Source organism: Sanguibacter sp. HDW7, assembly GCF_011300875.1.
In the GTDB taxonomy this organism is placed as follows: Bacteria; Actinomycetota; Actinomycetes; order Actinomycetales; family Cellulomonadaceae; genus Flavimobilis.
The window spans coordinates 510,069-567,739 of record NZ_CP049862.1 but is presented as its reverse complement, the minus strand read 5'-3'; the positions used below and the strand labels follow the sequence as shown (position 1 = coordinate 567,739).

Sequence of the window (57,671 nt, the reverse complement as noted above, 5' to 3'; positions counted from 1 at the left end):
GGGCGCCCTGGGAGACGAGGTCGTCGATGACGTACTCGTCGAGGTCGCTCGAGACGACGATCTTCGTGGCGCTCGCGCCGAGCTCGTCGAGGAGCGCACGGGCGTTCGTCGTCTCGACGTAGAGGTCGCCCGAGTCGATGCGGATGCCGCCGAGCGCCGGCCCGCCCGCGGCGACAGCGTTGCGGATGCCTGTCGGGATGTCGTACGTGTCGACGAGGAGCGTCGTGCCGACGCCGAGGGAGGCGACCTGAGCGGCGAACGCCTCGGGCTCTGAGTCGTGCGCGAGCGTGAACGCGTGCGCGGCCGTGCCCGTCGTGGGGATGCCGTAGCGGAACCCGGCCTCGAGGTTCGAGGTCGCGCCGAAGCCGGCGACGTACGTCGCGCGGGCCGCGACGACCGCGGCCTCGTCGCCCGTGCGGCGCGAGCCCATCTCGATGATGCCCGCACCCCGTGCGGCCGTCACCATGCGGGAGGCGGCCGACGCCACGGCGGAGTCGTGGTTGAGGATCGAGAGCAGGAGCGTCTCGAGGAGGACCGCCTCACCGAACGTGGCCTCGACCGTGACGATCGGGGACTGCGGGAAGAACAGCTCGCCCTCGCGGTAGGTGTGGATCGAGCCCGTGAAGCGGTAGGCGGCGAGGTAGTCGAGCGTGGGCTCGTCGACGACGCGGTTCTCGCGGAGGAACTCGATCTGGGCGTCGTCGAAGCGGAACTCGGCGACGGCCTCGATCGCGCGGCCGATGCCGGCGACGACGCCGTAGCGGCGGCCGGCGGGCAGGCGGCGTGTGAAGAGCTCGAAGACGGCCCGCTTGTGGGCGGCTCCCGAGGCGAGTGCCGCCTGGAGCATCGTCAGCTCGTAGTGGTCCGTCTTGAGGGACGGGGTGGCGCTGTGCCGGGATCGGCTGTGCTGCATCTCGACCTCCTTCATACTCACACTGAGTATTGTGTCGTGCCACAGGGCACCACGCAACCCCTATCTCACACCCGATCCCGCTCCCCCGCCCCCACGACTCGTCGCGTCCGAGCACACGCGGGCGCGTGCAGGAGCGCTACGAGTCGCGAAAGCAGAACGACTCGTAGCAGTCCTGCACACAGCGAGAGTGTGCGGGAGCGCTACGAGTCGTTCTGGAGAGTTGCGCGGACGGCTCAGGCCGTCGCGTTCACGCCTTTCGCGATCGCGATCATCTCCTCGCGGGAGACGACCTTGATGCGCTCGCGCCCCTCGGCGACGCCGAGCGCGAGCTCGTGCGCCTCGAGGTTGAGGAAGTCGTCCCAGACGACGAGGTCGACGCCGCGCTCGGCGAGCGTCGCGACGATGTCCTCCGGGGCGGCCTTCGTCGCGCGCGGCAGCGAGTCGACGTCCTCGACGAGGTGGCGGATCGTCTCCGACGCGTCCGACTTCGTGTGGCCGATGAGGCCGACGGGACCGCGCTTGATCCAGCCGGTCGCGTAGACGCCGGGGACCTGCTCGCCGTCCGCGCCGAGGACGCGGCCCTCGGCGTTGGGGATGACGCCGCGGCGGTCGTCGAACGGGACGTTCGCAAGCTCGGTGCCGAAGTAGCCGATGGCGCGGTAGACGGCCTGGACGGGCCAGTCGTGGAACTCGCCCGTGCCCTTGACCGTGCCGTCGCCCTGGAGCGCGGTGCGCTCGGTGCGCAGCGCGACGACCTTGCCGTCCTCGCCGACGACCTCGGCCGGTGAGTGGAGGAAGTGCAGGTGCAGGCGACGCGAGGCCGCGTGCGTCGACGGGTCGACGAGCGCCCAGTCGGTGAGCGTCTTGACGACCTGCTTCGTCTGGTTGGACGAGTCGATCGCGGCCATCGAACCCTCGTCGAACTCGTAGTCCTCGGGGTAGACGACGATGTCGACGTCCGGCACGTGGCCGAGCTCGCGGAGCTCGAGCGGCGAGAACTTCGCCTGCGCGGGACCGCGGCGGGCGAAGACGTGCACGTCCGTGACGGGCGAGGCCTTGAGGCCCTGGAAGACGTTGTCCGGGATCTCGGTGACGAGGAGGTCCTCGGCGTGCTTGGCGAGCACGCGTGCGACGTCGAGCGCCACGTTGCCGGCGCCGAGCACCGCGACCTCACGGGCCTCGAGGGGCCACGTGCGCGGGACGTCCGGGTGGCCGTCGTACCAGGAGACGAAGTCGGCGGCGCCGTAGGAGCCGTCGATGTCGATGCCCGGGATGTCGAGGGGCGCGTCCTTGATGGAGCCCGTCGAGAAGATCACGGCGTCGTAGTGCTCGCGCAGGTCCTCGAGCGAGAGGTCCGTGCCGTAGTTGACGTTCGCGAGCAGGCGGATGTCACCACGCTCGAGGATCTTGTGGAGGGCACCCATGATCATCTTGATGCGCGGGTGGTCCGGCGCGACGCCGTAGCGCACGAGGCCGAACGGCGCGGGCAGGCGCTCGATGAGGTCGATCGAGACGTCGATGCCGGCCTTCGAGAGGATGTCGGAGGCGTAGATGCCGGCAGGACCGGCGCCGACGATCGCGACGCGCAGGGGGCGAGAGGTGTTCACGGATGCAGGCCTTTTCGGTGCTGGTGGATACCCGGTGGTGTGGAGCGAGTGTGGCCCGGGAGGCGGGCGTCGTCACGCGGACGGTGCCAGGTGACCGCATGTCGGACACCCGACCGTCCGGCGAGCGACGCGCGCGGGACGACCACCGTCCAGGGTAGTCGTGCCCGCGCACGCGGGACGGTCCGGGTGAGGACTCTCACAGGATCGCTACCTGCGCGGGGGCACCCCGACGGTGTCGGCGATCGCGCTCGCGTCGGCCGCGGAGACGAGCTCGGCGAGCTCGTCGAACGCGTCGGCCGGCATCGAACCGACGGGCGTCGGCGTCACCGCGTCGACGACGTGCTCCTCCATCTCCGTGACCGCAGGCCGCGTGAGGATGACGAGCGAGACGACGACGGCCGCGAGCATGAGCGCGACGCCGATCCACGACGTGATGACGACGGAGCCGGCGAAGGCGGAGTGCGCCGAGTCGAGCAGCGCACCTGCGCGGTCCGGGTCGAGCCCGCTCGCGACGTGGGTCGCGCCGCCGAGCGTCTCGGAGGCGGCGCGCTCCTGCGCGGCGGTGAGGCCTGCAGGCATGACGACGGCGCGGTGGTAGCCCGCCGACATGATGCCGCCGAGGATCGCGGTGCCGAGGACGGCGCCGAGCTCGTAGGCGGTCTCGGAGATCGCTGACGCGGCTCCTGCACGTCCGGCGGGGGCCGAGGAGAGGATGAGGTCGTTCGAGACGGTCTCGGCGGCGCCCGCGCCGACGGCGAGGAAGACGAAGCCCACGACGACGGGCCACAGCGTGCCCGCTCCTCCGGCGAGGGCGAGGACCGCGTACCCGACGGCGGCGAACGACATGCAGGCCGCGATGACGCGTCCCGGCGAGACGTGGGCGACGACCTTGACGACGAGCAGCCCGGCGATGATCGTCGCGAGGAGACCCGGCAGGAGCGCGAGACCCGCGTCGACGGGGCTGAGCCCGACGACGAGCTGGAGGTCCTGCGAGACGAAGTAGATGAAGCCCGTGAGCGCGACGACGGACAAGAGGTTGACGAGCACGCCGCCGCCGAAGGCGGGCGACGCGAAGAGGCGGACGTCGAGCATGGGCTCGGCGCGCCGGAGCTGGCGGCGCACGAACGCGAAGCCTGCGAGGAGGCCGGCCGCGATCGTCGCGAGGGCGAGGCCGGTGAGGCCGTGCTTCGCGACCTCCTTGATGCCGTAGACGACCGGGGTGATGGTCGCGACGGACAGGAGGATGGACGTGACGTCGAACGGCGCGGGCCGCGGGTCGCGCGACTCGGGCACGACGAACGGGGCCGCGACGAGCATGAGCGTGAGGACGGGGACGCTCATGAGGAAGACGGATCCCCACCAGAAGTGCTCGAGGAGGAACCCGCCGACGATCGGCCCGAGGGCGGCGCCGGCGGAGAAGCCCGCAGCCCAGATCGCGATCGCGAGGCGGAGCTCGCGGCGGTCGGTGAAGACGTTGCGGATGAGCGAGAGCGTCGACGGCATGAGCATGGCGCCGAAGAGGCCCATGCCTGCGCGGCCGGCGACGAGCCACTCGGCGGACGGCGCATAGGCGGCGAGCGCGGAGACGATCGCGAAGCCCGTCGAGCCGATGAGCAGGAGGCGTCGACGCCCGACGCGGTCGGCGAGCGCGCCCATGGGCACGAGCAGCGCCGCGAGGACGAGCGGGTAGACGTCGACGATCCACAGCAGCTGCGTGCCCGAGGGCACGAGCGCGGAGGAGATCTGCGGGAGCGCGAAGCTCAGCACGGTGTTGTCGACCGAGACGAGCAGCACGGGCAGAAGGAGGACGGCGAGCGCCGCCCACCGGCGTCGACGGCTCGGGGGGCTGTCGACGCCGGCGGCGTCCGGGGCGGTCGGCAGCTCAGGGAAGCTGCCCCGCTCCCGGTCGTCCGCGCGCCCGTCAGGGAAGGGGTGCGCGGCGTTCTGGGGGGTCGGGCGGTGCGTGGCGGCGTCCTGGTGGTCGCCGCCGTTGCGGGTGGTCACGACGTTCCTCTCGTGGCGCGGGTGACGGGCGTCGGACGACGCCACTCTCATCAACCGTCCAGACGGTATAGAAACCGACCCCCCGAGGTTAACCGTCCAGCCGGTATAGTTGCAAGGTGGCATCGAGCACACGGTCCGCCGACGCGGACCCTCCCGGACCTGCCCCCTCCGCCGCCGCGGGGGTGCCCCGTCGCGCCGCAGGCAACGCCCGCTCGAGCATCACGCGCGGCCGCATCCTCGACGCCTTCGCGCGGATCCTCGTCGAGCAGGGCGAGCGCGCCGCGACCCTCGACGCCGTCGCCGCCGCGGCCAACGTCTCCAAGGGCGGGCTGCTCTACCACTTCGGGTCCAGGGTCGCGCTCGTCGACGGTCTCCTCGAGCGCATGGTCGCGCTCGCCCACGCGGACGTCACCCACATGCGCGAGGCGCCCGAGGGCGCGGTCGCCTACCTCATCCGGACGTCAGCGATCTCCGACACCCCCTTCGACCTCGACTACCTCGCTGCGACACGCCTCGCCGAGGGGCCCTTCCCCCAGGCACGGGTGGCGCTGACGCGCGCCCACGAGGCGTGGCTCGCCGCGACGCGCGAGGCCGTCGGCGACCCCGTGCTCGCCCGCGCGATCGTCCTCGTCTCGGACGGCCTCTACCTCGAGGCGGCGACGCGGCGCGGCTCCCGCTCCCCCGCACCTACGACCGACGGCCCCGTCGAGACCGCGACGAGCCCTGCCGGCACGGCCGAGCTCGTCGCCCTTCTCGAGTCCGTCATCGCCTCGCGGCGCGCCTGACCTTCGTCGCGGCGCGTCCGCGCCTCGCCAGGGCGCGCTGGCGTCGGCGCACAGCCTTCGCCTCGCGTCGGCGTGCCCGCGCGGCCCGGAGCGACCTTGCGGAGAACTGGCCGCGCAGCCGGCTGCGCCGCGTGCCGTTCTTCGCGAGCGCCGCGAGGAACAGGTCGGTCTGCTTCCACGTCTCGGTCGCGACGGCGGCGTCCGGGTCGCCCGGGCCGAAGACGGCCGCGTCGGCGTGCAGCGCGACGTTCCGTGCCGAGACGCCGGGGAACGCCGCCTCGATCGCGCGCGACGCCTCGGTGCGCGTCGCGCCTGTCGCGGGCGGCTCCGCCCGGTCGCGCACAGCGTCGAGCACCTCGTCCCACGCGCCGGTGACCCGCGCCATGGGCGCGCGCGCCTTGCGCCGCCGCCGACGACGACGCGTCTTGGCCGACACGATGAGCAGCGGTGGCAGGAGGATGAGCAGCAGCGGCACGGCGACCGCGACCGTCGTGACGATGACGCGCGTCCAGTCGGTCGTGATGACCTCGACGTCCTCGCGGGCCTCGACGTCGACGTTCTCGACCTCGTCGTCGGGCACGGCAACGGGGTCCTCGAGGCTCGGCGGCGGCTGGACGACCTCGGGCTGAGGGTCCGGCTCGGCCTGCTCCGGGTCGCTCGACGGCGTGCGCGACGTGTCGGGCGTCGGGAAGTACGGCACCCAGCCGTGCCCCGCGTACGCGATCTCGACCCACGCGATCGTGTCGGCGCCCGTGAACGTCACAGGCGTGGACGTGTCCACGCCCTCGGCCGGGCGGAAGCCCATGACGACGCGCGCGGGCAGGCCGAGGTTGCGTGCCATGAGCGCCATCGCCGACGCGTACTGCTCGTCGTCACCGATCATGCGGTCCTCGGACAGCAGCCGGTCGACGCGCGCGACGCCGTGGCCGACGAGCGAGGGATGGTCCCCTGCGGCGGTGATGCCGTGCGAGAAGTAGCCCTGCTCCGAGAGCGTCGCCTCGAGCGCGCGTGCGAGCAGCGCGGGGCTCGTCGCGTTGCGCGCGATGTCGGCGGCCTTCTGCGTCGCCGCGTCAGGGATGTGCTCGATCTCGGGCTGGCGGACGTCCGCGACCGCGGCGTCCGCGAGCTGCTCGTCCGAGAGGCCCGGCGGGATGACGACCTCGGCCGACCAGCGGTCGTCCTGGCGCAGGCCGCCCGGGAGGACGGCAGCGCCGGTCGCATCGTTGAAGCGGAACGCGAGCTGCTGGTCGCGGGATCGGCGTCCCTCGAACGTCAGGCTCGAGGTCTGGCCAACCGTCGGCATCCACACGCCGCGCAGCGCCTCGACCTTGACGTCGATGCTCGCCTCGGTGCCTTGCGTGCGCACGGGGATCGACTCGCCGACGCGCCGGAACGCGCCCGAGCCGCCGAGCGTGCCGGTGGGGTCGACGTTCCACACGACGCCGTCGAACGCATCCATCGTCGCGAGGCGCACGAGCGCACCCTCGGGCAGGCCCGCGACCGTGACGAGCGGCGTCTCGCGCAACTCCTTGTGGAACGAGCGGAAGCCCGAGAGCGGACTCACCTGGTCGCGCAGGTCGAACGGCGGCACGACGGTGTTGCGCAGGACCGTGCGAGGCGCGTCACCCGCGACGTACGGGGCGCCGGCGTAGCCGCCGCCGAGAGCGACGACGGCCATGACGGTGAGCGTCACGTAGCGGCGCGGGTGCCAGCGCCGGGTACGCCACGCGAGCCACGGCAGCATGAGCGCGACGATGCCCATGCCGACGAAGGTCGCGAGCGGGGCCTCGACGGTGCCGAGGAGGATCGCGCCGACGAGCAGGAGCATGGGGGTGGCGAGAGCGACGGCGAGGCCGACCCGCTCGCGGCGACGCGCCCCGGCGGAGCCGTCGGTCCGCGAGCGTCGGGTCTCCGCGGTGACGTCGACGGTCGCGGCCCAGGCTGCGAGGACGGTGCCGCCGAGCGCCATGACGAACGGCGGGACGAGGACCGCGCCGAGCGTGCCGAGCGGCGGCTCGAGCGTGAGCACCTCCTTCCACGACGTCACGAGCCCCTCGAGGAGGGTGAGCAGCGTGTCGAGCGTCGGCACGACGCGCGCGACGGTCGTCGACGGCGCGGCGAAGGCCCCGCCGAAGACGAGGTAGGCGACGGCGGTCGCGGCGAGCACGATGATGCCGCCCGCCCGGCGGGCACGCCCGACGAGCACGATGACGGCGCCGAGGAGGATTCCCGCGCCGAGCGTCGGCAGAACGGCCCGGGGGCCGTAGGCGGGGACGAGCGCGAGCGTCGCGAGGAGCACGGCGAGCGAGGCGACGGCGGTGCTCGTCGTCCGGCGCAGCGCGGGGCGGGCGTGCGTACCGCCGAGGTCGATGGTCCGGACGTCGGTGCTCATGCGGTCACCAGCCGTCGCATGAGTCGAGGCAGGTCCGTGACCGAGCCGAGCGTCGCGACGGTGAGGAGGTTGCGGGTCTGCAGCGCGAGCTCGTGGTCGGCGCCGACGGAGATGACGACGGTGCGGATGCCTGCCGGGACGTGCGACGCGGTCGCGCGGAGCTCGGGCGCCGTGAGGGTCGAGCCGGTGACGACGAGCACGAGGGACGCGTGCGGGACGGAGCGGGCGATCTCCTGCGCGACGGGCACCTCGTCGGCGCCGGCGTCGCGCACCTCGAGGCCGGCGCAGTCGTCGAGGAACGCGGGCGGGGTCGTCGTCCGCAGCGATCGGGTCGACGTGAGCGCCGTGACCTCGAGCTCCTCACGGAGCGCCTGCTGCCCGATCGACGCGTACACGGTGACGGCGAGCTCGAACTCGTCCTCGTCGCGGTAGTCGGCGAGCGTGTCGACGAGGCCGAGCGCGGTGTGCGTGCGCCGGGTGTCCTCGAACTGGCGGACCATGAGCCGACCGAGGCGCGCGGACGAGCGCCAGTGGATCGAGCGGCGGTCGTCGCCCGGGATGTACTCGCGCAGCGCGTGGAAGGACATGTCGTGGTCGGAGATGACGCGCGTCGCCTCGCCCTCGAGGTCGCGCAGGACTCCCGTGCGGGCCGTGCCGAGCGAGACGGTGCGCGGGTGGACGTAGAGGTGCTCGGGCTCGGTCCACATGACCTGCCGGCGCACGAGCCCGAGGGCGTCGCCGCGCACCGAGCGGACGGGGCCGACGGTGAGGACGGAGCGGCGAGCACCCGCGACGGCGAACACCTCCTCGAACTCTGCCTCCGACGCGAGCGACGGGAGGTCGACGTCCGCCTGGCCGGCGCCGACGGGCAGGACGATGCGCGCGGGGAGCGTGCGGGCACGGCCGACGTTCGTCACGTTGAGCCGTCCGACGGCGCGCTCGCCGACGACGATGCGATGGTCGGCGAGGTCGAGCTCGACGCGGTACGTCGACCGACCGAGCGTGAGGACGATCGAGATGAGCAGCAGCGCGGCGAGGGTCGCGCCCGCGGCGACGAGCTCGTCCCACCCGTAGCGGCGGCCGACGACGAGCGCGCCGACCGCGCCGACGAGAACGAGCCACCCGAGGGGGCTGACGTGCCGGCCGACCCACGAGCCGAGCCGCCGCAGCGGACCGACCGCGCCACGCGCGCGCACGCCGAGACCCCGGGCGTGCGCGCCTGCTGCACGCACCCCCGACCTCGTGCGCGCGCGTGCTGCGCTCAGGTCGCGTCGAACCATGTCAGGCGACCCGCTCCACGGGCGGTGCGGTCGTCGCGAGCACGTCCTGGATGATCTCGGGCGCGGTGACGCCGGCGAACTCCGACTCGACGTCGAGCACGAGGCGGTGCGCGAGCACGGGTTCGACGAGATCCTTGACGTCGTCCGGAACGACGAACGAGCGGCCCTGCGACGCGGCCCACACCTTGGCGCAGCGCACGAGGGCGAGGCAGCCGCGCACGGAGACGCCGAGACGCGTGCGGGTGTCGGTGCGGGTCGCCTCGGCGATCCGCGAGACGTAGTCGAGCACCGCGTCGTCGACGTGGACGTCCGCCGCCATGTCTGCCATGTCGGCGACCGCGTCCGTCGTGATGCGCGGGCTGAGCCCTGCCGAGCGGTCACGCGTCGCGGATCCCGCGAGGATCTGCACGGTGGCTGCGTGGTCGGGGTAGCCGAGCGACGTCTTGATGAGGAAGCGGTCGAGCTGGGCCTCCGGCAGGCGGTAGGTGCCGGCCTGCTCGATGGGGTTCTGCGTCGCGATGACCATGAACGGACGGCCGACCCCGTGGGCCTCGCCGTCGACGGTGATCCGGGACTCCTCCATGACCTCCAGGAGCGCCGACTGCGTCTTGGGCGACGCACGGTTGATCTCGTCCGCGAGGACGATCGACGCGAAGATCGGGCCGCGATGGAACGCGAAGCGCCCGGTCGACTGGTCGTACACGGACACGCCCGTGACGTCGGACGGCAGCAGGTCCGGCGTGAACTGGATGCGGTTGTGCGTGCCCTGGACCGTTGCGGCGAGCGAACGGGCGAGCATCGTCTTGCCCGTGCCCGGCGCGTCCTCGAGGAGCACGTGCCCCTCGGCGAAGAGCGCGGTGAAGGCGAGACGAACCGCGTTCGGCTTGCCGAGGACGGCCTGCGAGACGTTGTCGACGAGCGTCTCGAACGTCTCTCGGAACCAGCCGGCCTGCTCGGGGGTGATCACTGTGCGTTCTCCTCGCAAGGTTCGTGCCGCGGGTGCGGCGACGGGGATGTCGTGCGTGTCGTGCGTGTCGTGCGGGCGGGAGGGAGGGAGGGATCAGTCACCTCCGCCCGCGGCGGGCGGGCTCGTGGTCTCTGTCGGGGCCGGCGTCGTCGGCGGATCCGTCGGGTCCGGATCCGGGTGAGCGATGACTCCGGGTCGCTCATCACTCCACTTGGTACGTTGCCCACCGAGGAACTCCGTCACCGCGCCCACCTGGACCTGGAACTTCGTTCCGTCGAGCACGTCAGGGTGCGTCCACGCACGCTGTCCCTTGGTGGCTTCGTACTCCTTGACCTCGCCGCCGTCGATCCGGATGCGCACCAGGAACTTCTGCAGCTTCCAGAACTTTGACGGGTTGTCGTAGGTCCAGCTGATGCACGCCCGGCCATAGTCACACGTGACAACAGACGCGATGGGTGCCCCAGGCTCCGGAGGAGCAGTCACGCTGTATGACTCCTCCGATACCGCACTCTGCCCGTAGCGGTTCATCGTCGCCAAACTCGCCTTGACGACCGTACCTGCGGGGATCTCCGTCGAACCGCTGGAAAAGACGACGGTCTCGCCCGACGGCACCGTCCGCTCCTCGGTCTTGACGCCGTCGATGAACAGGCGCGCGACCGTGCTCGCGCCAAGGTCGCCGCCGAGCTCCGCCCCTTCTGGCGCCCTGACAGAGATCTTGTAGGCTGCGGGCCCCGAGCCGGGGTCCGGGGTCACCTTGCCAGCCAATGGAGCAGTGATCACCGGCAGGCCCGGGATCGACAACCAATCGGCCGAGCAAACCTCGCTCGAACCCGACTCCGGAACGGTGCATGCCTTGACATTCACAGTCGGCGAGTCCGTGCCTCCCGCGACCCCGTCAGCGGTGAAGGACTCCGAGGTCACCGTGGACTCTCTCGATCCGAACTTGACTCGGTAGTGATCGATCTGAATGCCCACCCCACCCGTCTCCTTGGGAGCGCTCCATGAGTAGGTCACGCGGCCGTTTCCGAACTGGTTGTCCTCGAACCCTTGTGCCTTGCCTCCTGTCGCGGAGAGGGGGGCTGCCCACGTCCGGACGGTCGTGTTTCCGGGCATTCCGTCGCCTGCCTTGTTCGAGGCGACGACGGCAATCTGGTAGACGACGCCGTTACGCGCGCCTTCGAGCTGGACCGAAGTGCCGCTTGACGTTCTGCCGGTGATTGGACTTCCGCCACCCTCCGGTGTCGCCGTCACCACGTAGCTCTTGATCGCCGCCCCGTTGGTCGCCGAGGCCTCCCACCTGACGTCGACGACTCCACTACCGATCGCGCTCTTGGCGTTGCGGATCGCGGTGACGCTAGTCGGTGCCCCCGGCTTGCCCGCGGGGACCTCGGTCGCCGTCGGGGACCACGGGCCCTCCTGGTCGCGGCTCGAGACCGCGCGCACGCGCACCGAGTACTGCTCCCCGTTGCGCAGACCCTCGAAGGTCCGCGAGAGGCCGCTCACGTCGACGGTGCCCGCCGGCGCGCCCGTGCCCCGGAGCTCGACGCGGTACTTCGCGACCGGCGAGCCCTCCGTCTTCGGCTCGTTCCATCGCACGTCGAGGGTTCCGTCGCCGAACGTCACCGTCGGCACGGCCGGGGCCTCGGGCAGCGTGTCGGGTGTCGCCGGACCCGCCTTCGAGGACTGCTCCGACGAACCGATCGCGTTGGTCGCGCGGACGCTGAACGTGTAGTCGGTGCCGTTCGTGAGGTCGTTGAGCGTGCAGCTCGTCGCCGCGCACGCGTACTCCTTGCCCGCTTGGTCGACGACCGTGTAGCCCGTGATGGGCGACCCGTTCGCCGCGGGTGCGAGCCACGAGAGCTCGACCGACCGGTTGCCGACGGTGCCGATCCTCAGGCCCGTCGGGGCGTCCGGCACGGACCGCACGTTGAGGACGATCTGACCGCCGACCTCGCGCGTCGGGTCGTCGGTCTCGTCCCGCACCGCGAAGCGCACCGTGATCCGCCCGACGTGGTCGGCGGGCGGCGTCACCGTGACGCTCGAGTCGCTCTTCGAGACCGCAGCGGACACGCCGGGCGTCTCGTTCGCCGCTGACACGACGTGCAGTGCGCGTGTGAACGGGTTGAACGAGCCGTCAAGCACGTCGAACGTCACCGTCTCGCCGGCCGTCACGTCACGCTCGACGTTCGAGACACGCGCGAGCGGCTTGTCCGACGCGAGCACGCGGAAGTCGATCTGCGCCGGCAGGCTCTGCCCGTCGCCGTATCCGATCGCGAGGCTCACCGTGCCGACGGCGCCGCGGGTCGCACCCGCTGCGGCCGAGAGCGTGAGGACGGAACCCGAGAGTGTCGCCGTGACGCCCGAGGAACCGCTCGGCGCCTGGACGAGCGAGTACGTGTACCGGTTCTGCTCGGCGACGATGCCCTCGGGGCCGATCGTCACGCGCGTGAGGTCGAGCGAGATCGCCTCGCCGCCCTGCGCGACCTCGAGGAGGCGCGGCGCGAACGTCGGCGGGACCGTCGCGGTCGCGAACACCGTGATGGGCAGCGAGATCGTCGCCGTGCGAGTACCGGGCATGCCGACTGGGCCGTCGATGACGTCGAACGTGATCGACGCGGGGCCGCCCTGGAACGACTTGTCGGAGACGTAGCGCAGCGTCGTCTCGTCCTGGACGAGCTTCGAGCCGTCGTGACGCGTCGCCGAGACCGACTCCTCGGACGCGATGCGCGCCGTCTTGCCGGGGCCGACCTGGACGAACTCGGCGATGTCGATGAGGAGCTCCTCGCCGGCGCCGACGCGCAGCTCACGCGCCTTGGGGCGCTTGATCGGCGGGAACTCACCGTAGGCCGGGACCGTGACGAACGCGTACGCGTGAGCGCCCTCGGCCTCGGGTCGGGTGTTCGTCAGGAGGAACGGCACCGTGCGACCGGTGTCGCCGAGCGTCACCTCGACCTTGCCGTCCGGCGTCACCCGCGCCATGTCGGCGTGCGACGCCGGGACGGTGAGCGCGAGGTCGGACAGCGGGCCCGACGGGTTGACCGCGACCGCGAGCACGTCGACCGCGACCGACGTCTTGCCGATCGTCTCCGTCGCGGGCACGACGACGTCGTTGGCGACCGGCGGCAGGATCGTCGCGTCGGTCGACACGACGATCGCGAGCGTCGCCGTCGCCCAGCTCCCGAACTGGTTCGTCACGCGGTACGGCACGTTGTACGTGCCAGGCTTCTCGGGGGCCGTCGCGACGATGCGGCGCCCCTCGACGGTCAGCTCCGCGATGCCCTCGACCGGCTTGAGCTCCGGGTCGAGCGTGAGGTCGCCGCCGGACGGGTCGACGTCGTTGAGCAGGACGCGCACCTCGACGCGCTCGCCGGGTCGGACGCGCACCTCGTCGTCGCGCGCGACGATCGCCGGCGGGTCGGCGGGCGCCTTCGCGACGCCGACGCGCACCGTCGCGACGGCACGCTGGCCGACCCAGTCCTCGACCGCGTACGTGAACGTGTCCGTGCCGCTCGACTCAGCGAACGCCTCGTACTCGAGGTAGTCGGGCCCGACGGACATGATGCGCCCGAGCGCGGGCGCGGACGCCTGTCCGAGCAGCTGGACGCCGTCACCGTCGTCGTCGATGCCGACGAGCGGGATCTGCACGCGCACCCGCTGGCCCGAGAACACGCGCGCCTCAACGTCCTTGGGGCGCGGCGGCGCCTTCGTCGCCGGGTCGGACGCGCGCACGTTGATCGTCACGCGCGCCGCGGCCTCGTTGCCGTGCGGATCGACGACCGCGAAGCGCGCGGTCGCCGTCGACGGCGACGACGGCGCCTGGAAGCGCAGGACGTCGCCCGAGACGAACATGAGGCCGTCGGTCGGCTCCTCGACGAGCGTGCGGCGCAGCGACACCGTGTCACCGTCCGGGTCGGAGGCCCCGTCGAGGACGGGGATCGTCACGACGCCGCCCGTGCGGACCGACACCTCGACGTCCTGGACGACGGGGGCCCGGTCCTTCGCCTCGGCGGCCGTCGGGATGACGAGGATCTCCCCCGTCGACTCCGTGAGGCCGTTGGAGACGGTGTAGCGGACCTTCTCGGGGCGCTCGAGCTGCCTCGTCGACGTGATGCGCAGCAGCTCGTGCTGCACGATGCCGAGGCGCAGCGCGGAGCCCTCCTCCGCACGCACCGACGTCAGCACGAGCACGAGCCCGTTGGGGTCGGTGTCGTTGGCCGTCGGCGCGATCGTCACCTCGCCGCCGTTCGGCAGCATCGCGCGGTCGCTCACCGCGACCGGCGGCAGGACGCTCTCGGGGCGCTGAAGCACCTCGATGCGCGCAAGACCGCGCGCCGTCTGCGAGCCCGCGGTCACCGTGAACGGAACGTAGTAGGAGCCCGCCGTCGGCGCCGAGAAAGAGAACGTCCCGGTCGCGAGGTCGGGCGCGATGTCGACGCCATCGACGACGTCGACGGCCGTGAGCGCGACGGGCGCCACCGTCGTCGGGCGCACCGCCTCGAGGACGTCGACCTGCACGGGCGTGTCGACGAACGTCTCGGCGAGCACCGGGTCGAGCCGGGGCGGCAGCGTGCCCGCGGCCCGCACGTCGACGAAGACCTCGCCCTCGACGGGCTCCGACGTGCCGTCCGTCACGCGCACGACGACCTTGTGCCGGCCGAGACGGTCGCCCGCCTGGAAGCGCAGCAGCCCGTCCTGGCGCGACGTCACCTGCGCGCCCTCGCCCGTGCTCGCACCGACGAGACGCAGGTCGTCGCCGTCGGGGTCGACGAACGCCGCGAGCACGTCGATCTCCGTCATCGCACGCGCCTCGACCTCGACGACCGGCACCCGGACCTGCTTGGGCTGGCCATCGACGCCGTCGGCCGCGATGCGGATCGTCACGGTCGACGTGGGCGGCGTGGTGCGCCGGCGACCGTCCGAGACCGTGTAGGCGAGCGTGTACGTACCGGACGCCCCCGGGCGCACGACGACCTGGAGCGCACGTCCACCCGCGATGGGCTGGATGCGACCCACGTCCTCGGGGAGCGGCTCGACGGTCGCGACAGTGAGGACGCCGCACTCCGTGTTGACGTCGTTGTCGAGCACCGGCAGGACTGTCGTGCGGCCCGCGCGGGCGCCGAACGTGTCGGCCTCCGGCATCGGCTCCGACTCCTCCTCCCGGCACGCGTCGACCGAGTCGTCCTTCTCCTGGTCCTGCGCGTCAGCGTCGGCGTCGTTCTCCGACTCCGTCCGGTCCTCGATGTCCTGCCAGTTCGGCGTGAGCATCTGCGGGACGTCCTCGGGGAGCCACATCATGCCCCCGACGACGTCGTTGAGGACGACGACCCCGCGGTTGACCCGGTAGCGGAGCTTGGTCGTCGGCGTCATGCCGTCGAGGCTCTCGACCTGGTCGTCCTGACCCGCGCAGCGGCGCAGGTAGCTCGCCGTGGGCGTCGACCACGCGCCGTACTCGCAGCCGCGCGCGACGACGGGTGCGGCAGCGTCTCCCGTCGATCCTGGCGTGACGAGCTCGTGCTTGCCGCCGTCCATGGGGATGCGGACGAGGTTCGTGCCGGTCGCGACGAGCGCGACGTCGTGCGCGGGGCCCGTGAGCTGCAGGACGGGGTCCGCTCCCGCGTCCGAGATGTCGCGCGACCAGTCGTCGCTGAAGATCGTCGTGCCTGCGAGGACCACGAGACGGTCGCCGACCGCCGCCGCCTGGACCGGCTGCGCGATGCCACCGACGACCGCGTCGACGCCGGCCGGCGGGTTCGCGGACGCTGCGAGCGCCGCGGTGACGGCCTCCCCCGCAGCCTTCATCGTGCCGTCCTCCGTGAACGAGAGCGCCTCATCGTCGAGGTCGCCCCGGTGCACGACACCTGTGGCGGGGTCGAGCGCGACGACGTCGCCGGATTCGGTCGCGACGGCGAGAGCCCCCGCGCCGAGCGTGAGCGTCGCCGTGTCCGGGTCGAGCTTGAGCGCACCGAGGTCGCTCGCACGGCCCGCCCACACGTGGCCGTCCGCCGACGTCACCACGTAGGAGCCGCCGGCGACGGACACGCGCTCCGTGCCCGTCGTCTCGACCGTGCTGGTGAGAGCCACGGACGCCGGGTCGACGACCGTGAGACCACCAGGCTCGACGAGCACGACGTCAGAGCCCGACTGCAGGACCTCGAAGAGGTTGCCGGACTGCGCGACGAGTCCTTCCTCGAGCTCCTTGACCTGTGAGTTGTAGCGCGCGAGCTTCTGCTGGTGCCGGTACGTCAGCCACACGCCGCCGTCGTTGAGCTCGACCTGCTCGACCGTGACGCCGGGGTTGACGAGCGCGAGCGTCGCGAGGATCGCGGGCACGAGGCCGACGGCCGAGTACGTCGCCCAGCGGCGGCGCGGCGAGAGACCTGCCGCCCGGTCGAGCTGCCTGGCCCTGCGATTGCTCGTGGTCACCGGAAGCACCCTTCGAGCGGGGTCGTCGACATCTGGCCGTTGCTCCGCACGAGCGAGACCTCGATGCACACGCGGTCCTCGCCGTCCGGCACGGGCACGTCGACGTACGGGAGCTCGACGCGTTCACGGTTCTCGGAGTCCTCGAGGCCCCAGAGGTAGCCGTCGCCCTCGAGCGGCTCCGGGTTGACCCACGTGAAGCGCACGAGACCCTCGCTCACCACGGACGACTGGAGGTTCGTGGGCGAGGGCACGCGTCCCGACGTGATCGTCGTCGGCTCCGGGCTCGGCTCGGCCGTCGTCACCGTCGGGCTCGGGCTCGGCCCGACGCCGGCGTCGCGACCGAAGGCGAGGTAGGCGGCGCCGAGGAGCACCCCTGCGAGGACGATGACGGAGACGACGATCGCGACGGTGCGGCCCGCGCCGCCCCGCGACGCACCCGGGGCCTGCACCGTGGCGGGCGCGGCGGCCATGGGCTGGGGCGCCGGCGCGAGGTAGCTCGGGCTGCTCGGCGCGACCGGCGCACCCGGGTAGCCGTACGCGCCCGGAGCCGCCGGGGTGCCGAAGGGCGCCGCCGCGGGGGCCGACGCCACGGGGGCGTAGGGCGCGGGGACGGGCGCCACAGGGGCCTGCGGCGGAGCCGGCGACTGCGCCGACGGGTCGATCGTCACGATGGGACGCGCACGCGTCGCCTCCGCCGTGACCTCGGCCGTCGCCGGACGTGCGCGCGGCACCGCGCGCTCCGCGGGGTCGAGCACGTCGATCTGCGTCACCGTGAGACCGAGCGAGCGCTCGATCTGCTGGAGAGCGTGCGCGAGGCCGACGGCCGTCGGGTAACGCCGCACCGGGTCCTTGCTCATCGAGCGGGCGAGCACCGCCTGGAGCGCGGGCGGCACGTCGTCGCGGTCGATGTTCGGCAGCGGCGAGCGCTCGATGCGGTAGATGAGGTCGGCGGCGCCGTTCGGCTGCCCCGCGATCTCGAACGGAGAGCGGCCGGCGAGCATCGAGTAGACGGTCGCGCCGAGCGAGTAGACGTCGGCACGCGTGTCGCCGTGCGGGTCCGACTGCAGGAGCTCGGGCGGGGACCACGGGATCGACATGCCCGTGCCCGCGGCGCCCGCACCACCGGTCGCGGCGGCGATGCCGAAGTCCGTGAGCGCGGGGTAGCCGAAGTCGGTCGTGAGGATGTTCGCCGGCTTGATGTCACGGTGGAGGATCCCGAGCCGGTGCGCGGACTCGACCGCGGACGCGAGCCGGATCCCCGTGCGCAGCGTCTCCTGCACGGAGATCCGCTCGGTGCGGTAGCGCGCCCCGATGCCTGGCCGCGAGCAGTACTCCATGACGAGGTACGGCCGGCCGTCGGCCGAGATGTCGGCGTGGTGGATCGTGACGATCGACGGGTGGTGCGAGAGCTGGGCCATGAGGTTGGCCTCGGTCGAGAACCGCACGCGCGTCTCGTCGTCGAGCGAGCTCGCGAGCAGCACCTTGACCGCCACGGAACGTGACGGCAGGTCCTGGCGGTACTCGAAGACGTCCGCGAACCCACCGAGCCCGAGAAGCTTGACGTACTCGAAGCCAGGGATCAGCGGCGGGCTCGCGGGCTCTCGACGTGCTCTCACCGGTCGCGCACCACCGAAAAGGTGACGCCGTCGCCGATGTCGACGGTCGCGCCGAGGGCGAGGAGCGTCGGCACGCCCGGGGCGAGGCGCACGGGTGCGCCTCCGGCGGCGTGGACGACGACACCGTTGGTCGAGTGGAGGTCCGTGACGAACACGCGGTCTCCGTCGTCCTGCACCTGCGCGTGCGTGCGCGAGATGTCGTGGTGCGGGCTCGGCACCGTGACGAGACGCGGCAGCGAACGGTTGGGCACGCGGCTCACGACGGGAGCGCGGCCGATGAGGACCGTGCGCTCGAGCGTGACGACGAGGCCGGACGACATGACGAGGCCGGACGACATGACGAGCTTTGCTGGGCCGCGCTCGGCCGGGACCGCGAACGGACCCGGCACACGGTCACCCTTCCACGTGGGGAGGTTCTTGCGGATCTCGACCAGGTCCGAGCTCATGACCGTGAACCCGTCGTGGTCCGCGACCGCGTCGACGCGCGAGCTCGCGGCGACCGGCGCCGGCACGGGCGGGGGAAGGAGAGCAGGCACGGGCGGGGGCACGGGGGCCTGGGGCAGCGAGATCGACGGCTCCGGCGTGGCCGGCGGCAGCGGCGGCGCCGCAGCCTTCTGAGCCTCCGCCGCGGCGATCGCGTCGACCTGCGCCCGCAGGCCGCCGTCGACGCCGAGGATCGTCATGGCATCGAGGTGGTCCTCGTCGAACGAGAGATCGCGCTGCGGTGCTGCGCCGTGCGCGGCCCCGATCGCGTCGACCTGCGCCCGCAGGCCGCTGTCGACACCGAGGATCGTCATGGCATCGAGGTGGTCCTCGTCGGACGGGAGGTCCTGCTCAGGCTCCGCGTCGACGATGTGGACGCCGGCCGAGGGGGTCAGTGGCGAGTCGGCCGTCGTGACGTCCTGCTCCGGAGGCTCCGTCGCCGAGGCGATGGCCTCGACCTGCGCCCGAAGCTCGGGCGTCACGCGCAGGACCGTGTCGTCGTCCTCGTCGAGGTCCCCCTCGGGAATCGGGTCCTCGACCGGCGCCGCTGGCGCCACGAGGACGGTCCCCGTCCCGTGGGGCGAGGCCTCGGCGACCAGTCCGAGCTCGACGGCCGCTGACGGCACGACCGCGGCGAGGACAGGGAGCGACCCGCCGGGCGCGCGCACGGCACCGAAGGCCTCGAGGACGAGGCTGCTCGCCTCACCGATCTCGAGCTCGTTCCACCGGCCGGGCTCGCCACGGTGGACGTCCTGCCCGGTCAGGGTGCGCACCGAGAGCACGACGTCACCGAGCAGCGCGGCCTGGACGGCACCGCCGACGACGGACACGGCGCCGCACGCAGGCACCGCATCGCCGACGAGACCGCGCACCTCAGAGATGCCTGCACCGTCACGCAACGCGTCCCAGACCTCACCGAGGAGGCCCGGCGTCGTGAGCGACGGGAGCAGGACGGCGACGCCGTCCGTGACGACCGCGTACCAGTCGCCCGGGACCGAACGGGGGACGATCACAGCGCACCTCCCACCGGGGGCGGGGGTGGCGGCGGGACGGGACCGACGCCGGCAGGCGCGACCCTCGCGGACCCGGCTGCGGGCGTGCGCACGGCCTCGCGGGGCACGGTCTCGCCGTGGAGCTCCTCGTCCCAGCGCGTGCCGCCCGCCGCGCGACGCTGCGCGCGGATCTTCTCGAGCGAGCCGCGCGTCACCGTCGCGTCGTCGATCGGCAGGTCCATCCACGTCGATGCGACGTCGACGACGACGACCGTGACGTTGTCCCGGCCGCCGGCCTCGACCGCCGCACCGACGAGCCAGTCAGCAGCCTGCTGGGGGTCGTCGAGCGTCGTGAGCGCCTGGAGGATCGTCTCGTCGTCGAGCTCGCTCGTCAGACCGTCCGAGCAGAGCATGAGCCGGTCGTTGGCCGCGACGGGGATGAGCCAGTAGTCCGGGTCCGGGTCCGAGCCCGTGCCGACCGCCCGCGTGATGACGTGGCGCTCGGGGTGCACACGCGCGTCGGCGAGAGAGATCTCTCCCCTGTCGACGAGCTCCTGGACGACCGAGTGGTCGACGCTCACCTGCTCGAGCGCACCGTCGTTGACGCGGTAGACGCGCGAGTCTCCGATGTTGAAGACGAGCCAGTACTCCGCGCCGTCGACCTCGGTGACCGCAGCACCCGCGACGGTCGTGCCGCCGATGCGGGCCCCGAGGGTCTCGCGCATGCGGGCGCCCGCGAGCGTGAACGCGTCGTGCACCGCGTCGGGCGCGACCGAGTCGTGGCCGACGAGCGTCGAGAACGCGTCGACGACGATCCGGCTCGCGACGTTGCCCGCGTCATGACCGCCCATGCCGTCGGCGACGAGGAAGACGGGCGGCACCGCGAGGAGCGCGTCCTCGTTGAGCGAGCGGATGCGCCCGCGGTCGGTGGCTGATCCCCAGAGAGTGTGCACGTGTGTCCTCAGGCGCCGCGGAACTCGAACGAGACGGAGTAGTCACCGAAGGTGACGCTCGACCCCTCAGGCAGACGGACCACCTGGTGCTCGGCGCAGATGATCTGCTGCCCGTCGGCAAGCGTCACGACAGTGCCGTTCGTCGACGCACGGTCGGCTGCCCAGATGCCCTCGGAGTCGACGCCGATCATCACGTGCGTCTTCGACACGGAGCGGCCCGGGTCCGAGACCCGGACGAGCTCGCCGACCTGCTCACCCTCGCCCGCGGCGGGGTTGCGGCCGATGAGGACCGTCTCCGTGATCGTCAGCTCGCGGCCGTCAGAGATCCGCAGGAGCGCCGAGACCGGGATCGAGTCGTCCGTCGCGTCCGCCACCGCGGGGGTCTCCGGGCGCAGGCGCGTGAGCTCGAGGTCCTCGTCGAGCTCGAGGCCGCCGTGGACCGGTGCGGGCGCCGCAGCGGGCTGGGCGCCGTAGGCCGGGGTGGCAGGCTGCGCCGCGTAGCCGGGGGCTGGCTGCTCCCCGTACGCGGGGGCTGGCGGGGCCGGGTACGCCGCGGGCGCGACGGCCGCAGGCTGGTGAAGACGGCCAGGGACGCTCGTGATGAGCGGACCGCCCGCGACCGCGGGCGCAGGCTGGACCGGCGCAGACACGGGGGCGGGCGCGCTCGCCGCCGGGTACCCCGGGGCGGGGTCCGGGACGCCAGGAGCCGCGGGGTTGCCGGGTGCGGCCACAGCAGGCACCGGGGGCGCGGGGTGACCTGGAGCCGGCGTCGCCGGGTAGCCGGGCGCAGGCGGTGCCGGGTAGCCCGGCGCAGGCGTTGCCGGATAGCCGGGAGCGGGCGGCGCGGGGTACGCGGCGGCGGGGGCGGCCGGCGCTGGAGGCGCGGGGTACCCGGAGGGCGCGGGCGGTGCCGGGTACGCCGCGGCGGGGGCCGCCGGGTAGCCGGGAGCGGGCGGGCCGGGGACGGCGGCCGGCGGCTGCGGGGGCAGTCCGGCACCGGGGTGCGGTGCGGGAGCGGCGGGCACGCCGGCACCCGGGTAGCCCGCAGGCACGGATGCGGCGACCGGAGCGGCCTCGGCGCGGACAGGACGCGGGCTCATGGGCTGCCCCGGCACCGCAAAGGTGGGGACAGCGCCGGACGCCGCCGACGACCTCGACGCCCGGGGCGCACCGGAACGCGACCCGGCGGCGGTGCCGTCGATGACGTTCGAGGACGCGGCCTTGTCGTGCCAGCCGGCCCGCCGGCCCGAGGAGTCCATGAAGATCGAGATGACGTTGAGGAAGACGATGCACGCGAGAAGGCCGTTGACGAGCTCACGGACGAAGGCCCGACCGAAACCGATCGTCGAACCCGTCGTCGCGTCGACGATCGAGATGCCCATGACCTTCTTGCCGATCGACCAGCCCTTCGAGCCGACCAACCAGACCTGGACGAAGAAGAGAACACCCACGAGGAGAGACCCGATCCCCATGCGTCCGGCGGCCGCGGCGAGCTCCTCCGCCGTCGTCGCCGAGGCCAGCCCCATGGAGAACGGGATGAGAAGGAGACTGCTGAGGAACCCGTCGACCAGTCGGGCGCCGAAGCGCTTGCCGAGCGTCGCGGGAACGCCGACGCCCCCTGCTGCGGCCATGGAGTAGCTGCTCACCGTTGACGTCACTCTCCCTGTCGTACCACTTGCCTGGCGCCGTCCGGGCCCGGCGTCGCCGGGGCCGCGCTCGGGCCCCGTGGCACGGTCCGGCCGTGCTGTGCAAGGGTACACGCGCCCCCGTTCCCCGGCATCAGGGGGACCGCGACGATCTCGGCGCTCGCGCGGCACCCGCCGCGGCAAGCACCGCCGACCTGCGCAGAGGCGTCAGGAGGCCCGGTCGACCATCGCGTCCGCGAACGCGACGAGGGTCGCCTTGACCCGGCCCTCGGGGAGGCCGGCGATCTCCGCGACAGCGTCCCGTGCCCACCGGGCGGCGAGCTCGCGAGTCGCGCCGACGACCTCGTGGCTCCGGAGCCGCTCGAGCACGTCAGCGAGCACCTCGTCGTCGGAGAGGTCCGAGTCGAGCAGGGCGACGAGCTCAGCATCCGCCGAGGTGCCCTCCCCCGCCGCGGCACGACGGCGCAGCAGGATCGTCGGCATCGTCGGGACCTGCTCGCGCAGGTCGGTCCCCGGGGTCTTGCCCGTGAGGTCGCCCGTGCTCGTGAGGTCGATGACGTCGTCGGCCAGCTGGAACGCGACGCCCAGACGCTCGCCGTACGCGGCGACCATCTGCGCGACCTCGTCCGAGCAGCCTGCGAAACGCGCACCGAAGAGTGCGGAGGTCGCGAGCAGCGACGCCGTCTTGTCGGCGAGCACCCCGATGTAGTGCTCGACCGCGTCGTCGGACTCGCGCGGACCGATCGACTCGCGCATCTGCCCGAGGCAGAGGCGCTCGAACGTCGCGGCCTGGATCTTCACGGCCTCCGTGCCGAGCCCCGCGACGAGGCCCGAGGCCCGCGCGAAGAGGAGGTCGCCCGTGAGGATCGCGACCGAGTTGCCCCAGACCTCGTGCGCCGCCGGGGCTCCGCGCCGCAGGGGCGCGGAGTCCATGACGTCGTCGTGGTACAGGGTCGCGAGGTGCGTCAGCTCGACGACGACCGCCGCGTCGACGACCTCGGGACGCGTGCCGTCGCCCAGCTCCGCGCACAGGAGCGCGAGGAGCGGGCGCAGCCGCTTGCCGCCCGCGTTGACGAGGTGCCGCGAGGCATCGTCCGCGAGCTCGTCCGTCTGCGTGACGGACTCACGCAGCACGGACTCCACGGTCTCGAGCCGGTCGGCGAGCAGCTGGGCCAGCTCGGCGTCGGGCACAGGGAGCCCGACGCCGGCGGTCGGCGTCGTCGGGGAGGTCACGGGAGGAAGTTCACCGTCTTCTCGAGCAGGTCCAGGACGGGTCCGGGCAGGACCCCGAGAAGAAGAGTACCCACCATCGCCACGACGATCGCGACGCGCGTGCCCACGGAGCCCTTGAGGACCGTCACACCCGCGCCCGTCCGACGCAGCTCCTCCGACAGACGCAGGCCGACGCCCGCCTCCGGCTCACCCGCGAGCGGCGTGCCCACCGGGACGTCCGACGTCGCGCCGAGCGCACCGACCGCGACGACCTCGCGCGCAGGCGCGGGCTCGTCGTCGTCGGACGCCGGGTCGACGAAGAACATGAGGACGATGATGCGCACGTAGAAGAACACGGCGATCGCCGAGCAGAGCACCGCGAGGACCGCGAGCCACCACAGGCCGCCGTCGACCGCGACCTTGAACGCCGTGAACTTCCCGATGAAGCCGGCCGTCAGCGGGATGCCCGCGAACGACAGGAGGAAGACCGAGAACGCCGTCGCGAGGAACGGGCTGCGTCGACCGAGGCCCGCCCACTGCGACAGGTGCGTCGCCTCACCGAGCGTGACGGCGTCCGCCCCACGGCCCTGCGACTCGCGCACGAGCGTGACGACGGCGAACGCGCCGACCGTCGCGAGGCCGTACGCGAGCAGGTAGAAGACGACCGCGCTGTTCATCGGGAAGAGGAACACCGTGCCGTCGTAGGCCGGGACGGCCGCGACCGCGACGAGCACGAAGCCCGCATGAGCGATCGACGAGTACGCGAGCAGACGCTTGACGTCGTGCTGGACGACTCCGAGCACGGAGCCGACGAGCATCGAGAGGACCGCGACGACGACGATCGCCAGCTGGACCTCTTCGCGGAGGTCGAGCCCGATGAACGGCGCGAACCACAGGACGAGGCGCATGACCGCGCCGAACGCCGCGGCCTTCGTGCAGGCCGCCATGAAGCCCGTGATCGACGTCGGGGCACCCTGGTAGACGTCGGGCGTCCACTGGTGGAACGGCACCGCGCCGACCTTGAAGAGCACGCCGACGAGCAGCATGACGATGCCCGTGATGAGCAGCGGACGTCCGCCCACGAGCGCCTCGGGCACCTGGAGCGCGTGGGCGCTCGTGATGTTCCAGAGCTTGATCGTGCCGGAGTAGCCGTACACGAGCGCCATACCCATGAGGAAGAACGCCGACGAGAACGCGCCGAGCAGGAAGTACTTGAGGGACGCCTCCTGCGACAGCAGGCGACGGTGCCGCGCCATGCCAGACATGACGTAGAGCGGCAGCGAGAGGATCTCGAGCGCGATGAACATCGTCAGCAGGTCGCCCGCGGCGGGGAAGAGGATCATGCCGCCGACAGCGAAGAGGAACAGCGGATAGATCTCCGTCTGCTGCAGGCCCTTCGACCGCGCGAGCTCCTCGTAGTCGGAGCCCGGGATCGCGGCGGCCGTCGGAGCGAAGTCGTCAGCACCGCGTGAGCGGTCCGCGACGACGAGCAGCGCGATCGCGGCGACGACAAGGATGACGACCTGGAGCGCGAGCGTGAAGTACGAGACCATGAGCGACCCGCCCATGACCGCGTTGATCTTGTACTCGGTCGGGGCGAGCTGGTCAGCCCAGAGCCACACGTTGACGCCTGCGGCGCCGAGCAGCGCGACGAGCGCGAGCGTCAGCTGGGTCGTGCGGCGAGCGCGCGGGGCCACGAAGGCCTCGACGAGCACGCCGACGACGGCCGCGCCGAGCACGAGCAGGTAGGGCGCGAGCCACTCCCACCAGATCTCCGGCTGGGTGAACTGCGGTGCGGCCGCGATGAGCGGGGTCATGACGCGCTCCCCTCGAGGGCGATGGTCGAGACTGTGACGTCGGCGGGTGCCTCGACGAGGTCGAGCGCCGGACGCGGGTAGAAGCCGAGGACGAGCAGCGCCACGACGAGCGGGGCGACGACCCACTTCTCACGGCCCACCATGTCCGGAAGCCCGCTGAGGTGCTCCTGCTCCGGCCCCGTGAACATCCGCTGGTACGTCAGCAGGACGTAGAGCGCGGCGAGGATGACGACGAACGCCGAGACGATGACGGCCGCCGGGTAGGCCTCGAACGAACCGATGAGGACCATGATCTCGCCGACGAACGGCGCGAGGCCCGGGAGCGACAGCGTCGCGAGACCGGCGATGAGGAAGACGCCCGCGATGATCGGCGTCGTCCGCTGCAGACCGCCGAAGTCGGCGATGCGCTGCGAACGCTGCGGGTGCCGCGCGATGATCATGCCTGCCGTGAGGAACAGCAGGCCGGTCGCGAGGCCGTGACCGAGCATGTAGAACGACGCACCCGCGACCGAGGTCTGCGCGAACGTGAAGATGCCGAGCACCATGACGCCGAAGTGCGACACCGAGGTGTACGCGATGAGTCGCATGAGGTCCTTCTGGCCGAGCGCGAGGAGCGCGCCGTAAAGGACCGAGACGACCGCGAGCACGACGATGACCGGCGCTGCCCACGCCGAGGCGTTCGGGAAGAGCGGGATGCACAGCGTGAGCATGCCGAACGTGCCGACCTTGTCGAGCACGCCGACGAGCAGCGTCGACGTGCCGGCCGGAGCCTGCTGGGCCGCGTCCGGGAGCCACGTGTGCACGGGGAACATCGGCGCCTTGATCGCGAACGCGAGGAAGAAGCCGACGAACAGCAGCCGCTCGGCGTCGCTCGAGAGCTCGAGGCCCGTGAGGTTCGCGGTGAGGAAGCCCTCCGCGCCGCCAGGCCCCTGGAGGAAGAGCGCGATGACCGCGACGAGCATGACGAGCCCGCCCGCGAGCGAGAAGAGCAGGAACTTCACCGCGGCGCCGCGGCGCTGAGGTCCGCCGAACGCGCCGATCATGAAGTAGATCGGGATGAGCATCGCCTCGAACACGACGTAGAAGAGGAAGACGTCGCGCGCCGCGAAGACGAGCGTCATGAACGCGGCGGTGAGGAGGACGAGCGCGAGGTAGTGGCGCAGCCGCTCGACGTCGTCGCCCTGCTCCCGCCACGCCGCGAGGATGACGAGCGGCACGAGGCCGACGCCGAGCGCGACGAGGGCGAGCCCCAGGCCGTCGACGCCCACCGCGTACGACGTGCCGATCTGCGGGATCCACGCGTGCTGCTCGTAGAGCTGGTGGTCACCCGCCCTCGACATGTCGAACTGCGTGAACGCCCCGACGAGGAGGCCGACGTTGACGAGCGAGATGCCGAGGGCGATCTCGCGGACGCGGCTGCGGGCACCACGCGGCAGGCACCACAGGACGACGGCGCCGAGGGCGGCGACGACGACGAGGGCCGTGAGCCACGGGAACGAGGCCGTGAGGTTCTCGGGCACGAGGGATTCCATTCCTTCAGGTCCTTCCTCAGCCCTGCACGGCCAGGACGAGGACGGCGATCACGAGGATCCCGACCGTCATCATGGCGGCGTAGGAGCGGACAAAACCGTTCTGCAGGGCGCGCAGCGCGCGTCCCAGACCCGAGCTCGTCCGGCCGAGGCCGGCGAACGCGCCGTCGACGAGCGTCGCGTCGCCGAAGACGAGCGAGCGGGTGAGGTACTGGCCGGGGCGCATGACGAGCCCCTCGTTCACCGCGTCCTGATAGAGGTCCTGGCGGGCCGCACGCGTGAGCAGCGAGCCGCGGGGCGCCTCGGCAGGGACGGTCGACGCCGCGTACTGGCGCCACGCGAGGAACGCGCCGACGAGGACGACGAGGATCGTCGAGACCATGATGACGGGGACCGCGATGACCGGGGCGTGGTGCTCGACGTGGCCGGTCACGGGCTCGAGCCACGTGACGAAGCCGTCGCCGATCGCGAGCACGCCGCCGAGGGCGACCGAGCCGACCGCGAGGACGATCATCGGGAGCGTCATGAGGATCGGCGACTCGTGCGGGTGCTGGTCCGGACCGGTCCCCTCCTTCTCCGACGTCCAGCGCTGCTTGCCGTGGAACGTCATGAAGAAGAGACGCGACATGTAGAACGCCGTGATGCCGGCGCCGAGGAGCGCGACCGTGCCGAACACCCACGGCTGCCAGCCCTCGCCGACGAACGCGGACTCGATGATCTTGTCCTTCGACCAGAAGCCGGAGAACGGCGGGATGCCGAGGATCGCGAGCCAGCCCGCGCCGAACGTCAGCCACGTGATCTTCATGTACTTCGACAGGCCGCCGAAGCGGCGCATGTCGACCTGGTCGTTCATGCCGTGCATGACCGAGCCGGCACCGAGGAACATGCCGGCCTTGAAGAAGCCGTGCGTGAGCAGGTGGAAGATCGCGAACGCGTAGCCGATCGGGCCGAGGCCCGCGGCGAGCATCATGTAGCCGATCTGGGACATCGTCGAGGCCGCGAGGGTCTTCTTGATGTCGTCCTTGGCGCAGCCGACGATCGCACCGAAGAGGAGCGTGATCGCACCGACGATCGCGACGACGAGGAGCGCCGTGGGCGCGCCCTCGAAGATCGCGCCCGAGCGGACGATGAGGTAGACGCCCGCGGTCACCATGGTCGCGGCGTGGATGAGAGCGGAGACGGGCGTCGGGCCCGCCATCGCGTCACCGAGCCACGCCTGCAGCGGGAACTGCGCCGACTTGCCGCACGCCGCGAGGAGCAGCATGAGGCCGATCGCCGTGAGCCTGCCCTCGTCCGCGCCCGCGGCCCCCGTGAGCACCGTCGTGAAGTCGAGGCCGCCGAACGTCGAGAACATGAGACCGAGCGCGACGATCATGCCGACGTCAGCGACGCGGTTCATGACGAACGCCTTCTTGGCCGCCGTCGCGTACGCCGGGACGTGGTTCCAGAAGCCGATGAGCAGGTACGACGCGAGACCCACGCCCTCCCAGCCGACGAACATCAGGAGGTAGGAGTCGGCGAGCACCAGCAGGAGCATCGAGGCGACGAAGAGGTTGAGGTACGCGAAGAAGCGCCGACGGGCGACGTCGTGCTCCATGTAGGCGACCGAGTACAGGTGGATGAGCGAGCCGACGAACGTCACGAGGATGACGAACGTCAGCGACAGCGGGTCGAGCCGCAGCCCGGCGACGAGGTCGAGCTCGGACGTCGAGATCCACGAGAAGAGGTCGACCTCGCGCACCCGCTCGCCCGCGGGCGAGCCGAGCAGGTCGAGAAGGAGACCCGCGCCGACGACGAACGCTGCGGTCGACGCGATGAGGCCGAGCCAGTGGCCCCACCGGTCGGCACGCCGACCGAGGAGGAGCAGGATGCCCGCGCTCACGAGGGGTGCCGCGACGAGCAGCCACGCGTTCTCCTGCCAGAAGCCGGCAGCGGCCATGGCGGGGGCGACCTCGGTCGCGACGGGAAGCATGGGAAGCATCAGCGCCTCAGCCCTTCAGCAGGTTGACGTCGTCGACCGAGGCCGACTTCCGGGTGCGGAAGATCGCCACGATGATCGCGAGGCCGACGACGACCTCGGCCGCGGCGACGACCATGACGAAGAACGCGATGACCTGGCCCGTGAGATCGCCGTGGATGCGGGCGAACGTCACGAACGCAAGGTTCGTGGCGTTGAGCATGAGCTCGACGCCCATGAACGCGATGATCGCGCTGCGGCGCAGCAGGACGGTCATGGCGCCGATCGCGAAGAGGATCATCGCGAGGTACAGGTAGTTGCTGACCTCCATCAGGCTTCTCCCTCCGTGGTCGCAGCGTCGGTATCGTCGACGTGGCCGCCGCGCTCGGCGGCCGTGTCGGTGGCCTGGTCGCCCGTCGTGAGCTCGGCCGTGGCGCGCGCCGCGACGAGCGTCGTCACGTCGGTGTCCAGACCGTGCTCCTGGCCACGGATCCGCAGGACGCGGGAGACCGAGGCCTCGATCGGGTTGCCCTCGGGGTCGAGCGCCGGCACGTCCATCGCGTTGTGACGCGCGTAGACGCCGGGGGCCGGCAGGTTGACGATGTGCTCGCCCGCGCGCAGACGCTCGGCTGCACGCTCCGGCTGCCCGATCTTCGGCGTGAGCCGGCGGCGGTGCGTGAGCACGAGCGCGGCGAGCGCGGCCGTGACGAGCAGCGCCGCGACGATCTCGAGGTCGAGCACGAAGTCGCTCATGAGGATGCGGGCGAGGCCCGCGGGGTTCGTCTCCGAGTTGGCCTCGTCGAGCCCGATCGTGGCGGGGAGCGCAGCTCGCGCGGTCACCGTGACGAGCAGCGTGCCCGTGCCGACACCCATGAGGATGCCGATCCAGCGCTGCCCCTTGATCGTCTCGACCGCGGACGTCGACGCATCGACACCCACGAGCATGAGGACGAAGACGAAGAGCATCATGACGGCGCCCGTGTAGACGACCACCTGGACGATGCCGAGGAACTCCGCCTGCTGCATGACGTAGACGACGGCGAGGCTCACCATGACCAAGATCATCGAGAGCGCCGCGTACACCGCCTTGCGCGCGAAGACGAGCCCGAGCGCCCCGAGCACCATGGCGGGGGCGATCACCCAGAAGAGCACCGCCTCCCCGGTCGAGGTCATCATCGGTTTCCTCCGTTCGCGTCGGGAGCGGCCACGGTGGCCTTCGCGGCCTCGCCGAGCGAGGCGTCGTCCGGCCGGCGCTCGCGCACCCAGTCGACCTGCGCCTGCGTCGGACCCGTGATCTCGCCGCGGTAGTACTCGAGGTCGTCCGTGCCCTCGACCATGGGGTGAGGTCCGGCGAGCATGCCCGCGCGCAGCGGCGCGAGCAGGTCGTCCTTCTCGAAGATCATGCCCTCGCGGGTCGGGCCCGCGAGCTCGTAGTCGTTCGTCATCGTGAGCGCCCGCGTCGGGCACGCCTCGATGCACAGGCCGCAGAAGATGCAGCGCAGGTAGTTGATCTGGTAGACGCGTCCGTAGCGCTCACCGGGAGAGACGTGCGCGCCCTCGGGGAGGTCGGCGTTGTCGCCGCCCTCGACGTAGATCGCGTCCGCCGGGCACGCCCACGCGCACAGCTCGCAGCCGATGCACTTCTCGAGACCGTCCGCGTACCGGTTGAGCTGGTGGCGGCCGTGGTAGCGCGGCTTCGTCGGCACCTTCTCGAACGGGTACTGCTCCGTGACGACGGGGCGGAACAGGTTCGCGAAGGTCACGCCGAACCCGGCGACGGGCGCCAGCAGCTCGGCGATCGGCCCGGGCTTCTTCGGGTTCTCAGTCACCGGAGGTCCCTTCCGTCGACGTGGTGGTATCGGACTCGGCCGTGACCTCGAGCACCGCGGTCGCGGCCGCAGCGGCGGCTGCGGCACGCCGGGCGGCGCGCGGCGACGGCGGGAGCTGCTGGCCGGGGAGCGGCGGGACGGGGAACCCGTCCGCGAAGGCGTCGAACGGCGCTGCCTCGGCCTTCTCCGCCTCCGGTTCCGCCTTCGTCGTGAACGACGAGACGACGAGGCCGAGGATCGCGATGACGAACAGCGCGATCGAGGCGTAGATGAAGAGCTGACGGTCGATCTCGCCGAACTCGACGACGCCCTGGTAGATGGCGACGACGACGAGCCACACGAGCGCGACGGGGATGAGGATCTTCCAGCCGAGCTTCATGAACTGGTCGTAGCGGAAGCGCAGCAGCGTGCCGCGGACCCACACGAAGATGAACATGAAGAACCAGACCTTGGCGAGGAACCAGAGGATCGGCCACCAGCCCTGGTTGAACATGCCGTCGTTGATCGCGGACAGCGGCCACGGGGCGCGCCAGCCGCCGAAGAAGAGCGTCGTGGCGACGGCCGACACGTTGAGCATGTTGATGTACTCCGCGAGGAAGAACCACGCGAACTTCATCGACGAGTACTCGGTCATGTATCCCGAGACGAGCTCGCCCTCGGCCTCGGGGAGGTCGAACGGCAGACGGTTGGTCTCACCGATCATCGAGATGATGTAGAGGATGAAGGCCGGCAGCAGCGGCAGCGCGTACCAGAAGCGCTCCTGCTGGCTGACGATCTCCGAGGTCGACATCGAACCCGCGAGCAGGAACACCGAGACGAGCGAGAGGCCCATCGCGAGCTCGTAGGAGATGATCTGCGCCGTCGAACGGACGCCGCCGAGCAGCGGATACGTCGAGCCCGACGACCAGCCGCCGAGGACGATGCCGTACACGCCGAGGGCCGCGCAAGCGAGGATGTAGAGCACGGCCACCGGGAAGTCGGTGAGCTGCGCGGGCGTCGAGAAGTCCGTGAACGGGATCCGGACCTCGGGCCCGAACGGGATGACCGCGTAGATGAGCAGCGAGCAGAACACGGAGATCATCGGCGCGATGATGTAGACGACCTTGTCGGCCATCTTCACCGTGATGTCCTCCTTCATGAGGAGCTTCATCGCGTCGGCGACGGCCTGGAGCAGACCGAGCGGACCGTGGACGTTCGGGCCGACGCGCACCTGCATGCGGGCGACGAGGCGGCGCTCGAACCACAGCGCCATGAGGACGCTCGTCAGCAGGAAGACGATGATGAGCACCGCCTTGACGAGGTACACCCAGATGTTGTCGCTGCTGAAGTCGGCGGCGATGCCGGGCACCGCCGGCGTCTCCGTCGCGACCGTCGCAGCGAGGGCGAGGGCGCCCATCATGCCTCCTCGGTGGTGGTGACGGTGCCCGCGGTGATCTGCACGACCGCACCGGGCAGGACGCCGAGAGCCGCGCGGACCGCGGAGCCGGGCGAGTTGGTCGGCAGCCAGACGACGTGGTCCGGCATGTCCGTGACGACCGCCGGCAGCTCGATGCGGCCGGCCGCGGTCGAGACGCGCAGCACGTCGCCGTCGGCGACCCCCGCGCCCTCGGCCGTCGCGGCCGAGAGGCGCGCGACCGCCTTGCGCGCGGTGCCCGCGAGGAACGGCTCGCCGTCCTGGCCACGGCCCGCGTCGAGCTGGAGGTGCCAGCTCGCGAGGACCGCCGTGCCGGGCGCAACGCCCGCGGGAGCGACCACGTCGGCCCCGGGGGCCGCGAGGCGCTCGCCGTCCCACGCGCCGAGCTGGTCGATCTCCTTGCGCAGGACGTTGCCGTCGCGCGCGCCGAGGTCGACGCCGAGGTGACGTGCGATCTCGTCGAGCACGCGGTGGTCCGGCAGGGCGTGCGACTCGAGGGCCTGGCGGAACGCGCGGACGCGTCCCTCCCAGTTGAGGTACGTGCCCGAGCGCTCGGCGGGCGGCGCGACCGGGAGGACGACGTCCGCAAGGTCGGTGACCTCGCTCGCGCGGACCTCGAGGCTCACGACGACGTCCGCCGCCTCGAGCGCGGCACGCGCCGCGACCGGGTCGGTGAGGTCGCCGATCTCGACACCGCCGACGAGGACGCCACGCAGCTCGCGCGCGGCGAGCGCCCCGAGGATGCCCTCGGCGTCACGGCCGGGGGCCGTCGGAAGGTTCTCGACGCCCCACGCGGCGGCGATGTCGACGCGCGCGGCCGCGTCTGCCACGGGACGACCGCCCGGCAGCAGACCGGGCAGCGTGCCCATCTCGACGCCGGCGCGCTCTCCGATGCGGCGCGGGATCCACGCGAGACGCGCACCCGTCGCCGAAGAGAGCCGCAGGACCGCCGAGAGCGCACCGGGCACCGAGGCGAGACGCTCGCCCACGAGGACGAGAGCACCCTCGGCGCCAAGCGCCTCGCGCAGCGGAGCGAGCGAAGGCTCGTCGGAGCCCGCGGCGAGCGCGTCGACGACCTCGGCCTCGAGGCCGGGAGCCGTCGGGACGAGCGTGCCGTCGAGTCGCTCGAGGCCGCGCGTCGCGAACGGCGCGAGCGACCAGACACGGGTGCGGCGGGCCTGCGTGCCCTTGCGGAGGCGCAGGAAGACGATGCCACCCTCCTCCTCGGGCTCGAACCCGACGAGCAGGACCGCCGGCGCCTTCTCGAGGTCGCCGAACGTCACGTCGATGCCGCGGCCCGCGACCGCGTGGCCGAGGAACGTCTCCTCCTCCACGGACGCGGGGCGCGCGCGGTGGTCGACGTCGTTCGTGCCGAGCGCGGCGCGCGCGAGCTTGCCGTACGCGTACGCGTCCTCGATCGTCAGACGGCCGCCCGGGAGGACGCCGACGCCGCCGGCGTCACGTGCCGCAGCGAGGCCCGTCGCCGCGACCTCGAGGGCCTCGGCCCACGACGCCGTGCGCAGCTCGCCGCGCGTGCCGTCGGCGGCACGGTCGCGCACGAGCGGGTGCGTGAGACGGTCGGGCGCGGTCTGCCAGTGGAACGCGAAGCGGTCCTTGTCGGAGATCCACTCCTCGTTGACCACCGCGTCGTCGCCCGCGAGGCGACGCATGACGGTGCCACGGCGGTGGTCGATGCGGATGGCCGAGCCGTTGGCGTCGTGCTCGGCGATCGACTCCGTCGAGATGAGGTCGAACGGACGCGACCGGAAGCGGTACGCGGCCGACGTCAGGGCGCCGACCGGGCAGATCTGCACGGTGTTGCCCGACCAGTACGAGGCGAACGCACGGCCCGACTCGTCCTCGGCGGCCGGGCCGACGGTCGCGTCGCCGAGCGGCGCATAACCGAGCACGGCCTCGTCGAACGTGCCGATCTGCTGGCTCGCGCCACGCTTCTGCAGGTCGATGAACTGGTCGCCCGCGATCTCCTTGCTGAAGCGCGTGCAGCGCTGGCAGAGGATGCAGCGCTCACGGTCGAGGAGCACCTGGGTCGAGACCTTGAGCGGCTTCGCGAACGTCCGCTTGACGTCCGTGTAGCGCGACGTCGTCCGACCGTCGGTCATCGCCTGGTTCTGCAGGGGGCACTCGCCGCCCTTGTCGCACGTCGGGCAGTCGAGCGGGTGGTTGATGAGCAGCAGCTCCATGACACCGTGCTGCGCCTTCGAGGCGACCGCCGAGGTGTTCTGGGTGTGCACCACCATGCCCGGCGAGACCTCCATCGCACACGACGGCTGCGGCTTCGGCATCGAGCGGACGTTGCCCTCACGGTCCGGCATCGCCACGTCGACGAGGCACTGACGGCACGCACCCACGGGCTTGAGCAGCGGGTGGTCGCAGAAGCGCGGGATCGCGATCCCGATCTCCTCCGCCGCACGGATGATGAGCGTGCCCTTCGGCACGGCGGTCTCGACCCCGTCGATCGTCAACGTGACGAGGTTCGGGTCGACGGCGACCGGCGCCTGGGAGTCGGTCGTGGAGGTCATGCGTGCACCGCCCCTGCTGCGGCGCCGGCGGACCGGCGCGGGGTGTAGTCGAACAGCGCGGACCGCGCCGGCGGGAACAGCTCGCTCGCGGGCTGCGTCATGCCGGCCTCGAACTCCTCGCGGAACAGCTGGACCGCAGAGGTGATCGAGGAGGTCGCACCGTCGCCGAGCGCGCAGAAGGCGCGCCCGAGGATGTTGTCGCAGATGTCGACGAGCTTCTCGATGTCGCCCGCCTCACCCTGACCGTGCTCGAGACGGTGAAGGATCTGCTTGAGCCAGTACGTGCCCTCGCGGCACGGCGTGCACTTGCCGCAGGACTCGTGCGCGTAGAAGTCGGTCCAGCGCGACACTGCGCGGACGACCGACGTCGTCTCGTCGAAGATCTGCAGCGCACGCGTGCCGAGCATCGAGCCCGCCGCGCCGACCGACTCGTAGTCGAGCGGCACGTCGAGGTGCGCGTCCGTGAAGATCGGCGTCGAGGAGCCGCCCGGCGTCCAGAACTTCAGCCGGTGGCCGTCGCGGATGCCGCCCGCCATCTCGAGGAGCTCGCGCAGCGTGATGCCGAGCGGCGCCTCGTACTGGCCGGGACGCGTCACGTGGCCCGAGAGCGAGAAGATGCCGTGGCCCGTCGAGCGCTCCGTGCCCATCGACGTGAACCAGTCCGAGCCGCCGCGCACGATCGCGGGGACCGAGGCGATGGACTCGACGTTGTTGACGACCGTCGGGCGCGCGTAGAGTCCCGCGACCGCAGGGAACGGGGGCTTGAGGCGCGGCTGACCACGACGGCCCTCGAGCGAGTCGAGGAGCGCGGTCTCCTCGCCGCAGATGTAGGCGCCCGCGCCCGCGTGGACCGTGACGTCGAGGTCGAAGCCCGAGCCGTGGATGTTCTTGCCCAGGTGACCGGCCGCGTACGCGTCGGCGACAGCCTTGAGCAGGCGGCGGTAGACGTGGACGACCTCGCCACGGATGTAGATGAACGAGTGGTGCGAGCCGATCGCGTAGCTCGTGATCGCGACGCCCTCGATGAGCAGGTGCGGGTCCGCCATCATGAGCGGGATGTCCTTGCACGTGCCGGGCTCGGACTCGTCAGCGTTGACGACGAGGTAGCGCGGGCCGCCGTCGGGCGCGGGGAGGAAGCCCCACTTCATGCCCGTCGGGAAGCCTGCACCACCGCGGCCGCGCAGGCCGGAGTCCTTGACGAGCTGCACGAGGTCCGTCTGCGACTGGCCGAGCGCCTTCTTGAGGCCCTCGTAGCCGCCCGCCTTCTCGTAGCTCGCGAGCTGCCAGGGCGTCTCGTCGCCCCAGGAGCGCGTGAGGATCGGGGTGAGGGAGGTCATCACTTCTCCTCGATGTCGACGTCGGCGTCGGACGGCGCGGGCCGGTCCGCGCTCGAGTGCTCCTCGCCCACGCCGGGAGCGGCGTCGGCCGGCGCGGCTGCGGCCGCGGCAACGGCCTCGCGCTCCCCGGCGTCGAACGACGGGGCGGTCCAGCCGTGCTCACGAGCGATCTCGAGCCCGGCGAGGCTCGCACCGCCCGCAGCGACGCCCTGGTCGGCGAGACCGTCGTCGAAGCCGGCGAGCACGCGGGACATCTCCTTGAACGACACGACCTTCTCGGGGCCGCGCGTCGGGGTGACGTCCTCGCCCGCGATGAGGCGGTCGACGACCCCGAGGGCCGAGTCTGCCGTCTGGTTGTCGAAGAACTCCCAGTTGATCATCATGACGGGCGCGAAGTCGCACGCCGCGTTGCACTCGACGCGCTCGAGCGTGATGCGACCGTCCTCGGTCGTCTCGTCGTGGCCGACGCCGAGCCGCTCCGAGAGCTGCTCGAAGATCTCGTCGCCGCCCATGATCGCGCAGAGCGTGTTCGTGCAGACGCCCACCGTGTACTCGCCGTTGGGACGGCGCTTGTACTGCGTGTAGAACGTCGCGACCGCGGAGACCGAGGCCGTCGTGAGGCCGAGGGTCTCGGCGCAGAACTCGATGCCGTGGCGCGAGACGTAGCCGTCCTCCGACTGCACGAGGTGCAGCAGCGGCAGGAGCGCGGAGCGCGCCTGCGGGTAGCGGGAGACGACGGCAGCCGCGTCGGCGTCGAGGCGCGCACGCACCTCGGGGGCGTATCCGGTCGTGGTCATCGGTCCACTCCTCCGAGCACCGGGTCGATCGAGGCCACGGCGACGACGACGTCGGCGAGCTGTCCGCCCTCGCACATCATCGAGACGGCCTGCAGGTTGTTGAACGACGGGTCCCGGAAGTGGGCCCGGTAGGGGCGCGTGCCCCCGTCGGAGACGAGGTGGACGCCGAGCTCGCCGCGAGGCGCCTCGACCGTCTGCCACACCTGCCCGGCCGGGACCCGGAAGCCCTCGGTGACGAGCTTGAAGTGGTGGATGAGCGCCTCCATCGAGGTGCCCATGATCTCCTTGATGTGGTCGAGCGAGTTGCCCTGACCGTCCGTGCCGATCGCCATCTGGGCGGGCCACGCGATCTTCTTGTCCGCGACCATGACCGGGCCGGAGCCCTTCTCGAGGCGCTCGAGCACCTGGTCGACGATCTTCAGCGACTCGTGGCACTCCGCGAGGCGCACGACGACGCGGTCGTACGCGTCGGCGCCCTGCGCGACCGGGACCTCGAAGTCGTAGGTCTCGTAGCCGCAGTACGGGTCCGTCTTGCGGACGTCGTACGGCAGACCGGCAGAGCGCAGGACGGGACCCGTCATACCGAGCGCCATGCACGCCGCGAGGTTGAGCTGCCCGACGCCCACGAGGCGCATCTTGAAGATGGGGTTCTCCATCATGAGCAGCTCGAGCTGGCCGATGTAGTGACGCACCTTGACGAGCGCCGCACGAGCCTCGGGGACGAAGCCCGGCGGGAGGTCCTGCGGAACGCCGCCGGGGCGGACGAAGCCGTGGTTCATGCGCAGGCCCGTGACGGCCTCGAACAGGCGGAGGATCTCCTCGCGGGCCGTGAACGACGTCGTCATGACCGTCGTCGCGCCCATCTCGTTGCCGCCCGTGCCGATCGCGATGAGGTGCGACGAGACGCGGTTGAGCTCCATGAGCAGCACGCGGATCTGCGAGGCACGCTCAGGGATGTCGTCCGTGATGCCGAGCAGCTTCTCGACGCCCAGGCAGAACGCGACCTCCTGGAAGAACGGCGCGAGGTAGTCCATGCGCGTGCAGTACGTGACGCCCTGCGTCCACGTCCTGAACTCCATGTTCTTCTCGATGCCCGTGTGGAGGTAGCCGATGCCGGCGCGGGCCTCCGTGACGGTCTCGCCGTCGATCTCGAGCATGAGGCGCAGCACGCCGTGCGTCGAGGGGTGCTGAGGACCCATGTTGACGACGATGCGCTCCTCGCCGAGGCGGGCCGCCTCCTCGGCGATCGACGACCAGTCGCCGTCGCCGTAGGCCTCGAACGACGGGACGCCGTTGTCGTCCGCGGGCTTGCCGGCGTCGCGCGTCGCGTGCGGGGTGGCGGTGCTCATGAGTAGGACCTCCGCGTGTCCGGCGAGGGGATGGTGGCGCCCTTGTACTCGACGGGGATGCCGCCGAGCGGGTAGTCCTTGCGCTGCGGGTGGCCGGGCCAGTCGTCAGGCATCTGGATGCGGGCGAGGGCCGGGTGTCCGTCGAAGACGATGCCGAAGAAGTCCCAGGTCTCGCGCTCGTGCCAGTCGTTCGTCGGGTAGATCGCGACGGTCGACGGGATGTTCGGGTCGGCGTCGGGAGCCGCGACCTCGAGCCGCACGCGGCGGCTGTGCGTCACCGACGTGAGGTGGTAGACGGCCCGCAGCTCGCGGCCGGTCGACTCGGGGTAGTGCACGCCCGAGACGCCGAGCGACAGCTCGAAGCGCAGGTCCTGGTCGTCGCGCAGCGCACGGCACACGGCGACGAGGTGCTCGCGGGCGACCTCGACCGTCAGCTCGTCGCGGTCGACGACGACGCCCGTGACGGCCTTCGCGGCCAGACCGGGCTCGGTCTCCTCGAGGACCTCGAGCAGCACGTCGACGACCTCGTCGAAGTAGCCGCCGTACGGACGCGCGGAGGAGCCGGGCATCGCGACCTGGCGGACGAGACCGCCGAAGCCCGAGGTGTCACCCGTGCCGTGGATGCCCCACAGGCCCGCGCGCACCTCGACGACGTCGGGTCCGCGCAGCGCGCCCGCAGGCGCGGCGGCGACCTCGCCGCCGACGGGAGTGATCTCGTCGCTCATCGCAGGAGCCCCTTCATCTGGTGCGTCGGCGTCGCCTCGAGCGCCGCCGCCTCGACGGCCTTGACGACCTCACGACGGTGCGTGAGCAGCGGCTCCTTCTGCATCTGCCGCTGCAGCTCGTTGATCGCGTTGATGAGCATCTCCGGACGCGGCGGGCAGCCGGGCAGGTAGATGTCGACGGGCACGACGTGGTCGACGCCCTGGACGATCGCGTAGTTGTTGAACATGCCGCCGGACGACGCGCACACGCCCATGGAGAGGACCCACTTGGGCTCGGCCATCTGGTCGTAGACCTGACGGACGATGGGAGCCATCTTCTGGGAGACGCGGCCGGCGACGATCATGAGGTCGGCCTGGCGCGGCGAGGCACGGAAGACCTCCATGCCGTACCGAGCGAGGTCGAAGCGGGACGCACCCGCAGCCATCATCTCGATCGCGCAGCACGCGAGGCCGAACGTCACCGGCCAGATCGACGACTTGCGGGCCCAGCCCGCAAAGTCCTCGACGGTCGTGAGGAGGAAGCCCGAGGGGGCGGTCTCGTTGCTCATCTGCAGTCCTTCTTCCGCGTCAGCCCGGTCAGTCCCACTCGAACCCGCCGCGGCGCCACTCATAGATGAACGGCACCGTGATCATGGCGATGAACGCGAGGATGGCGACGAGCCCGAACACCGCGAGGGTGCGGAACTCGACCGCCCAGGGGTAGAGGAACACGACCTCGATGTCGAAGATGATGAACGTCATCGCGACGAGGTAGTACTTGATGGGGAACCGGCCGCCGCCGATGGCGTGCGGCGTGGGCTCGATGCCGCACTCGTACGCCTCGAGCTTGGCCTTGTTGTAACGCTTGGGCCCGATGATCGCGCTGGCGCCGACGCCCCCGAGGGCGAGCACGGCGGCGACCCCCATGAGGAACAGCAGGGGCACGTAGGGGTTGCTCATCGCGTCGCTCTCCTTGTCGGGAGGTCGGTGCGGACCGTCGGTCCGTGATCGGTCGTCGACGCCGCACGGAGGTGTGCGGGCCGGGCGTGGAGGGAGCCTGCGGGCATGCCGGAGGCAGGGTGCGAGCCGCGGGCTGCGGCCGCCAGGGACGTCGTCGTCGCTGCGAGGCGGGTCATGCGGACGGCACCACCCGGGTGAGTCCTGCGATGACGCGGTCCATGAGGTCCCCTCCACGCGATTCGTAGCCGTCGGAGAGGAGCTTCATGACGAACTTCATGAGCAGCGGCCGCGGCAGCCCGTACCTGGTGCACAGGTGCATGATGTGCGGGTTCTCGATGAGCTTCACGAAGTACGTGCCGAGACGGTAGTAGCCGCCGATGTCGTCCCTCATGACCTGCGCGTAGCGGTGCAGCGCACGCTCGCGCGCGGAGTCCGTCGGGCGCGTGAGTGCCTGGGCCACGGTGTCCGACGCGACGCGCGCCGCCTGCATCGCGTACGCGATGCCCTCGCCGTTGAACGGAGAGACCATGCCGCCGGCGTCGCCGAGGAGCATGAGGCCGCGGTCGTAGAGCGGCGAGCGGTTGAACGCCATGGGGAGGGCCGCGCCGCGGACCGGGCCGCGCTGCGTCTCCTCCGAGATGCCCCACTCCTCGGGGACGTTGGCGATCCACCGCTGGAAGAGGTCCTTGTAGTCGACCTTCGTGGCGGCGGCGCTCGAGGACACCGAGCCGAGGCCCACGTTGACCGTGCCGTCGCCGAGCGCGAAGATCCAGCCGTAGCCGGGCATGAGGTTCGACTCCCCCGGCTTGCCGTCCCACAGCTCGAGGTGCGACTCCATCCAGGCGTCGTCGTGGCGCGGGGACTCGAAGTACGTGCGGACCGCGACACCCATGGGGCGGTCGTTGCGCTTCTCGATGCCGACCGCCGTCGCGAGGCGCGACGAGACACCGTCGGCCGCCATGACGACGGGCGCCCGGAACGTGCGCTCCTCACCCGTACGACGACCGTCCGCGTCGAGGACGCGCGCGCGGACGCCGACGACGCGACCCGTGCGCTCGTCGAGGACGGGCTCGGTGACGTTCATGCCCTCGAGGACCGTCGCGCCCGACTTCCGTGCGTGCTCGACGAGCAGGTGGTCGAACGACATGCGCGAGCGCGCGAGGCCGTACGACGGGTAGGACGAGAGCTCGGGCCACGGGATCTCGATGCGGTGGCCGCCGCCGACGACGCGCAGGCCGATGTTGCGGATCCAGCCGTCGGACTCGTCGATGCTCACGCCCGCGCGCACGAGCTCCGCGACCGCGCGCGGTGTGAGGCCGTCGCCGCAGATCTTGTCGCGCGGGAAGCGGGCCTTGTCGAGGACGACGACGTCCAGGCCGACGGAGGCCAGGTAGTGCGCGGCGGTGGCCCCCGCAGGGCCTGCACCGACGACGACGACGTCCGCGTCGTCGGGGTGGTTCGTCGCCATCGCTGAATCCTTGTGATGCTTGTCGGGAGGGGTGCTGCCCGGTGTGCGCAGACCTTGTGCACGAAGGCACAAGCGCCCTCGCCACTCTAGTCTCACCTGTGGCCGATGTCTGCCAAGGTAAGCCTCACCTCGTCAGCAAACACCGGGACCTAGGGCCTACGCCACCGGCGAAGGCCGGGAGAAGACGGACGTCCTGGTCAGACGGCCTCGGGCCGCGTCGCCCGGTGCAGAGCGACGATCCCGCCGGAGACGTTGCGGTAGGCAACCTTGCGCCACCCGGCCTCCTGCATGAGGTGCGCGAGCGCCACCTGGTCGGGCCACGACGAGATCGACTCCGCGAGGTACTCGTACGAGCCGGCGTCCTTCGTCACGACGCCCGCGACCTTCGGCAGCGCCTTCATGAGGTACTCCTGGTACACCGTCCGGAACGGCGCCCACGTCGGCGAGGAGAACTCGCACACGACGATCCGCCCGCCCGGACGCGTCACCCGCAGCATCTCGCTCAGCGCACCCACCGTGTCGACGACGTTGCGCAGCCCGAACGAGATCGTCACCGCGTCGAACGACGCGTCCGCGAACGGCAGCCGCGTCGCGTCGCCCGCCGTGAACGAGAGGTCCGGACGACGCGCCTTGCCGACCTGCAGCATGCCGATCGAGAAGTCGCACGGCACGACCCGCACGCCCTCGTCCGCGAACGGCTCCGACGACGTGCCCGTGCCGGCCGCCAGGTCGAGCACCTTCTCACCCGGAGCCGCACCGACCGCATCGATCGTCAGGCGCCGCCAGCGGCGGTCCTGACCGAGCGAGATGACGTCGTTCGTGAGGTCGTAGCGACGGGCGATGCCGTCGAACATCGAGGCGACCTCACGGGGCTTCTTCTCCAGGCTTGCGCGCGACATGCCCCCAGCCTAACGACGGTGCGGGACTGGTCCTGCCGGAGACGTACCCTGGACGGCGATGAACGCCAACCAGCCCACGCCCGCGGACCACGTCCCCGCGGGACGCGTCGTCGTGCGGACCACCGCGCTCGACCTGCCCGACGCGGCCACCGACCCGGGCGCCCTCCTCGACCTCCTGCCCGCCGACTCCCCGCTCTCCTGGGTGCGGCGCGGCGACGGCATCGTCGCCTGGGGCGAGCTCGCGCGCGTCGAGGTCGGCGGCGAGGGCCAGTTCGCCCACGCCGAGCAGGCATGGACGCGGCTGCTGCGCACCATGACCGTCCACGACGACGTCCGCACCCCCGGCACCGGCCCCGTCGCGTTCGGCTCGTTCTCGTTCGACCCAGCCTCCCCCGCGGGCGGCGCGCTCGTCGTGCCACGCGTCGTCGTCGGCCGCCGCGGCCCCCTCGCCTGGGTGACGACCCTCGCCGAGGAGACCACCTCCCCCGCACCCCAGCCGACCGTCGCCGAGCTGCTCCGCGTCGGCGCCGCCCCCGTGACCTCGCCCGGCCCCGTGACGTACGCCGACGGCGCGCTCACGCCCGACGCGTGGCTCGACGTCGTCGCCGACGCCGTCAGCCGCATCCGCGACGGCGCCGTCGACAAGGTCGTCCTCGCGCGCGACGTCCGCGCCCGCACGACGCACCCCGTCGACCCCCGCTACCTGCTCGGACGGCTCGCCGACAGGTTCTCGGGCTGCTGGACCTTCTCCGTCGACGGGCTCGTCGGCGCGACGCCCGAGCTCCTCGTGCGCTCCGAGAAGGGCCTCGTCATCTCCCGCGTCCTCGCCGGAACCGTCCGCCGCACGGGCGACGACGACGCCGACCTCGCCCGCGCCGCGCACCTCTCGCACTCCTCGAAGGACCTCGAGGAGCACGAGTACGCCGTGAGCTCCGTCGCGCAGGCCCTCACCCCGTTCTGCACGTCGACGAACGTCCCCGAGACGCCGTTCGTCCTCCACCTGCCCAACGTCCTCCACCTCGCGACCGACGTCACGGGAGTTCTCGCCGCACCCGGCGCGACGAGCCTCGCGCTCGCCGACGCCCTCGCGCCGACCGCCGCCGTGTGCGGCACGCCCACGTCCGTCGCGCGCGAGCTCATCCGCGAGATCGAGCACCTCGACCGCGCCCGCTACGCGGGAGCCGTCGGCTGGCTCGGCGCCGACGGCGACGGCGAGTGGGGCATCGGCCTGCGCTCCGCGGAGCTCGACCCCGAGGACCCGCGCGAGCTGCGGCTCTTCGCCGGGTGCGGGATCGTCGCGGCCTCCGTCCCGGCCGACGAGCTCGCCGAGACCGAGGCCAAGCTCGAGCCCATGCGCTACGCCCTGGGCGACTGAGCGGGCACGCCCTTCGGGCTGCTCCGGCCTCTCGCCGCGGATCATCCGCGCCTCCGCCCTCGGCTGGTTGTGTGGACGCACCCCTCAGAGGTTCCGGTGCGCAACCAGATCGCGACGCGTCCCTGGCCGCGCCGAGCTCGTTGCGCTGACGCACCTCTCAGAGGTCCCGGGGCGCAACGAGCCGCGAGCACCGGCCCCTCGCGGGCACCGGCAGGCCGCGAGCACCGGCCCCTCGCGGGCACCGGCAGGCCGCGGGCACCGGCCATCGCGGGGCTCCTGCCCGCAGCCGTGATCCTGCCCATCAAGGGCTCCTCGACGGATTGACGCTGCACCCCCATCGAACGGGGGTGCAGCGTCAATCCGTCGGGAGGGGGAACCCCGCACGGACATGACGGGGGAATCCTCCCCATATGACGGGGGAACCCTGCACAGACATGAAGGGAGGGCCGAGGCGTCAGGGAATCGCCTCGGCCCTCCGGCGGCGCCATCGGCAGGGGGACCGACTCGCCGCGGCTCCGACGGTGTCAGGGATGCACCGTCGGGCGGGGGCCACGGCGCCCGACAGGGGAGCGGGACCGCGACCAGTACCTAATCTAGATCAGAGGTTCTCCTGGAGCCACTGGAAGAACTCGTCCTGGGTCATACCCCCCGGGAAGGAGTCCTCCGACCCTTCGTTCGACCGGCCCGGACGCCCCTGACCAGGGGTGTTGTCGCCGTTGCCGCTGCCGGACCCGTCGCCGCTGCCCGACCCGCTGCCGGACCCGTCGCCGCTGCCCGACCCGCTGTCGGGCGTCGCCGCGGCGTCGGTCTTCGCGGTGAGCGTCACCGTGAGGTCCTTCGCCGCGCCGTCGCGCACGACCGTGAGGACCGCGCGGTCCCCACCGACCCGCTCCCGGACGGCCGCCGTGAGGTACTCGGCGCCGCTCACAGCCTTGCCGTCGATCGCGACGATGACGTCGCCCTTGAGCACGCCGCCCGTCGCCGCCGCCGACCCGGCCGTCACGTCGACGACCTGAGCGCCGCGCCGCGTCGAACCGTCGGCCGTGGCCGTGCCGTCGCTGAGCGAGACACCGAGGAACGCGTGCTGAGCCACACCCTTCGCGATGAGCTGGTCACCGACCGAGCGCGCGAGGTTCGACGGGATCGCGAAGCCCAGGCCGATCGAGCCGGACTGACCCGAGCCGCTCGAGAGCGTCGCGATCGACGACGTGATGCCGATGACCTCGCCCTGAGCGTTGAAGAGCGGGCCGCCCGAGTTGCCGGGGTTGATGGCCGCGTCGATCTGGATCGCGTTCGTCACCGCGGCCGACGCCTGCGTGCCGTCCGACGTCGAGACGGGCCGGTCGACGGCCGAGACGATGCCGGTCGTCACCGTGTTGGCGAGCCCGAGCGGGTTGCCCACCGCCATGACGGCGTTGCCGACGACGACGTCGTCCGAGTCGGCGAGCGTCGCGGCCGTGAGGTCGCTCGGAGGGGTGACGAGCTTGACGATCGCGAGGTCCGTCGAGGCGTCGACACCGACGATCTTCGCGTCGAAGAGCCTGCCGTCGCTCAGCGTCACCGTGACGGTGTCGTTCTTCGCGCCGGACACGACGTGGTTGTTCGTGAGGATGTGGCCGGACGTGTCGATGATGACGCCCGAGCCCTGGGCCTCGCCTTCCTGGGAGACCACGTCGATCGCGACGACCGACGGGGCGACCCGCGCGGCGACCTCCTCCCAGCTCGCGGGGGCGACCGAGTCGACGCTGATCGTCGAGCCCTTGCCGAGGCCGTGGACCGAGGAGGACACGGCGGCACTCTGTGCGGGGCTGTCGACGAGCTGCGACGTGACGTAGGCGGAGCCACCGCCGACGACGAGCGCCGTGGCTGCGGCGGTCGCGACGACGGCGGGCCACGTGCGTGCCTTGCGGGGCGCGCGGGGCACGGACGGCGAGGGAATGGCTCCGGGGCCGAACGACGCGCCCTGGGGGTGCTGGCCGTAGGGGTTGTGGGCCGCAGGCGCGGCGTAGGGACCGCTCGCCGTGGCGTACGGGGCACCCGTCGGAGCGCCGTGCGCACCCTGGGGCGGGTACGGGACACCCTGAGGAGCGGGCGTGGGCTGCGACCCGTACGGGGCCTGAGGCGCGGGGACCTGCGGTGCGGCGGCCTGGGGCGCTGAAGCGTAGGGCGCGTGGGGCTGCTGGCCGGGGTCGGGCTGCGGGGCCGGCGGCACGGGCCGCGGCGTGGAGCCGTCGGGCGCCGCGAAGGCGCTCGGCAGCGGGGCCGTCGGCTGGGCGTCGGTGGTCCCGGCGTGACCCTCGTGGGTCGGCTCGTCACCGGCTGTGGGGATCGGCTGTGTGGTGTTCTCGTCCATGGTGGACCTCCTTCGACACCCACAGTCGACCAGCCGAGCCTGAGCAGATCCGTCGACGGCCCTGGGAGTTTTCTGAGAGTTTCGAGCGAGCGGCAGCGGCCGCCGCCACACGCGGGGCAGCTCACGCAGTGTGCAGGAGCGCTACGAGTCGCGGATGTTGGCCGGCACGGGGCGGCGAAGGGCCGGCGGGTGCTCGCGCTGTGTGCAGGAGCGCTACGAGTCGCTTCCGTCGGGACGCACGGGCGGGGGCGAGCGGGCGGGACGGTCAGTCCGCGAGGGCCGTGCGCAGCGCGTCCGCGACCGCGGCGGCCCGTGCACGGCGTCCGTCACGGTCGACGCGCACCTCGACGACGCTGGTGCCTCGGCCCGGCGTGGCGAGCGCGGCCCGCAGCGCGGCGGCGTCGGTGACGACGACGTGCGGCAGCCCGTGCGCGGCGCACAGCGCGCCGAGGTCGACGTCGTGCGGCGTGCCGAACACTCGCTCGACGGCGGCGGCACGCGACGGCGCCGACTCCGCGAGCGCTCCGTGCTCGAGGCCCGTAAAGATCGAGCCCCCGGCATCGTTGACGACGACGACCTGCAGCTGGGGGCGCGCCTCGCCGCGCGCAGCGGCAAGCCCGCCCGCGCCGTGGAGGAAGGTGAGGTCGCCGACGAGAGCACGCACGGTGCGCCCCTCGATCCCGCCGCGGTCGGGTCGCCCGAGAGCGAGAGCCGTGCCGACGGCAGTCGAGAGCAGCCCGTCGATGCCCGCGACACCGCGGTTCGCGACGACGCGCGGCTGGGCGGTCCAGCGGTGGACGAGGTCGAGGTCGCGCACGGGGTTCGAGGAGCCGACGACGAGGACGTCGACGGGCGTGAGCGCGTCGGCCAGGATCCGCACCGCGGCCTCGGCCGTGAGTGGGCCTGGACCCTCCGCGGAGGTCGCAGTGCCCTGTCCCCCGCCGAGCCGGTCAAGGTCGAGCGCGCGGTCGACAGCCGCTGCAGCCGCGACGCCCGCGGCGCTCCACGCGTCGCGCCACCGGTCACGGCGCACGGTGCGCAGGCCGTCGCCGAGCATGGCGTCGGGCAGGAACCAGCCGAGCGGGACCTCCGGCAGCACCGTGCGCGCGCCCCGCGGTGCGTCGGCCCACGGCGCTCCGGCCGGGGCGACGAGGACGACATCGACGTCCTCGCGCGCGATCAGCCGCTGGACGGGCCGCGAGAGCGTCGGGCGGCCGACGACGACCACGCGCCGGACGTCCGCCGTGAGCGGCGAGGCAGCGAGGACGTGCGCGTGCGCGGGAACGAGCCGCGGGCCGCCCGCCGACGGCGTCACGCACTCGGCGAGGAGCGGCCAGCCGCGCGCCTCGGCGAGGCGCCGAGCGGAACCGTCGTCGCCGTCGCCCGCGACGACGAGCGTGCCGCCGTCCGTGAGCTCGCCGGCGGTCCACGGGCTCACGTCGAGCGACGCTGCCGGCGGCGGCAGGACCCGCGGCGGGCGGACGTCCGGCCACTGCGTGGCGTCGTCGGCGTCCGGCACGAGCGGGTCGCGGAACGCGAGGTTGAGCTGGACCGGGCCGGGAAACCCGGAACGGGCGCCGGACGCGGCGTCGACCGCACGCGCCGCGAGGTGCACGAGGTCGTTCTCCTCGCCCGGGCGCCCGTCGGGCGCGGGGACGTCGACCGCGAGCCGCACGGCTCCCCCGAAGATCCCGGGCTGGTCGATCGTCTGGCTCGCACCCGTGCCCCGCACCTCGTGCGGGCGGTCGGCCGTGAGGAGCAGCAGCGGCAGGCCCGCGTGGTGGGCCTCGAGCACCGCCGGGTGGAGGTTGGCGACCGCCGTGCCGGACGTCGTCACGACCGCGACGGGCGCGACGTCGCGGTGGTGCGAGCCGCCGAGCGCGGCACCACGGACGAGCCCGACCGCGGTGAACCCGGCCTCGCGCTCGTCGACGCGCACCGTGAGATCGAGGAGCCCCGCCTCGGCGGCCTCGGCCGCCGCGTACGCGAGCGGCGCGGAGCGCGAGCCGGGGGCGAGGACGACCTCGCGCACACCGAGGCGCACGAGCGCGGCGAGCAGGGTACGGGCGGCGGTCGCCGACGGGGACGTCACTGGCCCATCATCCCAGGACGTCGGCGAGGTCCTCGCCGAGCACGGCCGCGCACCGCTCGAGCCGGTCGCGCCACGCGGCGGCGACGTCGTCGGACGCGGCGGTGCGCGCGAGAGCGGCCGGGGCCACGACGGGCCGACGCACGCCGATCGACCCGCCGACGGGCACGAGCGGCCGGACCACGGTGTCGTCGGTGAGCAGGTGCGCGGTCGCGAGGCCGCACGCGTACGGAAGCTCCGGCAGCGCGGCCGCGAGCGCGAGGCCGTCGGCCAGGCCGACCGACGACTCGAGCGCGGACGACACGACGACGGGCAGACCGATCTCCTCGGCGAGCCGCAGGCACGCGCGGACGCCGCCGAGCGGCTGCACCTTGAGGACGACGACGTCCGCCGCCTCGCGCCGCACGACCTCGAAGGGATCCTCCGCGCGGCGGATCGACTCGTCGGCCGCGACCAGTACGTGCGTGCGGCGGCGCACCGCCGCAAGATCGTCGACGCTCGCGCACGGCTGCTCGACGTACTCGAGGCCGCCCGCCGCCCGGTCGAGGACCGTGAGACGTGCGAGCGCGGTGGCGACGTCCCAGCCGCCGTTCGCGTCGATCCGGATGCGGCCCGACGGGCCGAGCGCGTCGCGCACGGCCTCGAGCCGCTCGATCTCGTCGGCCTCCGACTGCCCCGGCTCGGCGACCTTGACCTTCGCCGTCTCGCAGCCACCGGACGCGCGCACGACCGCGTGGGCGCGCGGCCCGTCGACCGCCGGCACCGTGACGTTGACGGGGATGCGGTCACGCACGGCGGGCGGGTGCGCCTCGCGCGCCGCCTCGAGCGCGGCACGCAGCCAGGACGACGACTCGACGTCGTCGTAGTCGGCGAAGGGCGAGAACTCGGCCCATCCCCCCGGGCCGTGCAGGAGCACGCCCTCGCGCACGTCGATGCGGCGGAAGCGGGTCGTCAGCGGGATCGAGTAGACGTGCATCGCCCCAGACTAGTGACAGCGCCCGCGGTGTCCTGCGGCACGCCGGGCGCGCCGCAGGACACCGCGCACGGACCGCGCGACCGGGCCGACGACCGCGCTGCGGCCGACGCCCACTCCCTCGAGGGTCCGTGGCGCGGTCATCACGCGTCCTGGCCGGCCAGGACGGGCCCCGCGGCCGCCACGGGCACCCTGCGCGTCTGCTTGAGGAGGACGACGAGCGCGCACGCGACGGCGACACCGGCGAGGATCGCGACGACGAAGCCGAGCGCGTTGCCGACGAGCGGCAGCACCCACACACCTCCGTGCGGTGCGACGAGCGAGACACCCATACCCATCGACACGGCCCCGGTGACGGCCGAGCCGACCGTCGAGGCGAGGATGACGCGCCACGGGTCGGCCGCCGCGAACGGGATCGCGCCCTCGGAGATGAACGACGCGCCGAGCAGCCACGCGGCCTTGCCGTTCTCGCGCTCGACCTCCGTGAAGAGGCGCGGGCGCACGACGGTCGCGAGGGCGAGCGCGAGGGGCGCGACCATGCCGCCGAGCATGACCGCGGCCATGACCTTGTACTGCGGGGAGTCGGGCGTGAGGCCTGCGGTCGCGAGACCCGTGACGCCGAACGTGTAGGCGACCTTGTTGACCGGGCCGCCGAGGTCGAAGCCCATCATGGCGCCGAGCAGCGCACCGAGCAGGATGATCGAGCCACCCTGGAGGCCACCGAGCCAGTCCGTGAGGCCATCCATCGCTGCGGCGATCGGCCGGCCCAGGAGGACGAGCATGAGCACACCGATGACGAGCGACGACAGCAGCGGGATGACGACGACCGGCATGATGCCGCGCACACCCTTGGCGACCTTCCAGCGGCTGATCCACAGGGCGACGAAGCCCGCCGCGAAGCCGGTGACGAGGCCGCCGAGGAAGCCCGCTCCGATGAAGCCCGCGGCCGCACCGCCGACGAAGCCGGGAACGAGGCCGGGACGGTCGGCGATCGCGTACGCGATGTAGCCCGAGAGGACCGGCACGAGGAACCCGAACGCGAGCTGGCCGGTCTTGAGGAGGACGACCGACCAGTGCTGAAGGCTCAGCGGGTCGAACGACGCGAAGATCGCGGCCGCGTCGGCGCCCGTCACCTCGACGGCGCCCTCGGCGCCGCCCCACGCGACCTGCGCGAGCATGAAGCTCAGGGCGATGAGGATGCCGCCCGCAGCGACGAACGGGATCATGTGCGAGACACCCGTCATGAGCCACTGGCGGACCCTCGTCGCCCCCGACGCCGACGTGGCCCGCGACGGCGCAGGGGCCGCGACGGGACGCTCGGCGGCAGGGAGCGCTGCGGCGGCCTCGACGGCGGCGACGGCCTCGGCGAGGACGGCGGCCGGGTCGTGCACGGCACGCTTGACGCCGACGTCGACCGTCGGCAGGCCTGCGAAGCGGTCGCGTTCCTTGACCTCGAGGTCGGCGGCGAAGATCACGCCGTCGGCCGCCGCGATGACCGCGGGGTCGAGCGGCTCCGAGCCGATCGAGCCCTGCGTCTCGACCGTCACCTCGTGGCCCTGTGCCTTGCCCGTCTGCTCGAGGGCCTCGGCAGCCATGTAGGTGTGGGCGATGCCCGTGGGGCAGGACGTCACGGCGACGAACCTCATGCCGTGACCGCCTCGTTGACGAGGGCGGCGAGCGTCTCGCCGTCGGTGGCGGCGCGCACGGACGCCATGAACTCGGCGTTCATGAGCTTGCGCGCGAGCTTCGCGAGGATCTGGAGGTGGACGTTGTCGCCCAGCGCGGGGGCCGCGATGAGGAAGACGAGCGTCGAGGGGCCGTCGGGCCCGCCGAAGTCGACGCCGCCGGGGACGGTCGCGACGGCGAGCGAGGGGGTGAGGACAGCGTCCGACTTCGCGTGCGGGAGGCCGACCTGTCCGGGCAGGCCGGTCGGGGTCTGCGCCTCGCGGGCGCGGACGTCGGCGGCGAAGGTCTCGCCGTCGGTGACGCGTCCGGCGGCGGCGAGACGCTCGGCGAGCGCCTCGATGACGACGTCCTTCGTCGCGGCAGCGAGGTCGATGGCCACGAGGTCCGCGGTGATGAGCTGGCTGGTCATGTCTACATCTCCTTGACGGGGGTGGTCGGTGCGGGGTCGGGGGTGAGGGTGACCGCGTCGACGTCGACGAGGTCGGGTCCCGGGACGGCGGTCCCGGGCAGGAGCACCGCGGCGCGCCCCCAGGCGACCGCGGTGCGCAGGCAGGTGGCAGGGTCGCCGCCTGCGTGCTCGGCGGCGAGGTAGCCGGCGAGGGTCGTGTCGCCCGCGCCGACGGTCGACGCGGGCAGGAGCGGGGGGCCGCCGGCCCACCAGGAGCGGTCGGCCGTGACGAGGAGCGCGCCGTGCGCGCCGAGAGAGACGAGGAGAGCGTCGGTCCCGCGCGCGAGGATCTCGCGGGCCGCCTCGACGACGTCGCCGACGGTCGCGAGCTCGCGGCCGACGAGCTCGGCGAGCTCGTCGTCGTTGGGCTTGGCGAGCGCGATGCCGCCCGCCCGGGCGGCCGAGGCGAGCGGGGCGCCCGAGGTGTCGAGGACGAGGCGTGCGCCGCGCTCGCGGACGGCGTCCGCGAGCGTGACGTAGAAGTCGGGTGCGAGACCGCGGGGAAGGGAACCTGCGCCGACGACGGTGTCGCCCGGGCCGACGGCGCTCACGACGGCGGCGAGCAGGCGGGCTCCCCCGTCGGCGTCGAGCACCGGGCCGGGGGCGTTGATCTTCGTCGTCGTGCCGTCGGACTCCTGGAGCGTGATGTTCGAGCGGGTGTCGCCCGGGACGGGCACGGCTCGCACGGTGACGTCGGTGGCGCCGAGGAGCGCGACGAGCAGGTCGCCGTCGGCGCCGCCGACGGGCAGGACCGCGACCGTCGGGACGGTGTGCGCGGCGAGCGCGCGCGAGACGTTGATGCCCTTGCCGCCGGGGTGCACGTGGACGGCGCCCGCGCGGTTGACGCCGCCGCGCGCGACGGCCTCGACGTCGTAGGCGCGGTCGACGGACGGGTTGGGGGTGAGGGTGACGATCATGCCGTCACGACCTCGACCCCGGCTGCGACAAGCTCCGCGACGAGGTCCGGGGCGACGACGGCGTCGGTGACGAGCATGTCGACGCGCTCGAGCGGGGCGAACGTGACGAGCTCGTCGCGGCCGATCTTCGTGTGGTCGGCGAGGACGACGACGCGGCGGCCGGCGGCGGCGAGCGCACGCTTGGCCTCGGCCTCGGCGAGGTCGGGCGTCGTGAGGCCGCGGTCGACGCTCACACCGTTGGCGCCGAGGACGACGACGTCCGCGCGGAGCTCGGCGAGTGCCGCCGTCGTCCAGGGGCCGGTCGCGACGAGCGTGCGGCCGCGGACGTGACCTCCGACGAGGTGGAGCGTGATGCCGGGGCGGGTCGCGACGGCGGCGGCGACGGGCAGCGCGTGGGTGATGACGGTGAGCTCGCGGCCCTCGGGCAGGAGCGCGGCGAGCCGCGCGGTCGTCGTGCCGCCGTCGAGGACGATCGTCGACGCGTCGCCGAGGAGGGTGAGCGCCGCGCGGGCGATCGCGTCCTTCGCCTCGGTGTTGGCGAGGTCGCGCTCGTCGACGGAGGGCTCGAGCGCGAGCCGCTCGACGGGGACGGCGCCGCCGTGGACGCGGCGCAGCAGGCCGCGGCGCTCGAGGAGACCGAGGTCTCGGCGGATGGTCTCGGCGGCGACGTCGAGCTCCGCGGCGAGCGTCGCCACGTCGACGCGGCCGGCGTTGCGGGCTCGGGTGACGATCTCGGTCTGGCGTTCCGGGGCGTACACGGCGGGTGCTCCTCACGGCGCGGCGGTGCGGGCGGTGCGTCGTCGACCTGTCGTCGTCGACATGACCGATCATGCCCGATCCAGCCTGGCCGGTCAACGGTAACCACAAGATCGGGCAGTATTCATGCCCGATCTTGTGGGACGACTCCAGCCCAGCAGTCCGGAAAGGAACGAAACCGCAGACGGCGACGCCTGACGAACCCGCGACGCAGCTCCGCCGTCACCCCGCAGCGGCCGGACGCACGCCGGGGACATCGCGCCCGTCCGACGCGCCAGCCGGTCAGCTGAGCAGCGCGAGCACGTAGATGCCGAAGAGCACGAGGTGCACCGCGCCGTGGACGGCCGTGGCCCGTCGGCCCGAGAAGGTCGCGACCGACAGCAGGAGCGTCGTCGCGAGCAGCACGAGGTTCGCCGGGGACTCCGCGAGCAGCACCCGCTGCCCCGTGAGCATGCCGATGACGAGGACGACGGGGATCGTCAGGCCGACGGTCGACACGAGCGCACCGTGGCAGAGGTTGCTCACCCGCTGCCCCTCGCCCGCGAGCGCCGCCCGCACCGACGTGAGCGACTCAGGCAGGAAGACGATGAGCGCGATGAGCACGCCGGCGAGCGCGACGGGCGCACCGAGCCGGCCGAGCCCGTCGTCGAGCAGCGACGCCATGTCGTGGGAGAGCAGGACGATCGGGAGCACGGTCGCGACGAGCAGGCCGAGGCGCGTGAGAATCTCGCGCCGGTGCTCGCGCAGGGTGCGCGCGAACGGCTCCCTCGGCGCAGGGGCGGGGGCCTCGCCGGCGGCGGGGCTCACGTCGGCGTCGACCTCGCGGAAGTCGTCCGCCCGCGGCCCCGTCTGCTGCTGGAGGAAGAACGCGTAGAGGCCGACAGTGAGCACGACGACCGGCACCGCCTGGACCACGGAGTAGGAACCCTCGGAGCCGACGTACGCGGGAAGCGCGAACGCGAGCGCGAGCAGGACGACGAGCAGCGCGAGGTATGTGGAGACGCCGGCACGGTTGTGCCCGAGCGACCCGCGGCGCAGCCCGCCGACGAGCAGAGAGGCACCGACGACGAGGTTGAGGATGATCATCGACACGGCCATGACCGAGTCGCGCGCGATGCTCGCGTGCTCGCCAGGGCCCAGCATGACGGCCGCGATGAGCACGACCTCGATGATGACGATCGACAGCGTGAGGACGAGCGTGCCGTACGGGTCGCCGAGACGGTGGGCCAGGGCCTCGGCCTGCGTGACGACGCCGAAGGCGCAGACGACGACGACACCGACGATGACGACGAGGGCGGCCACGAGGAGCGGGCCCGGGAGCGGGGGCTCGAGGATGCCGCCGACGGCGAGGAGGACCGCGTAGGCGACCCAGCCGAGGCCTGCGCGGACGATGTCGGCGCGCGTGACGAGGGGGGCGGACGTGGTGGTCATGGTGTGCTTCTCCGTGCCGAGGTCGTCCTCGGCCCGTGAGGGACGTCCGGGTCGTCCCGGACGGCGCGGGGTGGGCACGCGCGTGAGCCCCAGGCTACCCGAGACGCCCCGCGTCGGACGGGGACGGTGGCCGACGTCACCGGCCGGGTCGTTAGGGTTGGGTCATGAGCGAGATCCCCGCGACGGTGTCCGAGACCTTCGATCCCCAGAGGTGGCGGACCGTCGCCGGCTTCGAGGACCTCGTCGACATGACGTACCACCGCGGCGTCGAGCGGACGCTGGGCGAGGACGGCTCGGTGACCGCCGAGCGCGACCTGCCCGTCGTGCGCGTCGCGTTCGACCGGCCCGAGGTCCGCAACGCGTTCCGACCCGGCACCGTCGACGAGCTCTACCGGATCCTCGACCACGCCCGGCTCACCTCGGACGTCGGCACCGTCCTCCTCGCCGGCAACGGCCCCTCGCCGCGTGACGGCGGCTGGGCGTTCTGCTCGGGCGGCGACCAGCGCATCCGCGGCCGCGACGGCTACCGCTACGCGGAGGGCGAGACCGCGGACACCGTCGACCCCGCGCGTGCCGGGCGCCTCCACATCCTCGAGGTGCAGCGGCTCATCCGGACGATGCCCAAGGTCGTCGTCGCGGTCGTCGACGGCTGGGCCGCGGGCGGCGGGCACTCGCTCCACGTCGTGGCCGACCTCTCGATCGGCTGCCGCGAGCACGCACGCTTCAAGCAGACCGACGCGAACGTCGGCTCGTTCGACGGCGGCTACGGCTCCGCCTACCTCGCCCGCCAGATCGGCCAGAAGCGCGCCCGCGAGATCTTCTTCCTCGCCCGCGAGTACTCCGCGCAGGACGCGTACGACTGGGGCGCGCTCAACGAGGTTGCCGAGCACGACGACCTCGAGGCCCTGGCGCTCGAGTACGCGCTGACGATCGCGCGGAAGTCGCCGCAGGCGATCCGCATGCTGAAGTTCGCGTTCAACCTCGCCGACGACGGGCTCATGGGCCAGCAGGTCTTCGCGGGCGAGGCGACGCGCCTCGCGTACATGACCGACGAGGCTGTCGAGGGCCGCGACGCGTTCCTCGAGCACCGCGACCCGGACTGGTCGTCGTACCCGTACCACGTCTGACGCCTGCTCCCCCTCCCCCTCCGACCCTCTCGACCCGTAGGTCCGGAGCACCGTCGAACGGTGCTGGAGACCTACGAGTCGGGCGAAAGGGTGGGCCGACGCCGGGCAGGCGTACCGCCCTGCGCAACGACTGGACCGGAGGGCGGACAGCCCGCAGGATGGTGCCATGAGCATCCCCACCGTCACCCTCCACAACGGCGTCGAGATCCCCCAGCTCGGGCTCGGCGTCTTCCAGGTCCCCGAGGACGGCACGCAGGCACTCGTCGAGGACGCCCTCGCGTCCGGCTACCGCCACATCGACACCGCGGCCGGCTACTACAACGAGGAGGGCGTCGGCGCCGCCCTCGCCGCGTCCGGCCTGCCGCGCGAGGACATCTTCGTCACGACGAAGCTCCGCAACGGCGACCAGGGCTTCGACAAGACCCTCAGGGCGTTCGAGAGCTCCCGCAAGGCCCTCGGCGTCGACGTCGTCGACCTCTACCTCATCCACTGGCCCGTGCCGAGCCTCGACCTCTACGTCGAGACGTGGCGCGCCTTCGAGAAGCTCTACGCGGACGGCGCCGTCCGCGCGATCGGCGTCTCGAACTTCCTCCCCGACCACCTCGACCGCCTCGTCGCCGAGGCCGAGATCCTGCCCGTCGTCAACCAGGTCGAGGTCCACCCGACGCTCCAGCAGGCCGACGTCCTCGCGAACACCCTCGGCCACGGCATCGCCGTCGAGGCCTACTCCCCGCTCGGCCGCGGCAAGGACCTCGACGACCCCGCCGTCGCCGCGATCGCCGCGCGACTCGGCGCGACTCCCGCCCAGGTCATCCTGCGCTGGCACCTCGACGCCGGCCGCATCGTCATCCCCAAGTCGGTGACGCCCGAGCGCTACCGCGCCAACCTCGCCGCCGTCGAGCTCGAGCTCACGGACGCCGACCGTGCCGCGATCGACGCCCTCGAGGAGGGCAACCGCCTCGGCGCCCACCCCGCGACGGCCGCCTTCACGCAGTACCGCGACTGACGCACGTACGACGACGGGGCCCCGGCAGCGCATGCTGCCGGGGCCCCGTCGTCGTGGGCCACGCTCCCCCCTGCGGGGCGGGGCTGCTCAGGGAGGCCTCGCCTCAGCCCGTGACGAAGAACTTCAGCGCGAGCTCGACGGCTTCGCGCAGGCCGAGCGCGAGTGCGGTCGCGAGTCCGGTGAGGAGCGCGACCGACAGCGCCGCGGGCGCCGTCGACGTGCGCCACGAGTCGTGGTCGCGACGGGTGCGGGAGGGGCGGACGACGCGGCGCACCGCGCCGTCGGAGCCGGACGGTCGGGGGATGTGGTGCGCGTGGGTCGTGGTCATGGCTCCACCCTCGCGTCCGGCACCTCGGCCGCGCGTCGGCCGCGAGGCTGGACATGACGACGGCGTCTCCCCCGTGCGGGGGAGACGCCGTCATACCGGGGTCGGACTCAGTCGACCGTGTACGTGCTCTTGCCCTTGTTGAGCATCTCGATCCACGTGTTGCCGGGAGCGAGAAGGATCGGCTCGCCGTCCTTGCCGACGAGCTCGAACGGCGTGGAGTCGTCGGTCTTCGTCCACGTCGCGACGATCGATCGGCCGCCCGTGAGCACCAGCGCCTTCCCCTTCCCCCTGAACGCCTGGTCGGGGACGGGCGCGCCGCCCTGCGCGTCCATCTTCGAGTCACGCTGCTCGGTCTCGATGAGGACGACGTTCGTCGCGCGGAGCTGCTTGCCGTTCGCGCCCATCGCCTTCGCCGAACCTTCAGACCGCAGCCAGACGTCGGCCTCGCCGTCCCACGCCCAGCCGGGCCGCGCGGCCGACGACAGCGCGATCGCGATCGAGGACGTCGACTTGCCGTCCACGGTCGCGGTCGCGTCCTTCGCGTCAGCGGCGTACTGCAGCTGCTGTGCAGGGGCGGCGGAGTGGGTGGAGTCAGCGGCCTTCCAGATCGTCACGAGGTCCGCGTAGACGTTGTGGGGGGCTCGACGCGCCGAGCTGCGCGAGAGACCCGCCGCGCCCGCGTCATTGGAGATCGCCTGGACAGCCTCGGCGCGGCTGATCCGGCCGAGCATCTTCGACTGCGCGCCCGAGAACACGAAGAGCGGCTTGAGCGGGGAGATCGCACGCAGGTCGACCGGTCGCGCGGAACGGACCGGGCCGACCGTCTCGGGGGTCTTCGACTGGTAGACCGCGATGAAGCGCGAGACCTCGAACTCGACGATCGTCTCCCAGACGATATCGGCGTCCTCGAGCCCGGACTGAGGGCGAGCCGCAGCCGTGTTCTCGACCTTCACAGCGATCGCAGGACGATTGGGGACCTCGTCGACCGCGACGCCCGTGAGGGGGTAGACGATCGGCCCCTCGGGGGTCGGCGCGTCGGTCTTCGTCGGCTCGACGGACGCATCGACCGTCACGGTCGGCGTCGGCGGCGCAGGCTGCGGGTCCGCGTCCTTGCTGCACGCGGCGAGCCCCAGCGTCGCGACGAGCGTCCCGACGAGGGCCACGACGGCACCCCGCCCTCGCGTGGTCCTACGGTTCACGTTCATCACCTCTCGTGCCTGCCCCGTGCGCCTCGGCTGCGCACGCGTCCGCAAGCCTACGTCCGCGGCTAGGGTGGTCCGGTGCACCGTCCCGTCATCTGGCCTGCAGT

At 72.3% G+C, this 57,671-nt stretch carries 43 protein-coding genes (2 of these 43 cut by a window edge); 5 read left to right on the top strand and 38 right to left on the bottom strand.

Features of this window, described 5'->3' with window-relative positions; translation table 11 throughout:
* The 3 genes from G7063_RS02565 to G7063_RS02555 form a co-directional block, all read right to left on the bottom strand.
* A protein-coding gene (locus tag G7063_RS02565) for a nicotinate phosphoribosyltransferase (RefSeq protein ID WP_166412951.1) crosses the window boundary here: on the bottom strand, positions 1-913 show its 5' portion. The gene continues 416 nt to the left of window position 1, outside the view; only the first 913 of its 1,329 coding nucleotides appear in the window; its start codon is at positions 911-913; its stop codon lies off the left edge, out of view.
* A gap of 233 nt (positions 914-1,146) precedes the next feature.
* Positions 1,147-2,520, bottom strand: coding sequence for an FAD-dependent oxidoreductase (locus G7063_RS02560; protein ID WP_166412950.1), 1,374 nt, complete (start codon positions 2,518-2,520; stop codon positions 1,147-1,149).
* A 207-nt stretch (positions 2,521-2,727) separates the two neighbouring features.
* The gene (locus G7063_RS02555) at positions 2,728-4,401 is read right to left on the bottom strand and encodes an MFS transporter (RefSeq protein WP_166415163.1); all 1,674 of its coding nucleotides are present in this window, start codon (positions 4,399-4,401) and stop codon (positions 2,728-2,730) included.
* 239 nt (positions 4,402-4,640) lie between these two features.
* On the opposite strand from G7063_RS02555, the gene G7063_RS02550 reads away from it, so the two are divergent.
* A complete protein-coding gene (locus G7063_RS02550; RefSeq protein ID WP_240916165.1) occupies positions 4,641-5,309 on the top strand; it encodes a TetR/AcrR family transcriptional regulator in 669 nt (222 codons plus the stop codon).
* Here G7063_RS02550 and G7063_RS02545 read toward each other — a convergent pair.
* The 25 genes from G7063_RS02545 to G7063_RS02425 all read right to left on the bottom strand — a co-directional run bounded on the left by G7063_RS02545 (position 5,287) and on the right by G7063_RS02425 (position 41,873).
* Complete coding sequence (locus G7063_RS02545) at positions 5,287-7,701, bottom strand: transglutaminase-like domain-containing protein (protein ID WP_166412949.1); 2,415 nt, start codon at positions 7,699-7,701, stop codon at positions 5,287-5,289. The two genes, G7063_RS02550 and G7063_RS02545, sit on opposite strands and share 23 nt — an antisense overlap.
* The gene (locus G7063_RS02540; RefSeq protein ID WP_240916164.1) at positions 7,698-8,933 is read right to left on the bottom strand and encodes a DUF58 domain-containing protein; all 1,236 of its coding nucleotides are present in this window, start codon (positions 8,931-8,933) and stop codon (positions 7,698-7,700) included. Before G7063_RS02540 ends, G7063_RS02545 begins: the two co-directional genes overlap by 4 nt.
* Positions 8,934-8,982: 49 nt before the next feature.
* On the bottom strand, positions 8,983-9,945 hold the full coding sequence (locus G7063_RS02535; RefSeq protein ID WP_166415161.1) for a MoxR family ATPase: 963 nt from the start codon (positions 9,943-9,945) through the stop codon (positions 8,983-8,985).
* Between the two features lie 96 nt (positions 9,946-10,041).
* Positions 10,042-16,371, bottom strand: coding sequence for a fibronectin type III domain-containing protein (locus tag G7063_RS02530; protein ID WP_166412947.1), 6,330 nt, complete (start codon positions 16,369-16,371; stop codon positions 10,042-10,044).
* Positions 16,368-17,987: a serine/threonine-protein kinase gene (locus tag G7063_RS02525; protein ID WP_166412946.1), complete on the bottom strand. Its 1,620-nt coding sequence runs from the start codon at positions 17,985-17,987 to the stop codon at positions 16,368-16,370. The genes G7063_RS02530 and G7063_RS02525 overlap by 4 nt, the downstream gene beginning before the upstream one ends.
* Positions 17,984-19,483, bottom strand: a complete 1,500-nt coding sequence (locus tag G7063_RS02520; protein ID WP_166412945.1) for an FHA domain-containing protein — start codon at positions 19,481-19,483, stop codon at positions 17,984-17,986. The genes G7063_RS02525 and G7063_RS02520 overlap by 4 nt, the downstream gene beginning before the upstream one ends.
* On the bottom strand, positions 19,480-20,415 hold the full coding sequence (locus G7063_RS02515) for a PP2C family serine/threonine-protein phosphatase (protein WP_166412944.1): 936 nt from the start codon (positions 20,413-20,415) through the stop codon (positions 19,480-19,482). Before G7063_RS02515 ends, G7063_RS02520 begins: the two co-directional genes overlap by 4 nt.
* Positions 20,416-20,423: 8 nt before the next feature.
* Positions 20,424-22,046, bottom strand: a complete 1,623-nt coding sequence (locus G7063_RS02510; protein ID WP_166412943.1) for an RDD family protein — start codon at positions 22,044-22,046, stop codon at positions 20,424-20,426.
* Positions 22,047-22,268: 222 nt separating this feature from the next.
* Positions 22,269-23,294, bottom strand: a complete 1,026-nt coding sequence (locus G7063_RS02505) for a polyprenyl synthetase family protein (RefSeq protein ID WP_166412942.1) — start codon at positions 23,292-23,294, stop codon at positions 22,269-22,271.
* A complete protein-coding gene (nuoN, locus tag G7063_RS02500) occupies positions 23,291-25,090 on the bottom strand; it encodes an NADH-quinone oxidoreductase subunit NuoN (RefSeq protein WP_166412941.1) in 1,800 nt (599 codons plus the stop codon). Before nuoN ends, G7063_RS02505 begins: the two co-directional genes overlap by 4 nt.
* Entirely contained in the window at positions 25,087-26,622 is a 1,536-nt protein-coding gene (locus G7063_RS02495; protein WP_166412940.1) for an NADH-quinone oxidoreductase subunit M, read from the bottom strand. The genes nuoN and G7063_RS02495 overlap by 4 nt, the downstream gene beginning before the upstream one ends.
* Before the next feature lie 16 nt (positions 26,623-26,638).
* Positions 26,639-28,558, bottom strand: coding sequence for an NADH-quinone oxidoreductase subunit L (nuoL, locus tag G7063_RS02490; protein WP_240916240.1), 1,920 nt, complete (start codon positions 28,556-28,558; stop codon positions 26,639-26,641).
* 49 nt (positions 28,559-28,607) lie between these two features.
* On the bottom strand, positions 28,608-28,907 hold the full coding sequence (gene nuoK, locus G7063_RS02485; protein ID WP_166412939.1) for an NADH-quinone oxidoreductase subunit NuoK: 300 nt from the start codon (positions 28,905-28,907) through the stop codon (positions 28,608-28,610).
* Positions 28,907-29,749 carry an NADH-quinone oxidoreductase subunit J gene (locus G7063_RS02480; RefSeq protein WP_370520730.1) on the bottom strand — a complete coding sequence of 281 codons (843 nt, stop codon included), beginning with the start codon at positions 29,747-29,749 and terminating at the stop codon, positions 28,907-28,909. The genes nuoK and G7063_RS02480 overlap by 1 nt, the downstream gene beginning before the upstream one ends.
* Complete coding sequence (gene nuoI, locus G7063_RS02475) at positions 29,749-30,405, bottom strand: NADH-quinone oxidoreductase subunit NuoI (protein WP_206188195.1); 657 nt, start codon at positions 30,403-30,405, stop codon at positions 29,749-29,751. Before nuoI ends, G7063_RS02480 begins: the two co-directional genes overlap by 1 nt.
* Positions 30,398-31,801 carry an NADH-quinone oxidoreductase subunit NuoH gene (nuoH, locus tag G7063_RS02470; protein ID WP_166412936.1) on the bottom strand — a complete coding sequence of 468 codons (1,404 nt, stop codon included), beginning with the start codon at positions 31,799-31,801 and terminating at the stop codon, positions 30,398-30,400. Before nuoH ends, nuoI begins: the two co-directional genes overlap by 8 nt.
* Entirely contained in the window at positions 31,801-34,359 is a 2,559-nt protein-coding gene (locus tag G7063_RS02465) for an NADH-quinone oxidoreductase subunit G (RefSeq protein ID WP_166412935.1), read from the bottom strand. The genes nuoH and G7063_RS02465 overlap by 1 nt, the downstream gene beginning before the upstream one ends.
* Positions 34,356-35,699: an NADH-quinone oxidoreductase subunit NuoF gene (gene nuoF / locus G7063_RS02460; RefSeq protein ID WP_166412934.1), complete on the bottom strand. Its 1,344-nt coding sequence runs from the start codon at positions 35,697-35,699 to the stop codon at positions 34,356-34,358. The genes G7063_RS02465 and nuoF overlap by 4 nt, the downstream gene beginning before the upstream one ends.
* Positions 35,696-36,493 carry an NADH-quinone oxidoreductase subunit NuoE gene (gene nuoE, locus G7063_RS02455; protein WP_166412933.1) on the bottom strand — a complete coding sequence of 266 codons (798 nt, stop codon included), beginning with the start codon at positions 36,491-36,493 and terminating at the stop codon, positions 35,696-35,698. Before nuoE ends, nuoF begins: the two co-directional genes overlap by 4 nt.
* Positions 36,490-37,842 (bottom strand): NADH-quinone oxidoreductase subunit D, encoded by a 1,353-nt coding sequence (locus G7063_RS02450; protein ID WP_166412932.1) that lies wholly within the window; start codon positions 37,840-37,842, stop codon positions 36,490-36,492. The genes nuoE and G7063_RS02450 overlap by 4 nt, the downstream gene beginning before the upstream one ends.
* A complete protein-coding gene (locus G7063_RS02445) occupies positions 37,839-38,567 on the bottom strand; it encodes an NADH-quinone oxidoreductase subunit C (protein ID WP_166412931.1) in 729 nt (242 codons plus the stop codon). The genes G7063_RS02450 and G7063_RS02445 overlap by 4 nt, the downstream gene beginning before the upstream one ends.
* Positions 38,564-39,115, bottom strand: a complete 552-nt coding sequence (locus tag G7063_RS02440; RefSeq protein ID WP_166412930.1) for an NADH-quinone oxidoreductase subunit B — start codon at positions 39,113-39,115, stop codon at positions 38,564-38,566. Before G7063_RS02440 ends, G7063_RS02445 begins: the two co-directional genes overlap by 4 nt.
* Positions 39,116-39,143: 28 nt before the next feature.
* Positions 39,144-39,506, bottom strand: coding sequence for an NADH-quinone oxidoreductase subunit A (locus G7063_RS02435; RefSeq protein ID WP_166412929.1), 363 nt, complete (start codon positions 39,504-39,506; stop codon positions 39,144-39,146).
* A 172-nt stretch (positions 39,507-39,678) separates the two neighbouring features.
* The gene (locus tag G7063_RS02430; RefSeq protein WP_166412928.1) at positions 39,679-40,974 is read right to left on the bottom strand and encodes a geranylgeranyl reductase family protein; all 1,296 of its coding nucleotides are present in this window, start codon (positions 40,972-40,974) and stop codon (positions 39,679-39,681) included.
* A gap of 197 nt (positions 40,975-41,171) precedes the next feature.
* Positions 41,172-41,873, bottom strand: a complete 702-nt coding sequence (locus tag G7063_RS02425; RefSeq protein WP_166412927.1) for a demethylmenaquinone methyltransferase — start codon at positions 41,871-41,873, stop codon at positions 41,172-41,174.
* A gap of 58 nt (positions 41,874-41,931) precedes the next feature.
* Between G7063_RS02425 and G7063_RS02420 the strand changes: the two genes are divergently transcribed.
* Positions 41,932-43,248: an isochorismate synthase MenF gene (locus tag G7063_RS02420; protein WP_166412926.1), complete on the top strand. Its 1,317-nt coding sequence runs from the start codon at positions 41,932-41,934 to the stop codon at positions 43,246-43,248.
* Between the two features lie 598 nt (positions 43,249-43,846).
* Here the strand turns inward: G7063_RS02420 and G7063_RS02415 are convergent.
* The 8 genes from G7063_RS02415 to G7063_RS02380 all read right to left on the bottom strand — a co-directional run bounded on the left by G7063_RS02415 (position 43,847) and on the right by G7063_RS02380 (position 53,901).
* Positions 43,847-45,601, bottom strand: a complete 1,755-nt coding sequence (locus G7063_RS02415; protein ID WP_166412925.1) for a S1C family serine protease — start codon at positions 45,599-45,601, stop codon at positions 43,847-43,849.
* Between the two features lie 265 nt (positions 45,602-45,866).
* Positions 45,867-47,693, bottom strand: a complete 1,827-nt coding sequence (gene menD / locus G7063_RS02410) for a 2-succinyl-5-enolpyruvyl-6-hydroxy-3-cyclohexene-1-carboxylic-acid synthase (RefSeq protein WP_166412924.1) — start codon at positions 47,691-47,693, stop codon at positions 45,867-45,869.
* Between the two features lie 7 nt (positions 47,694-47,700).
* Positions 47,701-48,666, bottom strand: a complete 966-nt coding sequence (locus G7063_RS02405; protein ID WP_166412923.1) for an o-succinylbenzoate synthase — start codon at positions 48,664-48,666, stop codon at positions 47,701-47,703.
* Positions 48,667-48,806: 140 nt separating this feature from the next.
* Entirely contained in the window at positions 48,807-50,309 is a 1,503-nt protein-coding gene (locus G7063_RS02400; protein WP_166412922.1) for a PTS fructose transporter subunit IIC, read from the bottom strand.
* Positions 50,306-50,758 (bottom strand): PTS sugar transporter subunit IIA, encoded by a 453-nt coding sequence (locus G7063_RS02395; protein ID WP_166412921.1) that lies wholly within the window; start codon positions 50,756-50,758, stop codon positions 50,306-50,308. Before G7063_RS02395 ends, G7063_RS02400 begins: the two co-directional genes overlap by 4 nt.
* 2 nt (positions 50,759-50,760) lie before the next feature.
* Positions 50,761-51,714: a 1-phosphofructokinase gene (gene pfkB, locus G7063_RS02390; protein ID WP_166412920.1), complete on the bottom strand. Its 954-nt coding sequence runs from the start codon at positions 51,712-51,714 to the stop codon at positions 50,761-50,763.
* Positions 51,711-52,472, bottom strand: coding sequence for a DeoR/GlpR family DNA-binding transcription regulator (locus G7063_RS02385; RefSeq protein ID WP_166412919.1), 762 nt, complete (start codon positions 52,470-52,472; stop codon positions 51,711-51,713). Before G7063_RS02385 ends, pfkB begins: the two co-directional genes overlap by 4 nt.
* A gap of 280 nt (positions 52,473-52,752) precedes the next feature.
* The gene (locus G7063_RS02380; RefSeq protein ID WP_166412918.1) at positions 52,753-53,901 is read right to left on the bottom strand and encodes a calcium:proton antiporter; all 1,149 of its coding nucleotides are present in this window, start codon (positions 53,899-53,901) and stop codon (positions 52,753-52,755) included.
* A 164-nt stretch (positions 53,902-54,065) separates the two neighbouring features.
* Here G7063_RS02380 and G7063_RS02375 point away from each other — a divergent pair, with 164 nt between their 5' ends.
* Entirely contained in the window at positions 54,066-55,028 is a 963-nt protein-coding gene (locus tag G7063_RS02375) for a 1,4-dihydroxy-2-naphthoyl-CoA synthase (protein WP_166412917.1), read from the top strand.
* Between the two features lie 166 nt (positions 55,029-55,194).
* Positions 55,195-56,034, top strand: coding sequence for an aldo/keto reductase (locus G7063_RS02370; protein ID WP_206188193.1), 840 nt, complete (start codon positions 55,195-55,197; stop codon positions 56,032-56,034).
* Positions 56,035-56,137: 103 nt separating this feature from the next.
* On the opposite strand, the gene G7063_RS02365 is transcribed toward G7063_RS02370, so the two are convergent.
* A complete protein-coding gene (locus tag G7063_RS02365) occupies positions 56,138-56,362 on the bottom strand; it encodes a hypothetical protein (protein ID WP_166412916.1) in 225 nt (74 codons plus the stop codon).
* Positions 56,363-56,469: 107 nt separating this feature from the next.
* Positions 56,470-57,561: a DUF3048 domain-containing protein gene (locus G7063_RS02360; RefSeq protein ID WP_240916163.1), complete on the bottom strand. Its 1,092-nt coding sequence runs from the start codon at positions 57,559-57,561 to the stop codon at positions 56,470-56,472.
* An 81-nt stretch (positions 57,562-57,642) separates the two neighbouring features.
* On the opposite strand from G7063_RS02360, the gene G7063_RS02355 reads away from it, so the two are divergent.
* Positions 57,643-57,671, top strand: the 5' portion of a protein-coding gene (locus tag G7063_RS02355; protein ID WP_240916162.1) for an AMP-binding protein. It continues 1,222 nt past the right edge of the window; 29 of the gene's 1,251 nt are visible here — the first part of the coding sequence; the start codon lies at positions 57,643-57,645; the stop codon falls past the right edge of the window.

Coding starts and splice junctions, on each gene's coding strand:
- G7063_RS02425 (WP_166412927.1), bottom strand. CDS start 41,873: ATGTCGCGCGCAAGCCTGGAGAAGAAGCCCCGTGAGGTCGCCTCGATG.
- G7063_RS02400 (WP_166412922.1), bottom strand. CDS start 50,309: ATGAGGTTCGTCGCCGTGACGTCCTGCCCCACGGGCATCGCCCACACC.
- G7063_RS02545 (WP_166412949.1), bottom strand. CDS start 7,701: ATGAGCACCGACGTCCGGACCATCGACCTCGGCGGTACGCACGCCCGC.
- G7063_RS02365 (WP_166412916.1), bottom strand. CDS start 56,362: ATGACCACGACCCACGCGCACCACATCCCCCGACCGTCCGGCTCCGAC.
- nuoE (WP_166412933.1), bottom strand. CDS start 36,493: ATGACCACGACCGGATACGCCCCCGAGGTGCGTGCGCGCCTCGACGCC.
- nuoL (WP_240916240.1), bottom strand. CDS start 28,558: ATGGCCGCTGCCGGCTTCTGGCAGGAGAACGCGTGGCTGCTCGTCGCG.
- G7063_RS02450 (WP_166412932.1), bottom strand. CDS start 37,842: ATGAGCACCGCCACCCCGCACGCGACGCGCGACGCCGGCAAGCCCGCG.
- G7063_RS02445 (WP_166412931.1), bottom strand. CDS start 38,567: ATGAGCGACGAGATCACTCCCGTCGGCGGCGAGGTCGCCGCCGCGCCT.
- G7063_RS02465 (WP_166412935.1), bottom strand. CDS start 34,359: ATGACCTCCACGACCGACTCCCAGGCGCCGGTCGCCGTCGACCCGAAC.
- G7063_RS02420 (WP_166412926.1), top strand. CDS start 41,932: ATGAACGCCAACCAGCCCACGCCCGCGGACCACGTCCCCGCGGGACGC.
- G7063_RS02415 (WP_166412925.1), bottom strand. CDS start 45,601: ATGGACGAGAACACCACACAGCCGATCCCCACAGCCGGTGACGAGCCG.
- G7063_RS02495 (WP_166412940.1), bottom strand. CDS start 26,622: ATGGAATCCCTCGTGCCCGAGAACCTCACGGCCTCGTTCCCGTGGCTC.
- G7063_RS02510 (WP_166412943.1), bottom strand. CDS start 22,046: ATGGCCGCAGCAGGGGGCGTCGGCGTTCCCGCGACGCTCGGCAAGCGC.
- G7063_RS02435 (WP_166412929.1), bottom strand. CDS start 39,506: ATGAGCAACCCCTACGTGCCCCTGCTGTTCCTCATGGGGGTCGCCGCC.
- G7063_RS02405 (WP_166412923.1), bottom strand. CDS start 48,666: ATGCACGTCTACTCGATCCCGCTGACGACCCGCTTCCGCCGCATCGAC.
- G7063_RS02375 (WP_166412917.1), top strand. CDS start 54,066: ATGAGCGAGATCCCCGCGACGGTGTCCGAGACCTTCGATCCCCAGAGG.
- G7063_RS02370 (WP_206188193.1), top strand. CDS start 55,195: ATGAGCATCCCCACCGTCACCCTCCACAACGGCGTCGAGATCCCCCAG.
- nuoN (WP_166412941.1), bottom strand. CDS start 25,090: ATGACCCCGCTCATCGCGGCCGCACCGCAGTTCACCCAGCCGGAGATC.
- pfkB (WP_166412920.1), bottom strand. CDS start 51,714: ATGATCGTCACCCTCACCCCCAACCCGTCCGTCGACCGCGCCTACGAC.
- G7063_RS02440 (WP_166412930.1), bottom strand. CDS start 39,115: ATGAGCAACGAGACCGCCCCCTCGGGCTTCCTCCTCACGACCGTCGAG.
- G7063_RS02395 (WP_166412921.1), bottom strand. CDS start 50,758: ATGACCAGCCAGCTCATCACCGCGGACCTCGTGGCCATCGACCTCGCT.
- G7063_RS02480 (WP_370520730.1), bottom strand. CDS start 29,749: ATGACCTCGACCGGGGAGGCGGTGCTCTTCTGGGTGATCGCCCCCGCC.
- G7063_RS02430 (WP_166412928.1), bottom strand. CDS start 40,974: ATGGCGACGAACCACCCCGACGACGCGGACGTCGTCGTCGTCGGTGCA.
- nuoH (WP_166412936.1), bottom strand. CDS start 31,801: ATGGGCGCCCTCGCCCTCGCTGCGACGGTCGCGACGGAGACGCCGGCG.
- G7063_RS02380 (WP_166412918.1), bottom strand. CDS start 53,901: ATGACCACCACGTCCGCCCCCCTCGTCACGCGCGCCGACATCGTCCGC.
- nuoK (WP_166412939.1), bottom strand. CDS start 28,907: ATGGAGGTCAGCAACTACCTGTACCTCGCGATGATCCTCTTCGCGATC.